General features: G+C 68.8%; 56 protein-coding genes and 2 pseudogenes (1 of these 58 cut by a window edge). 32 read left to right on the top strand and 26 right to left on the bottom strand.

The features are described from left to right. Positions 1–270: 270 nt before the first annotated feature. The 4 genes and pseudogenes from ACIOMQ_RS32670 (at position 271) to ACIOMQ_RS32655 (ending at position 2,666) form a co-directional block, all read left to right on the top strand. Positions 271–786: a hypothetical protein gene (locus tag ACIOMQ_RS32670; protein WP_402191491.1), complete on the top strand. Its 516-nt coding sequence runs from the start codon at positions 271–273 to the stop codon at positions 784–786. Positions 787–1,154: 368 nt separating this feature from the next. Next, on the top strand, positions 1,155–1,490 hold the full coding sequence (locus ACIOMQ_RS32665) for a hypothetical protein (RefSeq protein ID WP_402191488.1): 336 nt from the start codon (positions 1,155–1,157) through the stop codon (positions 1,488–1,490). Between the two features lie 7 nt (positions 1,491–1,497). After that, positions 1,498–1,923, top strand: a pseudogene (locus ACIOMQ_RS32660) (site-specific integrase); the annotation flags it as partial. Between the two features lie 95 nt (positions 1,924–2,018). Next, positions 2,019–2,666, top strand: a complete 648-nt coding sequence (locus ACIOMQ_RS32655; protein ID WP_362211358.1) for a methyltransferase domain-containing protein — start codon at positions 2,019–2,021, stop codon at positions 2,664–2,666. Between the two features lie 272 nt (positions 2,667–2,938). Here ACIOMQ_RS32655 and ACIOMQ_RS32650 read toward each other — a convergent pair whose 3' ends face one another. Further along, positions 2,939–3,814: a tyrosine-type recombinase/integrase gene (locus ACIOMQ_RS32650; RefSeq protein ID WP_402191486.1), complete on the bottom strand. Its 876-nt coding sequence runs from the start codon at positions 3,812–3,814 to the stop codon at positions 2,939–2,941. Positions 3,815–3,979: 165 nt separating this feature from the next. On the opposite strand from ACIOMQ_RS32650, the gene ACIOMQ_RS32645 reads away from it, so the two are divergent. Continuing rightward, a complete protein-coding gene (locus tag ACIOMQ_RS32645) occupies positions 3,980–4,240 on the top strand; it encodes a hypothetical protein (protein WP_362211352.1) in 261 nt (86 codons plus the stop codon). Here ACIOMQ_RS32645 and ACIOMQ_RS32640 read toward each other — a convergent pair. Next, positions 4,230–5,534 carry an MFS transporter gene (locus tag ACIOMQ_RS32640; protein ID WP_402191484.1) on the bottom strand — a complete coding sequence of 435 codons (1,305 nt, stop codon included), beginning with the start codon at positions 5,532–5,534 and terminating at the stop codon, positions 4,230–4,232. The genes ACIOMQ_RS32645 and ACIOMQ_RS32640 overlap by 11 nt on opposite strands. A gap of 200 nt (positions 5,535–5,734) precedes the next feature. Between ACIOMQ_RS32640 and ACIOMQ_RS32635 the strand changes: the two genes are divergently transcribed. Further along, positions 5,735–6,328, top strand: a complete 594-nt coding sequence (locus ACIOMQ_RS32635; RefSeq protein WP_362211346.1) for a hypothetical protein — start codon at positions 5,735–5,737, stop codon at positions 6,326–6,328. Positions 6,329–6,637: 309 nt separating this feature from the next. Here the strand turns inward: ACIOMQ_RS32635 and ACIOMQ_RS32630 are convergent, their stop codons facing one another. The 3 genes from ACIOMQ_RS32630 to ACIOMQ_RS32620 all read right to left on the bottom strand — a co-directional run bounded on the left by ACIOMQ_RS32630 (position 6,638) and on the right by ACIOMQ_RS32620 (position 10,800). Beyond that, positions 6,638–7,366, bottom strand: coding sequence for an SDR family oxidoreductase (locus tag ACIOMQ_RS32630; protein WP_401269383.1), 729 nt, complete (start codon positions 7,364–7,366; stop codon positions 6,638–6,640). A 925-nt stretch (positions 7,367–8,291) separates the two neighbouring features. Next, a complete protein-coding gene (locus tag ACIOMQ_RS32625; RefSeq protein WP_402191480.1) occupies positions 8,292–9,065 on the bottom strand; it encodes a LuxR C-terminal-related transcriptional regulator in 774 nt (257 codons plus the stop codon). Between the two features lie 31 nt (positions 9,066–9,096). After that, a complete protein-coding gene (locus ACIOMQ_RS32620) occupies positions 9,097–10,800 on the bottom strand; it encodes an amidohydrolase (protein ID WP_401941598.1) in 1,704 nt (567 codons plus the stop codon). 146 nt (positions 10,801–10,946) lie between these two features. On the opposite strand from ACIOMQ_RS32620, the gene ACIOMQ_RS32615 reads away from it, so the two are divergent. From ACIOMQ_RS32615 to ACIOMQ_RS32595, 5 genes are all read left to right on the top strand, one after another. After that, entirely contained in the window at positions 10,947–11,225 is a 279-nt protein-coding gene (locus tag ACIOMQ_RS32615) for a hypothetical protein (RefSeq protein ID WP_362211334.1), read from the top strand. A gap of 989 nt (positions 11,226–12,214) precedes the next feature. Continuing rightward, positions 12,215–12,355 carry a lasso RiPP family leader peptide-containing protein gene (locus ACIOMQ_RS32610; protein ID WP_362211331.1) on the top strand — a complete coding sequence of 47 codons (141 nt, stop codon included), beginning with the start codon at positions 12,215–12,217 and terminating at the stop codon, positions 12,353–12,355. 389 nt (positions 12,356–12,744) lie between these two features. Next, on the top strand, positions 12,745–14,430 hold the full coding sequence (locus ACIOMQ_RS32605) for an asparagine synthase-related protein (RefSeq protein WP_402191477.1): 1,686 nt from the start codon (positions 12,745–12,747) through the stop codon (positions 14,428–14,430). Next, complete coding sequence (locus ACIOMQ_RS32600; protein WP_401269393.1) at positions 14,411–14,671, top strand: lasso peptide biosynthesis PqqD family chaperone; 261 nt, start codon at positions 14,411–14,413, stop codon at positions 14,669–14,671. Before ACIOMQ_RS32605 ends, ACIOMQ_RS32600 begins: the two co-directional genes overlap by 20 nt. Next, positions 14,668–15,093 carry a lasso peptide biosynthesis B2 protein gene (locus tag ACIOMQ_RS32595; RefSeq protein ID WP_401759431.1) on the top strand — a complete coding sequence of 142 codons (426 nt, stop codon included), beginning with the start codon at positions 14,668–14,670 and terminating at the stop codon, positions 15,091–15,093. The genes ACIOMQ_RS32600 and ACIOMQ_RS32595 overlap by 4 nt, the downstream gene beginning before the upstream one ends. 376 nt (positions 15,094–15,469) lie before the next feature. Here the strand turns inward: ACIOMQ_RS32595 and ACIOMQ_RS32590 are convergent, their stop codons facing one another. Both ACIOMQ_RS32590 and ACIOMQ_RS32585 read right to left on the bottom strand, forming a co-directional pair. Continuing rightward, entirely contained in the window at positions 15,470–15,868 is a 399-nt protein-coding gene (locus ACIOMQ_RS32590; RefSeq protein ID WP_402191475.1) for a hypothetical protein, read from the bottom strand. Then, complete coding sequence (locus ACIOMQ_RS32585; protein ID WP_402191472.1) at positions 15,840–16,049, bottom strand: helix-turn-helix transcriptional regulator; 210 nt, start codon at positions 16,047–16,049, stop codon at positions 15,840–15,842. The genes ACIOMQ_RS32590 and ACIOMQ_RS32585 overlap by 29 nt, the downstream gene beginning before the upstream one ends. A gap of 226 nt (positions 16,050–16,275) precedes the next feature. On the opposite strand from ACIOMQ_RS32585, the gene ACIOMQ_RS32580 reads away from it, so the two are divergent. The 3 genes from ACIOMQ_RS32580 to ACIOMQ_RS32570 all read left to right on the top strand — a co-directional run bounded on the left by ACIOMQ_RS32580 (position 16,276) and on the right by ACIOMQ_RS32570 (position 18,435). Continuing rightward, on the top strand, positions 16,276–16,950 hold the full coding sequence (locus ACIOMQ_RS32580) for an ArsR/SmtB family transcription factor (RefSeq protein ID WP_402191470.1): 675 nt from the start codon (positions 16,276–16,278) through the stop codon (positions 16,948–16,950). Then, positions 16,947–17,684 (top strand): SRPBCC domain-containing protein, encoded by a 738-nt coding sequence (locus tag ACIOMQ_RS32575; RefSeq protein WP_362211310.1) that lies wholly within the window; start codon positions 16,947–16,949, stop codon positions 17,682–17,684. Before ACIOMQ_RS32580 ends, ACIOMQ_RS32575 begins: the two co-directional genes overlap by 4 nt. A 178-nt stretch (positions 17,685–17,862) precedes the next feature. Further along, on the top strand, positions 17,863–18,435 hold the full coding sequence (locus ACIOMQ_RS32570; RefSeq protein WP_401759423.1) for a dihydrofolate reductase family protein: 573 nt from the start codon (positions 17,863–17,865) through the stop codon (positions 18,433–18,435). A gap of 1,050 nt (positions 18,436–19,485) precedes the next feature. Here the strand turns inward: ACIOMQ_RS32570 and ACIOMQ_RS32565 are convergent. Then, complete coding sequence (locus ACIOMQ_RS32565) at positions 19,486–19,725, bottom strand: hypothetical protein (RefSeq protein WP_402191468.1); 240 nt, start codon at positions 19,723–19,725, stop codon at positions 19,486–19,488. 54 nt (positions 19,726–19,779) lie between these two features. Then, positions 19,780–20,883 carry a hypothetical protein gene (locus tag ACIOMQ_RS32560; RefSeq protein ID WP_402191466.1) on the bottom strand — a complete coding sequence of 368 codons (1,104 nt, stop codon included), beginning with the start codon at positions 20,881–20,883 and terminating at the stop codon, positions 19,780–19,782. Between the two features lie 194 nt (positions 20,884–21,077). Between ACIOMQ_RS32560 and ACIOMQ_RS32555 the strand changes: the two genes are divergently transcribed. Further along, entirely contained in the window at positions 21,078–21,248 is a 171-nt protein-coding gene (locus tag ACIOMQ_RS32555) for a hypothetical protein (protein ID WP_362211300.1), read from the top strand. A 116-nt stretch (positions 21,249–21,364) separates the two neighbouring features. Here the strand turns inward: ACIOMQ_RS32555 and ACIOMQ_RS32550 are convergent, their stop codons facing one another. Beyond that, positions 21,365–21,637 (bottom strand): hypothetical protein, encoded by a 273-nt coding sequence (locus ACIOMQ_RS32550; protein ID WP_401269413.1) that lies wholly within the window; start codon positions 21,635–21,637, stop codon positions 21,365–21,367. 105 nt (positions 21,638–21,742) lie between these two features. Between ACIOMQ_RS32550 and ACIOMQ_RS32545 the strand changes: the two genes are divergently transcribed. Continuing rightward, positions 21,743–22,093 (top strand): hypothetical protein, encoded by a 351-nt coding sequence (locus ACIOMQ_RS32545; RefSeq protein WP_401269416.1) that lies wholly within the window; start codon positions 21,743–21,745, stop codon positions 22,091–22,093. Between the two features lie 280 nt (positions 22,094–22,373). Beyond that, positions 22,374–22,778 (top strand): nuclear transport factor 2 family protein, encoded by a 405-nt coding sequence (locus tag ACIOMQ_RS32540; RefSeq protein ID WP_362211294.1) that lies wholly within the window; start codon positions 22,374–22,376, stop codon positions 22,776–22,778. A gap of 316 nt (positions 22,779–23,094) precedes the next feature. Here ACIOMQ_RS32540 and ACIOMQ_RS32535 read toward each other — a convergent pair whose 3' ends face one another. Beyond that, entirely contained in the window at positions 23,095–23,520 is a 426-nt protein-coding gene (locus ACIOMQ_RS32535; protein ID WP_362211367.1) for a hypothetical protein, read from the bottom strand. 94 nt (positions 23,521–23,614) lie between these two features. On the opposite strand from ACIOMQ_RS32535, the gene ACIOMQ_RS32530 reads away from it, so the two are divergent. Further along, entirely contained in the window at positions 23,615–23,836 is a 222-nt protein-coding gene (locus tag ACIOMQ_RS32530; protein WP_401759415.1) for a hypothetical protein, read from the top strand. A 519-nt stretch (positions 23,837–24,355) separates the two neighbouring features. Here ACIOMQ_RS32530 and ACIOMQ_RS32525 read toward each other — a convergent pair. Next, positions 24,356–24,949: an isochorismatase family protein gene (locus ACIOMQ_RS32525; RefSeq protein ID WP_362211291.1), complete on the bottom strand. Its 594-nt coding sequence runs from the start codon at positions 24,947–24,949 to the stop codon at positions 24,356–24,358. Positions 24,950–25,575: 626 nt separating this feature from the next. Here ACIOMQ_RS32525 and ACIOMQ_RS32520 point away from each other — a divergent pair. After that, the gene (locus tag ACIOMQ_RS32520) at positions 25,576–26,049 is read left to right on the top strand and encodes a hypothetical protein (RefSeq protein ID WP_362211288.1); all 474 of its coding nucleotides are present in this window, start codon (positions 25,576–25,578) and stop codon (positions 26,047–26,049) included. A gap of 204 nt (positions 26,050–26,253) precedes the next feature. Here ACIOMQ_RS32520 and ACIOMQ_RS32515 read toward each other — a convergent pair whose 3' ends face one another. From ACIOMQ_RS32515 to dnaE, 3 genes are all read right to left on the bottom strand, one after another. Continuing rightward, entirely contained in the window at positions 26,254–26,490 is a 237-nt protein-coding gene (locus tag ACIOMQ_RS32515; RefSeq protein WP_362211285.1) for a hypothetical protein, read from the bottom strand. A 195-nt stretch (positions 26,491–26,685) separates the two neighbouring features. Then, positions 26,686–27,006, bottom strand: coding sequence for a DUF6300 family protein (locus tag ACIOMQ_RS32510; RefSeq protein WP_402191463.1), 321 nt, complete (start codon positions 27,004–27,006; stop codon positions 26,686–26,688). Further along, a complete protein-coding gene (gene dnaE / locus ACIOMQ_RS32505; protein ID WP_402191461.1) occupies positions 27,003–30,599 on the bottom strand; it encodes a DNA polymerase III subunit alpha in 3,597 nt (1,198 codons plus the stop codon). The genes ACIOMQ_RS32510 and dnaE overlap by 4 nt, the downstream gene beginning before the upstream one ends. A 353-nt stretch (positions 30,600–30,952) precedes the next feature. On the opposite strand from dnaE, the gene ACIOMQ_RS32500 reads away from it, so the two are divergent. The 4 genes from ACIOMQ_RS32500 (at position 30,953) to ACIOMQ_RS32485 (ending at position 34,286) form a co-directional block, all read left to right on the top strand. Continuing rightward, positions 30,953–31,888, top strand: coding sequence for a LysR family transcriptional regulator (locus ACIOMQ_RS32500; RefSeq protein ID WP_401269426.1), 936 nt, complete (start codon positions 30,953–30,955; stop codon positions 31,886–31,888). Positions 31,889–32,640: 752 nt separating this feature from the next. Further along, positions 32,641–33,528: a peptidoglycan recognition protein gene (locus ACIOMQ_RS32495; RefSeq protein WP_401941574.1), complete on the top strand. Its 888-nt coding sequence runs from the start codon at positions 32,641–32,643 to the stop codon at positions 33,526–33,528. A 116-nt stretch (positions 33,529–33,644) separates the two neighbouring features. Further along, positions 33,645–33,851 (top strand): hypothetical protein, encoded by a 207-nt coding sequence (locus ACIOMQ_RS32490; protein WP_362211270.1) that lies wholly within the window; start codon positions 33,645–33,647, stop codon positions 33,849–33,851. Positions 33,852–34,079: 228 nt separating this feature from the next. Continuing rightward, positions 34,080–34,286 carry a DUF5988 family protein gene (locus ACIOMQ_RS32485; RefSeq protein ID WP_402191459.1) on the top strand — a complete coding sequence of 69 codons (207 nt, stop codon included), beginning with the start codon at positions 34,080–34,082 and terminating at the stop codon, positions 34,284–34,286. Positions 34,287–35,047: 761 nt separating this feature from the next. Here ACIOMQ_RS32485 and ACIOMQ_RS32480 read toward each other — a convergent pair. From ACIOMQ_RS32480 to ACIOMQ_RS32455, 6 genes are all read right to left on the bottom strand, one after another. Continuing rightward, the gene (locus ACIOMQ_RS32480) at positions 35,048–35,632 is read right to left on the bottom strand and encodes a hypothetical protein (protein ID WP_401269432.1); all 585 of its coding nucleotides are present in this window, start codon (positions 35,630–35,632) and stop codon (positions 35,048–35,050) included. A gap of 1,974 nt (positions 35,633–37,606) precedes the next feature. Continuing rightward, the gene (locus ACIOMQ_RS32475) at positions 37,607–37,876 is read right to left on the bottom strand and encodes a hypothetical protein (protein WP_402191457.1); all 270 of its coding nucleotides are present in this window, start codon (positions 37,874–37,876) and stop codon (positions 37,607–37,609) included. Positions 37,877–38,229: 353 nt separating this feature from the next. Next, positions 38,230–39,399 carry a S1 family peptidase gene (locus ACIOMQ_RS32470; RefSeq protein ID WP_401269439.1) on the bottom strand — a complete coding sequence of 390 codons (1,170 nt, stop codon included), beginning with the start codon at positions 39,397–39,399 and terminating at the stop codon, positions 38,230–38,232. A gap of 707 nt (positions 39,400–40,106) precedes the next feature. After that, entirely contained in the window at positions 40,107–40,388 is a 282-nt protein-coding gene (locus ACIOMQ_RS32465; protein WP_401269441.1) for a hypothetical protein, read from the bottom strand. 81 nt (positions 40,389–40,469) lie between these two features. Next, entirely contained in the window at positions 40,470–40,739 is a 270-nt protein-coding gene (locus ACIOMQ_RS32460) for a hypothetical protein (protein WP_362207159.1), read from the bottom strand. Positions 40,740–40,774: 35 nt separating this feature from the next. Then, positions 40,775–41,239 (bottom strand): MarR family winged helix-turn-helix transcriptional regulator, encoded by a 465-nt coding sequence (locus tag ACIOMQ_RS32455; RefSeq protein ID WP_362207157.1) that lies wholly within the window; start codon positions 41,237–41,239, stop codon positions 40,775–40,777. Between the two features lie 63 nt (positions 41,240–41,302). Between ACIOMQ_RS32455 and ACIOMQ_RS32450 the strand changes: the two genes are divergently transcribed. After that, entirely contained in the window at positions 41,303–41,710 is a 408-nt protein-coding gene (locus tag ACIOMQ_RS32450; RefSeq protein WP_362207155.1) for a VOC family protein, read from the top strand. Positions 41,711–41,891: 181 nt separating this feature from the next. Here the strand turns inward: ACIOMQ_RS32450 and adhP are convergent, their stop codons facing one another. Both adhP and ACIOMQ_RS32440 read right to left on the bottom strand, forming a co-directional pair. Further along, positions 41,892–42,905 carry an alcohol dehydrogenase AdhP gene (gene adhP / locus ACIOMQ_RS32445; protein ID WP_362207153.1) on the bottom strand — a complete coding sequence of 338 codons (1,014 nt, stop codon included), beginning with the start codon at positions 42,903–42,905 and terminating at the stop codon, positions 41,892–41,894. Between the two features lie 209 nt (positions 42,906–43,114). Next, on the bottom strand, positions 43,115–43,666 hold the full coding sequence (locus ACIOMQ_RS32440; protein ID WP_401269445.1) for a GH25 family lysozyme: 552 nt from the start codon (positions 43,664–43,666) through the stop codon (positions 43,115–43,117). Between ACIOMQ_RS32440 and ACIOMQ_RS32435 the strand changes: the two genes are divergently transcribed. Then, positions 43,559–44,515, top strand: coding sequence for an NAD(P)-binding domain-containing protein (locus ACIOMQ_RS32435; RefSeq protein WP_362207150.1), 957 nt, complete (start codon positions 43,559–43,561; stop codon positions 44,513–44,515). The genes ACIOMQ_RS32440 and ACIOMQ_RS32435 overlap by 108 nt on opposite strands. 635 nt (positions 44,516–45,150) lie before the next feature. Here the strand turns inward: ACIOMQ_RS32435 and ACIOMQ_RS32430 are convergent. Continuing rightward, on the bottom strand, positions 45,151–46,515 hold the full coding sequence (locus ACIOMQ_RS32430) for a radical SAM protein (RefSeq protein WP_362207149.1): 1,365 nt from the start codon (positions 46,513–46,515) through the stop codon (positions 45,151–45,153). Between the two features lie 157 nt (positions 46,516–46,672). After that, complete coding sequence (locus tag ACIOMQ_RS32425) at positions 46,673–47,509, bottom strand: pentapeptide repeat-containing protein (RefSeq protein WP_401269448.1); 837 nt, start codon at positions 47,507–47,509, stop codon at positions 46,673–46,675. Between the two features lie 221 nt (positions 47,510–47,730). Between ACIOMQ_RS32425 and ACIOMQ_RS32420 the strand changes: the two are divergent. From ACIOMQ_RS32420 to ACIOMQ_RS32390, 7 genes and pseudogenes are all read left to right on the top strand, one after another. Continuing rightward, a pseudogene (locus tag ACIOMQ_RS32420) lies at positions 47,731–48,703 on the top strand (FAD-binding oxidoreductase). A 128-nt stretch (positions 48,704–48,831) separates the two neighbouring features. Beyond that, positions 48,832–49,317 (top strand): hypothetical protein, encoded by a 486-nt coding sequence (locus tag ACIOMQ_RS32415; RefSeq protein ID WP_362207146.1) that lies wholly within the window; start codon positions 48,832–48,834, stop codon positions 49,315–49,317. Positions 49,318–49,405: 88 nt separating this feature from the next. Beyond that, positions 49,406–49,633, top strand: a complete 228-nt coding sequence (locus tag ACIOMQ_RS32410; RefSeq protein ID WP_362207144.1) for a hypothetical protein — start codon at positions 49,406–49,408, stop codon at positions 49,631–49,633. Positions 49,634–50,151: 518 nt separating this feature from the next. Beyond that, positions 50,152–51,318, top strand: a complete 1,167-nt coding sequence (gene rhaI / locus ACIOMQ_RS32405) for an L-rhamnose isomerase (RefSeq protein ID WP_401758246.1) — start codon at positions 50,152–50,154, stop codon at positions 51,316–51,318. 77 nt (positions 51,319–51,395) lie between these two features. Beyond that, entirely contained in the window at positions 51,396–53,441 is a 2,046-nt protein-coding gene (locus tag ACIOMQ_RS32400) for a bifunctional aldolase/short-chain dehydrogenase (protein WP_402191454.1), read from the top strand. Positions 53,442–53,547: 106 nt separating this feature from the next. Then, positions 53,548–55,026, top strand: a complete 1,479-nt coding sequence (locus tag ACIOMQ_RS32395; protein ID WP_402191451.1) for a rhamnulokinase family protein — start codon at positions 53,548–53,550, stop codon at positions 55,024–55,026. A gap of 77 nt (positions 55,027–55,103) precedes the next feature. After that, complete coding sequence (locus ACIOMQ_RS32390; RefSeq protein WP_402191447.1) at positions 55,104–56,567, top strand: arabinose isomerase; 1,464 nt, start codon at positions 55,104–55,106, stop codon at positions 56,565–56,567. Positions 56,568–56,625: 58 nt separating this feature from the next. Here ACIOMQ_RS32390 and ACIOMQ_RS32385 read toward each other — a convergent pair whose 3' ends face one another. Then, positions 56,626–56,748: the end of an enoyl-CoA hydratase/isomerase family protein gene (locus tag ACIOMQ_RS32385; RefSeq protein ID WP_362207134.1), read on the bottom strand. The gene runs 963 nt beyond the window's last position; the window shows 123 of its 1,086 coding nt (coding positions 964–1,086); its start codon lies beyond the right edge, outside the window — the gene reads right to left on this strand; its stop codon occupies positions 56,626–56,628.

Here is a 56,748-nt window from a genome sequence, read left to right as displayed (position 1 = left end):
CTCATTTCCGTACGGCATCCGGTCACCACACGGCTCACGGCACCTTTGACGCATTTGGCTCGTCCCTCGCGCGCCCGAGTCGGACACCGCTCACGGGCGCGGAGCGGGAACAGGCCGGGGTCGTCCCCCGCGCACCCGGGTTGGCCGGCCTGCCCCCTATTGCAGGCCGCGCGAACAGGGCTTGACACGGCGGCAGAAGCGGCCACGTGAATCACCATGTGCCTCGGCTGTCGGTCATCGTCGTGACCGGGCTTGGCCTAGGCTGAGCCAATGTTCGACAACGGCGCACCACCGAGCGGCTCGGGCACTGAAGGACCTGGCGTTGACACGGAGCTGCCCTCAACCCTGCATATCGCCGGGCTCGCGTTGACACGGACGGAGAGCCCTCCGTCACTGGCCTGCTGGACCGGCTACTTCCCGGAGCCGGCAGGCGCGGAACCGGCCAGGATATGCCTGGTGATCGAGCCGGCCGCCCCGCCGGAAGAGTCCACCCTCCAACTCGCTCACGACGTTGTGAGCCGTTTCGGCGTCTTCGTCGACCAAGCCCTGGAGTACTGCCGCACCCGACTCCGGGAACGACACTTTGAACTCACAGCCGAAGAACTGAGCCGGCTGGACCTTCCAGAGTTGCCACTGGCAGTCCCCGAAGCAACGGTGTGGGCCGACCAGACCTGGGCAATCCGCTTCGCCGAGAGCGGGCTCCGACTGGCAGACCCCTACGGAATCCTCGTGACCTTCAACGGAACACAGCCTGTCGACGTCCAGGGCCTCGACGGCGAGCAATGAGACGCACGTTCCGCGTCAAGCGGTCCACCCCCAGCTGCGGCACGCTGTGAGCCGTCCCGGCCTGCCCGGCTCGTGCACGTCGTAGGGCAGCGGCCTCGCTGTCCGACGTCGCCGCTGGGTGCGGATCGCCTCTATCGGGGACAACGCATCGTCCAGCACCGTCTCCGTGATGGCTGGACCGACCGACGACCGCATGCGCTATAGTTGATCTTGGAAGTTCGCCGCGGCCTGCGGCAACTGACGCTGCGTTGGTGGTCCAAGGAAAGACACCCCGCTTCCTGCGGGGAAATGCAGGTGCAAGGCCTGCCCAGCGCTCACTCGCGAGGCCCTTCCCCCCGGTGGGGGAAGGGCCTCGTCACGTTCCCCGCGTGCCCCGGAGAACCTCCGCACAGCCAGCGCCCGCGAAGGCCCCGCAACAACGACCGCGAGAGGCGCGACGCCGTGATCGACCAGGTCCGGCAAGCCTGGCCCACCTTTCCCTCGGCGGCGTCGACGCCGCTCTCGACCTGGATCACGAGGTCATCGACACGATCGGTGGTGTCGGCTCCGCCCGCACCACCAGCGCACTCGAAGAACCCTGCGGACAGCTCGCCGACCACAAGCGCACCCCTGTCGTGGCCGGCTTCCCCGCCTACGCGGCCCGATCCCGCTCACTCCTGCTCGTCGTCACCATCAAGGCTGGGGCCCCGGGCCGGTTTCGTTGATCTCTGACTGGCACGGTCGTGCTCTCGTGGCCCAATCCCTCCCGCCGCCGTACAGAGCGCAGCGGAAGCGTTCCTCGACTCACTCGGCAACGCGAACACGGTCCGCAACTACGGGACCGGGGTCGGTAAGACCGTCGAATGGCTCGGCGAGACCCGCCCGCTCGCGACGGTCGCGGACGACGAGATCGGCGGCGTCCTCGAACACTTCTGGGGCGAGGCTGCGGTCAACACCTGGAAGCCCGCCGGGCATCGGCGCTGTCGTGGCTGGGCTGGTGCGGCGAGCAGGGGGTGCGACGGCCCGAAGGTGTCGGCATGGGCAAAGCGGACGGCCCCGCCGGACTCAGAGACCCCAGCCCGCTCAAAGATGGCCATTGACTCGCTGATCGCCCGCCGCGACGCCCACCTGCGGGAGAAGACGCCGTGGCGGATGCTCTAATCTCTGAACTAGCGATAACCCGGGCGGACCGGCGGGAGGGAGGATCGTGATCCTCTCGGCTCGCCTCAGCGCCAGGAACTACTATCGCGAGCGTGATCGAACACGATGCCCTCAGTGCCACCCGCGAGGCCTACGACGCTGCTGCCCCCACCTATGCGCAGCTGTTCCGCGACACGCTGCGTGACAGTCCCCTGGACCGCGCGATCTTGAGTGCCTTCGCCGAGGTCGTGAGTGCGAGTGGGGACGGTCAGGTCGCGGACCTGGGATGTGGCCCTGGCTATATCACCGCATATCTGGACGAGTTGGGGCTGGCGGCGTTTGGCGTTGATGCCTCTCCTGCGATGATCGAGCTGGCTCGACAGGCCTATCCGGGCCTGCGGTTCGACGTGGGCTCGATGGCTGCGTTGAGCATCGCTGACGGCGCGCTGGGCGGCGTACTCTCACGTTGGTCCATCATCCACACCCCGCCGCAGGAACTCCCCGTCATCCTGGCGGAGTTCCATCGTGTGCTGGCACCTGGCGGCCACCTTCTGGTCGGCTTTTCAGCAAGCGATGACCCGTCTCACCCGACGCAGGTCTTCGATCACGCAGTCACGCCGGCCTATCGGTGGTCGCCCGATCACCTCGCCGCGATGCTGCGCAAGTCCGGGTTGGCCGAGGTAGCCCGGATGGTTCGCGAGCCTCAGCCCACCGACCGACGGCAGTTCCAGGAGATCCAACTGCTCGCCCGCAAGGCCTAGGTAGGGGCTGTCTGGCCGAACGCACGACCGCATCCAACTTGCCGGGCAGGGAGCCGACAGGTCCAGGCTTCGACTCGCGATCAGGGCTCACCGCCCGTTCTCTGCACTTCGCCATCGCGGCGCAATCAAGCGGGTGTTGGGATGATTCAGTGGCCGCCGGGTGCGGGCCAGGCTCTCGGACTCTTCGTGTTCCCGGTGTGATTCACCATGGGGATGCCGAGATCAACAACGCTGCGGGGGCGGGACGGCGGTCGAGCTGTGCGAGATTTTCCTCAGCGCCGACGAGACTGATCTTCAGTCCCTCGACATCGCCAAGCCATCCTTCGCGTTCGGCCTCCGCGATGCGGGCGTGAAGACTGTCGCGGATCTCGACGAGACGCATCCGCTGGTCGGGGTCGGCGCTTCTCGGTACGGACGGAGCGCTGGAAAGGGAGCGGAGTCGGCTCCAGCCATTCGTTCTCGTGCCAGTCGTAGGCGCGGACCAAGGGGATGGCGCCTGAAGCGTCGCGTACGCGGCAGATGATCGTGGTGCCCGCTCCAAACAGGATGTCCAGGCTTTCCGGCCGGTAACCCGATGCCGGAAGGGGGATAGTGCGTGCGGCGGCCTGCCGGGTCTGCTCGGTGTGATGAGCCAGCAGCCGACGGACCACTGCCTCCTTGCGAGGGGTGAGGTAGAGCTGCACCGTTGCCAACTTCCGGTGTTCAATGACGAATTGGACATCAGCGAGGGAGAGATTCGGGTCCTCGGCCATCCGATGGGCTGCGGTGTGCCCCAGGGCATGCAGCGTCGCAGTGGTGCCCGCCTTGGCGTTGGCACGCTCGAACATCCGGTGGGCGGCGTGGTAGGCAAGCGGCTGGGACAGGTCCCTCAGCGTCCACCACAGCAGCATCCGCCGTCCTCGTGGGCCCGAGTCCTCCATCTCCAGCTGGTAGAGCCGCAGCCACACGAACGCGTCGGTCGAGGCAAGAAGCTCCTGGACCTCCCCGGCGCCCTTCCGGACCACCGCGATCAGCTCCCGTCCCGGATCAACTCCGCCCTGCCACGCGGTCAGCAGCTCGCCGGCGTGGGTACCGGTGGAGATGTAGAAGGCGACCAGGACCCGGTCCCGGCGCGAGGGCAGGCGCGCGAAGATCTCGCTGAACTCCACGTCCGGAATGCTGCGTGGTTCCCGCTTGGGCACCGTCGACCGGTAGAGCCCGGTGCGCTCATTGCGGGGCGGATCCAACGGGTTGCGATGCGCGTGAGCTCGTCGGCCCCGGCGGGAACGGTCCCGTGGGAAGGGATTGAGTACCGGGCCGTTGCCCGCGCCGCGGTGAAACACGACGAGGAGACCCGGGTGCTGCCGAAGACCAAGGTCGATCTGTGCACGGCGCTCCGCCGCGACGCGCGCGCCGGCCTGTCGAACCGCGCTCTCCAGCGGAAGTACGGCGTCGGCATCTTGGCGGTGAAGAGGGCTCTGGAGTCCGCTCGGCCCGAGCCGCCCAAGGAACCGGCGCCCAGGGCGAGACGGCTCCTCGCCCACCCCGTAGTCGTAGGCCTCAGCGACGCCCCCGCGCTCACCGTCAACTCGTAACAACGGGGGTGGGCGCGGGCGCGGGTCGGGGAACATCGCGCATGTGGCGGAGCGGGGAGAAGAACACGAACCAGCCGGCCGCCCAGGAGCCGACGAACGCCAGCCAGAGTGTGGGCCGTATGCCGATCAGCGTGCCGAGTACTCCGCCGAGGATGCCGCCGAGCGGCATCGTGCCCCACACGATCCAGCGGACGGCCGCGTTCATACGGCCCATCAGCTCCGGCGGTGTCACCGACTGCCGGTAACTGAGCTGTGCGACGTTGTAGACCATCGCGGCGAAGTACGCGATGCCCCAGCCCAGCGGGAACAGCAGCACCCCCCAGCCTCGCCAAGCGGCCGCCGCGATGACCTGCGGCGCGCTGAAGACCAGAATCGACACCCAGATGATCCGCGCCGAGCCGACCTTCTTGGCGAGCCGGCCGGCGAACACTCCCCCGGCCATCCCGCCGATGGCTGCGCCCGCCACGATCAGCCCGGTCAGCTCGGGGCGCACGTGCAGCACCCGGACGAGGAAGACCATCGCCAGCGCCGAGCTCATCCCGGAGAACAGGTTCGCGGTGCCCGTGCACGCCACGACCCTCCGCAGAATCCGGTGCCCGACGACGAACCTCAGTCCCTCGGCGATCCGGCGCCGCAGCGGCTCGTCCGCCGTCCGCGCCGACGGCGGCTCCTCCCGCTTCCTGATCCCGAGAATCGACAGCACCGAGATCGCGTAGGAGACCGCGTCGGCCGTCATCGCCCCCGCCGCGCCGAGCACCCCGACCAGTCCACCACCCAGGCTCGGGCCTCCAAGCTGCGCGAACGCCTGAGTCGTCCCGAGCTTACCGTTGGCGGCCATCAGGTCCTCGGTGCGGATCAGCGACGGCACATAGCTCTGGTAGGAGACGTCGAAGAACACCGTGCACACACCCGCGGCCACCGCGACCACGTACAGCTGAGCCATCGTCAGGACGCCGAACGCCGCCGCCACCGGGACCGAGCCTATGATCACCAGGCGGAGAACATTGCAGACGATCATGATCGAACGCTTGGCGCCGCGGTCCACCAGCGCACCCGCGGGCAACGCGATCAGCGCGAACGCCGCCGTGGTGGCGGCGGTCAGGAGCCCGGTCTCGAGCGTGCTCGCCTTGAGCGCGACGACCGCGAGCAGCGGCAGCGCGATCTGGGTGACCGCCGAGCCCATCTCGCTGACCGTCTGGCCGCTCCACAGCAGTATGAAATCCCGCTGACGCCATAGGCCCGTACCGTCGAACTCCGGCTCCGCATCCTGTAAATCCTTCGCTACTTCTGTCACAGCTCCAACTCCACTCTCGGATCCACGACCCGGACTGTGCCGCTGGTCACCAACACGCCGACACCGCGCTCTCGGTTCTCGCCGGCACCTCCCGGCGTCTCGTTCGAGAACCAATGTCAGAGCTCACCGACACCCGTTCTCCGCCTCACCTGCTCAGCCACCTGGTCGCCCATGAACGGGGCGTCCGGGAACAGAGGACAATGCAGCACATGGATGACGCGTTCACACTCCTTCGGCAGGCCGTCGATCTGCTGCCCGAGGACGCCGTGGCAGAGAGCGGCCGGACGGTCGGGGATGTTCGCGAGGACATCGGGCGCCAGGAGTGGGAGATGGTGCTCGGCGTTCTCATGGAGATCGGGGATGTCCACCCCGTTTCTCTTGACTTCTGGGGGCTGCTCGCCGAAGCCGCTCGGCAGATGATGCTCGACCGCAGCCGCCGTTGGTGTCAATGGCGGGGCTGGGAAGTCGAGCACGGCACTGTCCGGGCAACGTTGAGCCTGACAGATGCGGAGGAGGGCAGACGTCGAACTGCCTTTTCCGGGGACGGTCGGCTCAGGCCGATGTGGGACATCGGCAACCACACTGCCGACGGAGAACGCGGGCTGAGCATCGCAAGGCTGTGGGTGGAGTACGCGGAAACGCTCGGCCCGGGAGAGACCGCCGACGTCCGGCTGGCACCCTTGCGCCCCGAGCAGTGGAGGCATCTGAAGTGTGGTGACGTGATCACCATGCACGAAGCCCGACCTGTTGCCGGCACGGCCACGGTGATCGAGGTCTTGCCGCCGCGCGCCTGAGTCCACAGCGTGGCCCCATGTGCGCCGCCAGCGGCCCGATGGCCGTCAGCCGTGGCCGGGGCTGGGGCCAGGGCCAATGCCGGAACATGATCCATGGTTTTCGGGCACTGGGCAGCAGTCCGGGCAGATGGCGGGGCGCGGGCCGGGGCGGCGACCCGACCACCCATTGCCGTAGCCAGCGCGCTCGTGCCGGAGCTACTGGAACCCGCGGACGCCCGGCCTGTGGTCGCGCTCTGCCGGGCGTCGAGGCTGCCGGCTACTCGAACCGTCCGCGCCCGGCCGAACGGGAAGCCGAAGGACGCGAGCGCTTCAGGAGAGCCAGTCGGCGTAGCGGGTGGGGGCGAGGTGGGCGTCCCTGTCGGTGAGGACGTCACCCCTCACAACGGAGAACATGCCGGCGGTGGGATCGGTGACGACGGTGCGGCTGTCGGACTTGTGGGACAAGGTGATACGGCCCAGATCGTCCAGAGGAAAGACCTCGGGGCCGGCGATGTTTCGAATGCCTTTCAGTGGGGCGCCCGCGGCGACTTCCGCCACCGCGTCGGCCACGTCCTTGGCGGCGATTGGCTGAATCGGCGTGGCGGGCAGCCGGACGGTGTCACTGTCGGCGGTCCAGGACAGGACCGCGTCGATGAATTCCATGAACTGCGTCGCGCGGACGATCGAGTAGGGAATCGGTCCGGCCGCGAGGATGTCCTCCTGAAGCGCTTTGGCCCGGTAGTAGTCCAGCTCAGGCACCTGGTCCACGCCGACGATCGAGAGAATGACGAAGTGGCGGATGCCCCCCTTCTGCCCCGCGGCCAGAAGGTTGTCCATTGAGGTCCGGAAAAAGGCCGGGGAAGCTTCGTCGAAGGTCGGGGAGTTCGTCAGGTTGACGAGGACATCGGCCCCCGCCACCGCCTTGTCCAGCCCCTGGCCACTGATGACGTCGATTCCGGTGGACTGTGAGTGCGGTACCGCCTCGTGCCCGGCGGCGTTCAGATTGTCCACGACCTGCGACCCGATCAGCCCGGTACCACCGATGACCGCGAATTTCATAAAGCGCCTTTCGTCGGATACATCCGTAATATGGCACACAATTCCTATGCAGGCGTTTGACCTGATGCCGTGGTCGTGGCTCCGGCCGACGTGTTGCTCAACTGGTCGGCTGCCACGCTCAGTGGCCGGCTGAAGCGGCCGGCCACGGTTATGTCTTTGCACGGTAGTTGTCGCCTTCGCGTGCACCAACCTGCAAGTTCCCTTGAACGGAGCACCCTGATGTCTCCCCTACCGGTCTCGCCGAGGGCGTCGATGGTCACGATGTAGGAGTGCTGCAATTGGGCGGTGATCCGCGCTTCACGCAGAAGACCGGGCACGTGCGTCGTCGCCGCGGCTTCCACCACCGGCGAGCGAGGAGATCGCCTAGACGGCCGTGGGCCGACCCGGTGTCTCGTCCTGGGCCTCCCACACCCGGCCCGTGCCACCCACGCTGGGCCCCTGCCACCCTCGCCTGGTGTCGCACCAACCGGTAGCGGCCCCCGAGAAGCTCATCTCGCACGCCACGCCTCCCCGCTTCGAGCTTGTACCTCCTGCCACGTACCCGCCCGGTGGAGATCACGACACGGTCGCGGAGGCGACGCTCCCGACACCCAGAAACCTGCCAGATGGCAGGCACACTCGCCAAGGCCATCACCTGGTCCGAATCGGAAGGCAGTTGGGTGCTCACCAGTGATCCTGGCGACAACAAGCACGCTGTGCGGCAATTGCCGTACCGCGGCTCAACGGAGGCGTGACCATGCATTTGATTCGACGGGTTGAGCACGGAGCGGGCAGCGCCTACGGCAGCACAAGATCGTCCAACCCGCGGGCGTGGGGCCCCAGCGGCCCTGCCTCAACCCTCTGTTGTCGCTCCAGCAGGTGAGGGAACGGGGTGGCCCTCAGGGTCACGTCCGCGATCCAAGCGCTTCGCGCTGCCGGACTCGGATCAGCGGGAGGGTTCGATTCCCCAGGCGGCGGCTCGGGCGGCGGCGGCCGATCGGTTGGGGAGGTCGAGCTTGGCGAGGATGTGCTCGATGTGGGTCCCTACGGTGCGCGGCGTGATAAACAGCCGCTCGGCGATCTCCCGGTTGGTGCGGCCGGCGGTCAGTTCGGCCAGCACCTGGAGCTCTCGTGGCGAGAGTCCGCCAGGCCGCCGCGCGCCCGGGTGCCGTGCGTCCGCGGCGATCTCCTCGGGCGGCGGGCCTGCGCAGGGATCGACGGCCGCGGCGAGGGCCTCGGTGAGCAGGGTGACCACAGCGCGCGCCGGATCGGGCGCGCGCCGCGGCCTGCGGGTGCTGACGTTCAGCATGCCGACGTACCGGCCGTCGGTGGCGAAAAGGCACTGGGCCACGCCGTCCTCGATACCGAGGGGAGACAGCACTTCCTGGAAGCCCGGGGATGCCGCCAGGAGCTGCCAGGGGACGTCCTTGAGCCAGAGACCGCCTCGGGCCGGGCTGCGGAGCACGGAGAACACCGGGTCGTGGTGGAGGCGGGTCTCGATATAGGCCGTGGCGTCGTCCGGGTAGCTCCCGGCCAGGGTGGTGTGGCGCCGGTGCAGCGGATCCCATTGGGCCAGGGAGGCGTGGTCGTACTCCATCACCTCCGACAGCGCCGCCAGGACCGTGTCGACGCCGGTTGCACCGCTCGTGGCGCTCCTGGCGGCCTCACGGACGTGGACAGCCGCGTCCAGGATGTCCGCTCTGCTCCGCTCCGCTGTCATCCCCCAAGGATGATCATTTGTTCGGAATACGTCAATCGCGAAGGGTGTCGTGCACGACCTGCCCGTCCATGACGGTGAGGACGACGGGCATCTCCGGGATGTCGTGGGGGTCGGCGGTGAGCAGGTCGCCGTCGAGCACGCAGAGGTCGGCGGCCTTGCCCGGCTCCAGGGAGCCCTTCCAGTCGTCGGCGAAGTCCTGCCAGGCCGCGTCGATCGTGTACGTACGGATCGCCTCGGCCAGGCCGATGCGCTGCTCGGGGCCGCTGACGCGGCCTGTGGCCTTGGACTCGCGCAGGATCATGGTGGCGACGCCCTGGCGCCAGTCAGGGTGCGTGACAGGGGCGTCGGACCCGCTCGCGACCCGTACTCCGGCGTCGATGGCGTCGCGGTAGGGCCATGCGTACGCGGCCCGTTCAGCTCCGACGAAGTCCTCCTCCATGTCGGCGACGGTCCACTTGATGGTGGGGTTCATGTTGACGCCGAAGCCGTGCGCGGCCAGCACCTTCATGCTGTGCTCGGTGAGGAGGTCGCCGTGGATGACGTAGTGGCGGGCGTCGGGCCGCGGGTGCTCGGCCACGGCAGCGGCGAAGGCATCCGCAACGGTGTCGCACGCCCGGTCGCCGGTGACGTGGACGCCCAGCTGGTGCCCGGCGGCGTGGGCATGCCGGATGATGGCGTCGATCTCGGCGATCCGCTCGGCGTCGGTCTCGCCGCCGACGCACAGGGAGCCGCAGCCGCCGCCGACGTACGGCTCGTGCATCCAGGACGTCTTGTTGGGGACGATGCCGTCGGCGAAGATCTTGACCCCGTGGATCGCGAGGCGTCGAGGATCGGCGTCGCCGGACTCGCCGAGGGCGGTGAGGGTGCGGGCGAACTCCTCGGCGGTGCTGGCCATACCGGTGGGCAGGAGCAGAACGCCGAGGCGGGCGGTCAGTTCGCCGTCGGCCAGCAGCCGACGGTAGACGTCGAGGGTTTCCGCACCGAGCGCGCCCCGCATGATGCCGTCGCCGCCGGGGCCGAGTCCGGGCTCGGTGTAGCTGGTGATGCCGAGCCGGGCGAGTGTGGCGAGGTTCGACCTGATCGCGTCGGTCCGCTCCTGCCGGCTGAGCGGCGGCAGCGCGTTCTGGATGAGGGCCTGGGCCCCCTCGTGGAGCAGCCCGGTCGGCTCCCCGTCTTCGTCCACGACGATGGCCCCGCCGGGCGGCGCGACGGTGTGCCGGCCGATCCCGATGAGCTCCAGTGCCTTGGAGTTGACCCAGGTGGCGTGCCCGGAGAAGGAGTACAGGACGACGGGGTGGTCCGGACTCACCGCGTCGAGGTCGTGCCGCGAGGGCAGCCGCGACGAATCGGAGACGCACTCGTCGAGGTAACCGGTGTCCCAGCCGTGCCCCGTGATCCACTGTCCGCCCGGAACCCGCTCGACGGCCTCCCGTACCTCCTCGGCCACGTCCGCGAGGGAGGACACGGCAGGATGGCTGAGGTCGAGGGAGAGCGGCGGCGTCGACATGCCGAAGGCGCATCCGTGCAGATGGGAATCGTTGATACCGGGAAGCAGCGTCGCCCCCCGCAGGTCGACGACGCGGGTGTCGGGTCCGACGAGCGGCGCGACGTCGTCCCGCCCGCCGACGGCACTGATGACCCCACCGGTCACCGCCAGGGCCGAGGCGACGGAGAACTCCGCATCGACCGTGACCACTCGCCCGCCGAGAAACACCAGATCCGCATACGTGTCCACAAAAGGTCCTTTCGAAAACCGGGCGCACCACGGCCACCCGTGAACGCTCTCCCGAGGACTATGGCCACGCCCCCACCCCCCGCACATCGGTCATCCCACCGATACGCGCTCTCGCCGTGGGCGGCTGACGCCTCGTACTCGGGATCGTGTCGGGCTTCGGGCAGGCAGAGTGCGAATCGCGGTTCGCCGTGGGCGCCCCGGGCACCGATGTGGGCGGTGGCGACGAGCTCGCGGTCGTCGGAGAAGTAGCGGAGGCCTGGCCGGCGCACATGGAGCCGGTCCACTGGCTCAAACAGAACAAAGAGAACAAACAGCCCTACTGTCAGCAGATGAAGCCACTGCTCGACACCTACGCAGACCGACTCGCCCAAGCCGTCGACGCCGAACGCTCCGGTCACCGACTCGCACGCTCACTCGCCGGTTGAAGCGCTCACTCACAAGGGGGTCAGCCACGAGGAGGCAGCCGCAAGGGAGTTCGGTGGCTTACAGCGCTGTGCAGCGATCAGAAGCCGAGCTCGATGCAGTCGATGCCGCGTGGCGGACTGTGCCGACCAGGCGGGGCAGCACCCACCGTGCAAGGGCCATCCCGGGGCCTCGTCGAGCGGTCACTCGTCGACTGCGGCAACGTGGTGCGGGGCATCGAGGGTGGTGCGCTCCCTGCCGCTCCACCCGGTTCCGACACTGCCCACCACCGCGGAGTGTCCTCGGGCTACTCCCCCACCAGGAACGCGCCGGGGAGACCGGCGAGCCGGCCGCGGCCGGGCACCCACCCTCCGACGATCGCTTCGGCGGTGCGGACGCACCGGATCTTGATCCACGCACGGGAGCGGACACCTGGTGCGTACCGGGAGCCGAGCCGAGCCGCTTCGCGAGCACGCCCATCCAGTCCCGCCGCCCGGGTCGTATCCAGTGCCTGAGCCCATGCCCGACAACCGCTGCCGACGTCGATCAGCAGGACCCGTCCAGACCGCGTTCCGCGTTTGGGGTGGCCGGCGGAAGCCGGCCGGGGTGCCTGGCAGTCCGTCGGGCGGAAGGCAGCCGGGCCGCCGAGGCGGCCCGATCTTCGACGCATTGTGCTGCAGACAGCGGCGCCCGCATCGGCCGTACCTGACCTTACGGAGTCGGCGCCCCCGCCACAGCGGCCTGCGGCCGGGCTGCACATCAAACTCTTCGACCGGCCGGCAGCCGTGGCCCGACCGTCGAGCGGGGCCTGCTCGGGAGCATGGGGCGCAGGGCGGGCGTACGGACGCGTTCGTCAAGTGCCTCACTTTCACCCGTGTTCGGGGTGTGGATGCCTCGCAGTCCTTCGTTGGGATGGTGGTCTCCGGGACGTTGTGGCGTGGCGGGTCCGGCTTGTGGGTCACTGTCGGTAGCAGGTGGATCGTCCGCCCGTGTTGATCTGGAGGTGCTCACCTTGAGCGAGACGCTGAACATCGAGCCCGCTGACGTGTACGAGGCCCCACTGCTGGCCGAAGTCGGCGACTTCGCCGACCTCACCCAGGGCAATACCGGAGTGCATCCCGAGGCGGGCGCTACCTGGTACGTCTGGTCCTGACCCGGTGTGCGGGTGCTGGTACGTGGCCGCCATGCGGCGCGGGCCGGCACCCGCACACCCCCGGTAGACCGTCGTCGCGGGAGAGCCGCCGGCGGAAGGAGTCCAGGGTCCGTCCGTCTGGCCGGGCCACAGCCCGTTCGCGGTTCGGGGCAGGAGTACCAGGTAGCGGTTGGTGCGAGGCGTTGGGAGTTGGCTGCTGAGTGAGTGGCATGGTGGCGTGCTGGTTCGTGGCGCTCCCGGATCGGGAGACGCGGCAGGAGTTGGCTGCACGGTTGCGGGAGGGGGCCGTCGATGTGGTGTGCCATCCGTCGGGCCGGCCGTGGCTGGTGGGGTCCTGGCCGCCGGGGCGGATGGTTCTGGCTTCGGAGGGCGGGCGGACGCTGGCGGTCGTGGGTACCTCGTCGACGACGCCTGTGGAACTGACGGCCCGTCTGAAGAGGGTCCGTACGCTCGCGGACGTCGAACCCGCGCTGCACGGGGTGCACGGCAGTTTCCACGTGGCCGCGTCCGTGGACGGCCACATGCACGTGCGCGGGAGCGCCTTCGGGGCCCGACGCCTGTACCGGGCGACGGTCGAGGGACTGACGGTGTGCGCGGACCGGGCCCGTTCGCTGGCCCACCTCACCACCGACGCCGTCCTTGATCCGGCCCGAGTCGCCGCCCGCCTTGCCGCGCCCTGCCTGCCGCACCCGCTGGCCGACGCCGCGATGTGGACCGGGGTGGAAACCGTCGAGCCCGGCCACACTCTCCGCGTCGCTCCTGACGGACGTGCGTACACCACCGTGTGGTGGCGGCCACCGCCCGCACACCTGCCCATGGCGGATGCCGCGGGCCTGTTGCGTGAGGCCCTGCAGGCCGCTGTGGCCCTGCGCGTGCGTCCGGGCCGGGTGCTGGCCGCGGATCTGTCCGGCGGCATGGATTCCACATCGCTGTGTTTCCTGGCTGCCGAAGCCGGCGCCGATCTGGTCACCTCGACCCAGCACTGGAACAGCCCCGGCAACCAGGACCACCACTACGCCCGCTTCGCCGCCGACCGCCTGCCGCGCGTCGAACCCCTGGTCTTCACCTCCGCGGACTTGCCCGCATGCTTCACCGGTCTCGACGAACGCCGCGAACCCCTGGAGGAGCCCTCGGGGCTCCTGCGCGACCGAGCACGGCACTGCCACACGGCCGGCGCGCTGCGCGCCCGGGGAGCCGAGCTGCGCCTGTCGGGACACGGAGGCGACCACGCCGTCGAGCCCCCCGCCGCCTACCTCCACACCCTCTGGCGGCGTAGCCCCCTCACCGCGCTGCGGGTCACGAACGGATTCAGGGCCCGCGGCCGTTGGAGCCTGCCGGCCGCCGCGCGGATGCTGCTGGGCGCGGGCTCCTACCCGGCCTGGCTCACCGGCGCCGCCGCTCGCCTGCGCGAATGCGCCTGGACGAACCCGGGGCCCGACTCGTGGGGCCCCCGGCCGGCCCTGCCGCCCTGGGCGAGCGACCAAGCCGTGGACCTGGTCGCCACGGTCCTGCGCCGCGCAGCCGAAGACACCGAGCCGCTGGACCCCGACCCCGGCCGACACGCCTGGCTCCACCAGATGCGTGAGGCCGGACGCGGTGCTGCCCTCCTCCACGAGGCATCCATCACCCACGAACTGCCGATGGACAGCCCCTTATGCGACGACGCCGTCCTGACCGCCTGCCTAACCGTCCGTCCCCACGAAGCGGGCCATCCCTGGGCCTACAAACCTCTGCTGGCCGCCGCGATGGAGGGCCTGGTGCCCGAACACATCCTGCACCGCACCACCAAGGACCACTGCGGCCCCGACTGGTACCTCGGCCTGCGCACGCACCGCCGCCACCTGTCCGACATCGCCGACACCTCGCACCTTGCCGCCGCCGGCCTCGCCGACCAGGAACTCCTGCGCCGCGCCCTGATCAGCCCCGACCTGAACACCGGCGGCGCCCCGGAAGTGGAGAACACGCTGGGCGCCGAGGCATGGCTGCGCGACCTGGCCGCCCACCCCGCCCCCGCCCACCTCGTCCACCTCCACCACCCGCACGAGGAGCACCCCGTTGACACAACTGCGCACTGACGTCGCCTGCTGCCCCACCGACGAAGGCATGGTCCTGCTCGACGAACGCGACGGCCGCTACTGGCAGCTCAACGCAACCGGCGCCACCGTCCTCCAGGCACTCCTCGACGGCGCCGGCCCCCAGCAGATCGCCGACCGACTCGCCGCCACCCGCCCCGTCACCCGCGATCGCGCCACGGCCGACGTCACCGCCCTGCTCGACCGCCTCACCCGCTGCGGACTGGTGGTCGACGCCCCGTGAGCCAGATCCTCGACACCGGCCACAACCGTCCCCCGCTCGGCCGCCGCACCGCCGCCCGCACCGCCGTCGCCGCCGCACGGCTACTGGCCCGCCTGCCACCCAAGGACTTACAGGCCCTGCTGCGGGCCGCGCGCCGCGGAGCGCGGCCCGCCGACCACGCCACGGCCCTGCGGGCCCGGCAGGACGTCACGGCGGTAAGCGTCCTGTGCTCCGGGCGCTACTGCCTCCAACGCTCCCTCGCCACAGCCCTGTTGTGCCGCCTCGGCGGCACCTGGCCCACCTGGTCCACCGGCGTACGCACCCCGCCCTTCGCCGCCCACGCCTGGGTCGAAGCCGACGGCCGCCGCGTCGGCGAACCCGACGACACCGCCTCCTACCGCACCCTGCTCACCGTCCCCCCGCTCAGCGACCACCTCCCGTAGCACGAGGCCGCACAGGTACCCCACGGTCGTGCGTCAACCAGTCCTGTCCGCAACTCCGGGGCGAGCGCTATCCGAAGGGGCGGCCGTGGTTGGTGGGCTGCTGGCCGCAGGACGGGCGGTTCTGGCCTCGGCGGGCGGGCGAGACGAAGTCGCGTACGTCCACACGCATGGCACGGCTCCGACGGATGTGAGCGAACAGCTCAGGCCGCGACAGACGCACTCCGGCCTCCCGGCACGACCGTGAACAGCTCAGCCCCGACATGCCCGTGATCGACGGGAGACACCCTGCCATCCGTCCAGCAGACGGCCCGACGCATCCACTCCGCCGCGGGCCCGTCGTCACACAGTTGCCGCCAACAGCTGAGAGGTCCACGCCTCAGGTGTGCCGACGAAAGAAGGCGACGAACACGACGTAGGCGAGGGCGGCGGTCGCCATCATCCAGTAGAACGGGTTGCCGCTCCGTCCGGACGCCGACTCACCGATGAAGGCGCCGAGATTCCCCAGCGTCAGCACCACTCCCGTGCCTGCCCGGGTCCGCTGACCGATCAGAGCGAAGCGTTCGTCAGGTTCCTCGGTGAGGCTCCGGCAGGTCTCGCTGCGCCGAGCCAGCAGAATCAAGGCAAGACCGCAGACCGCGACCCTGAGCATCACCAGACCAAGGCGGAGGTGGCCGCCAACAGCCGCGGACACCAGGCAAACGACGCCGATCCCGAGGAAGAAGGCGGGCATCGACCGCCGCGATTTTCTATTCACCTGTTGGGCTGTCTTCGACATGGAACATCTCCTCAATGCCGACCCCGAAGAACCTGGCCAGGGAGAAGGCGAGCGGCAGGGACGGCGTGTACCGCTCGGTCTCAATGGCATTGATCGTCTGCCGCGAGACCCCCAGGGCCGCGCCCAGCTGCCCCTGGGAGAGTCCTCGCGACGATCGCAGTTCTCTGACCGTGTTCCTCACCTGTCAAGCAGGCTTGTCACCCCCGACGGCTGTCAAGCCTGCTTTACAGAAGCGGTCGAAGCTGAAGCGTGGAACTCCCTCCACCCTCAGAGACCGCCGACCGGTGGAGCCAAATCAACCCGGTACGCCAGTGGGGGCCAGAAGACGCGGGCACAACGAAGCCCGAACGGTCACCGACAATAAATTTTGTCTTGACAAAATTATTTATCGGAAGGATTCTGGAACGGTGCTGGACGTCGCTGTGATCGAAGAACCCGCTGCGGCCGAGTCGTCTTTGGACCCGATACGGTCCCGGATCCTCGCCGCCCTGGCCGAGCCCGGCTCGGCCGCCATGCTGGCCGTCCGCCTGGGGCTGCCCCGGCAGAAGGTCAACTACCACCTCAAGGAGCTGGAGCGTCACGGGCTGGTCGAGCTAGCCGAGGAACGCCGCAAGGGCAACGTCACCGAGCGGGTGTACCGCGCCACCGCCGCTTCCTACGTGATCTCCCCCAGTGCCTTGGCCGCCGTCAGCCCGGATCCTTCCCGGTCTCCCGACCAGCTCTCCGCGCGCTGGCTGCTGGCGCTGGGGGCGCGGCTGGTGCAGGAGGTCGGCACGCTGCTGGCCGGCGCGACCCGAGTACGGCGACGGGTCGCCAGCTTCGGCATCGACGCCGAGGTGCGGTTCGCCTCCGCGGCCGACCGGACGGCCTTCGCCGATGAGCTGGCCCAGGCGGTGGCGGCCCTCGTCGGCCGCTACCACGACGAGGCCGCCCCGGAAGGCCGGAGCCACCGAGTGATCGTCGGGCTCCACCAGATCCCCGCGCCGCAGCCCGGCCCTGACGCGAACGCGGACGGCCCGCAGCAGCGATCCGGGGGGGCGCACGAGACCGAATCCGAAGCAGGACAGGACAACGCACCATGACGCACCCCTTCGAGATCGAACGGGAGACGACCCTCCCGGCGAGCCCGGAACAGGTCTGGGAAGCGATCGCCACAGGACCGGGGATCGACTCCTGGTTCATGGGCCGCAACGAGGTGGAGCCACGCGAGTGCGGGGCCGCCGCCATGGAAACCGGGGGGCACCGGGAGGAGGCGGTGGTCACCGCCTACGAGCCCGGCAAACGCTTCGCGACTCGCACAGCCACTGCCGAGGACGGCCGGTTCATGGCCTTCGAGTACCTGATCGAGGGGCGGGACGGCGGCAGCACCGTGCTCCGCGTCGTCCACAGCGGCCTGCTCGGCGACGACTGGCAGGACGAGTACGACGCCCTGCGCCGCGGCTGGCCCTTCCACCTCCACACGCTCCGCGAATACCTGACGCACTTCCCCGGACGCACCGGCGTTCCCGTCTTCGCCCTGGCGCCGTCCGGCGTGCGATCGGCACTGGAGGTGCGGGCGGCACTCGCCCAAGGGCTGTCGCTGCCGTGCCCGACCCCCGTGGGCTCGCAGGTACACGCCACACCGGCCGGGCTACCGCCACTGGATGGCGAAGTCGTCTGGTCCGACGACGAGCGCATGGAGCTCCGCACCGCCGACGGGATCTACACCTTCCACCACGGCTCCGGCATGGCGCTGATGTTCCACCACCTGTTCGGCCCGGACACGGACCACGCCGAGGCCGCCTGGCAGCAGTGGCTGACCGGACTCCTCAGCTGACCTCCGCACGCCGCTCAGGACGCCCGTACGCGCGGCGTGTGCCAGATCCCGGCGCCACCGGAAGAGCTGCCTGATGCGGCTCTCCGGGATACGTCATCACCAGTTCTCCGCCGTCCCGAACAGGGCCGAAGCGGCAGCATGCAACCGAAATCCAGACACGAGACACCAAGGAAACCTCATGCGTCCCCTGATCAGCACCGCCTTCGTCTCGCTCGACGGCGTCGTGGAGGGCCCCGGCGGCGAACCGGGCTACCGAAACTCTGGATGGACCTACAAGGACATCGAGTTCGTCCCCGAGGCGTTCGAAATCAAGGGGCGGGAGCAGAGGGAATCCACCGCGATCCTGTTGGGCCGGGTCAGCTACGAGGCGTTCAGCCCGGTGTGGCCGGACATGGAGGAATTCGCCGACTACAAGACGATGCCGAAGTACGTCGTCTCCACCACGCTCACCGACGACGCCCTCGTCTCGAACTGGGGCGAGACCACCATCCTGCGCTCGCTCGACGAGGTCGCCGCACTCAAGGAGACCGAGGGAGGCCCGATCATCATCCACGGCAGCGCCTCCCTCAACCACGCTCTGTCCGACGCAGGCCTGATCGACCGCTACAACCTGCTCGTCTTCCCGCTGCTGCTCGGCGCCGGCAAGCGCCTGTTCAGCACGACGGACAAGGACACCCAGAAGCTGAAGCTGGTCGAGTACGAGGCCTACTCCAACGGCCTGCAGAAGAACGTCTTCGACGTCGTCCACTGACAGGGCTTCGCCTCTCGCCCTGCCATCGCCTCCTCATACGCGACACTCGCGGAAACACTGGTGGCGGTACCGGGGCGACCAGTACACCGCATCGCTACGATGATCCGCCCAGGCCGACGAGGGCAGATCAACGCTCGGCACCTCCCGCTCGGACGAGCCCGTCCCGGACGCTTGCCCCAGCGATCATGAGGAAATGCCACCCCATGAGACGAGGGCCTCCTGCCACGGTGTGAGACAGCGCAAGAACCCCTGGTCAGTCGACACGACGCGCTACGGCGCAAGCTGCGAGACCCTACCGGGAGGCGGCCCGGCCGCCGGCTAGGAGACAGACCAGGGGCAACCGGCCACCGCCCGTATCCCGATCCTCACGCCTGGCCCGCGCCAGCGCATCCGGATGAGGCGGATGCGCTCGCTGTCACCCAGGTGGAGTTTGGCGCAGGGGGCCGCTTGGTGGTGGAGGTGCTGACCGGGCCCAGGGTGCGGTGAGCGTCCACGTGGGCGCGACACGCGCGACATCCCGCGTGTTCTTCGAGCCTTGGGTACGGCGGCCAGCCCCTGGACAGCGGGTTACTCCTGTTCTCCCGGTCGGTGGCCTGGTGGCGGGACCTCAGGGCTCCTGAAGGTTGCTCGATCTGGCGGAGCGATTGCCGCCCCCGGCGAACATGGGGCCGAGCAGCCGCGCGAGTGCAAGCCCTACCCCGACGACCGCTGGAACGAGGGCTGCACCAACGCCTGGAAACTCTGGGAGGAGATCGTCCCGCTCGGTCGCAAGGGCAGCCACGGCCTCGTCAGCGCCTGCATCAGGAAGAGGCGCACGTCACCCCGGCCGATCACCGTACAGCCCCCGGCACCCCGCCTGGTGGCCGGATGGATTCTCAGCCGCCCGGAAGCGCTCCCGGAGATCGGACAACTCCGACTCAAGGCGGCCTTGGCCAACTGTCCCGAGTTCGACACCCTCACTGCCACGTCCGGTCCTTCGCCCAGATTCTCGCCGAGCGCCAGGGCGAACGGCTCCCTGAGTGGCTCGACGCCGTCCGCCAGGACGACCTGTCAAACCTCCGTAGCCTCGCCGCGGGCATCGACCGCTACCGCGACGCTGTGATCGCCGGTCCGACCCTGCCCCGGAGCTCGGGCGTGGCCGAGGGTCACATCAATCGGATCAAGATGCTGAAGTGCCAAAATGTTCGGCCGTGCCAGCTTCCAACTGCTGTGGAATCGAGTTCTGTTGTCGTGGTGGGCAGTGACGACGTCATGGGAGTTGAGCCAGAAACGCTTCTCGTGAACATCCACCGGCTTCGAGATCGCTCCCTGCTGCCCCAAACCGATGTCCAGACGCCGCGGGCTTCAAGTGAACGGAGCCACCGTGGCTCCTGCTGAAACGAGAGGCCGTGCCATCCGGTGGTGAGGATCAGCGGGGGTCGACCACGGCAGCCGGCGTACGTGCGGCGAGGAGGAGATCCTCGTAGGTGTGGTGGTGACGGGTGGTGGTGCGGTGGTGCAGCAGGCCGGCCGCGCGGACATGCTGACCGGCGTCGACGAGGGCACGGGCGAGGGTGTCCTGGATGATCCGCGCTCGACCCGCACCCCACCGATCCGTTCCGCTTTCTCGCCCAGGCTGCTCAGCAGGTCCACCGCGACGCGGGGGCGGCCCGCGGTGACCTCCGCCAGAGCTTGCACCACGGGAGCCAGGACATCGCGGAAATCGGGGCGTTCGTCGGCGGCAGCCCGACGGGACGGGACGCGCAGGTCGTCGGTGGCCGCCTCCACGGCCAGGGCCAGCGCGAGGTTGAAGGTGTGGAAGACCTCCGCCATCCCGCCCGGTGCGGCGAGCAGTTCCCGGACCAGGTCCGGGTCGGTTTGGCCGGCCGGTGACCGTCCGACCAGGAGCAGACGCCAGTTCGTCGCGGCCCGCATGCCGACATCCGTACGCGCCAGTGCCGTGTCCGCCCGCCGACGCGCGTCCGGGAAGTCGCCGCAGGCGATGGACTGCAGTGCGGCGTGCCAGTTCAGATGCCGTGACTGCACCGCCTGCGGGTCCGCCCGGAGCCACTGGTCCAGGAAGTCGCCGCAGGCGCGTCCGGTTCCCAACTCATGCTCGGCGTGCGCGAGGGCGTGTGCGGCCACCCCCGAGCGGGGATACAGGGCCAACGCCTGCTCGGCCAGCTCGTGCGCCTCCCGTACCCGGCCCTGCTCCGCCCTGGCCGACGCCAGCCAGCTCATCCACGGCCAGCTCTCCGGACCGGCCAGTGCCGCCTGCTCCTCCATCAGAGCATCGCCGTGCGCACGGTAGGCGGTGTCCCCGCAGGAGGAGAACGCGCCCATCACGAGACCGGCCAGTTCATCAGCGGGCCACGGGGCGAAGTGCCCCGCCAGGTGATCGGCCGTCAGCCGGTACTGCCGGTGCGTGACGGGATGCTCCCGCCGCGGCTCCCCACCAACGTCGGCCACTACGAGGACACATTTCAGAAGGTCGACGGCGAGTGGCTCCTCGCCACCCGAGCTGTGTTCCTGCCCTTTGGCGGCGATACGGAGCGCCTACCCACCTCGCCTCGTGACTCATGAGAACGGACCACCGCGGAGGCGGGGTCCAACCTTTTGGAGCCTCTTGGTGCCTCGTTGCGGAGCCGGGTGGTGGTCTTGTCGTGGTACCCGAGAGCGTCCGCGACGACGGGGGCGGGCAGTTCGAGGAGTTGCTGCCGGATGGAGGCGCCACGAGCGGCTGCGGCCGGGACCCCGACCTGGTTCAGGAGCGCGGACAGGTGGTCAGGGCGGGGTTGGTGGCGGTGTTCATGTTGTCGCGGTTCGCGATGTGATCCAGCAGCAGGGGCAGCGACCGGTGCGGGAACGGGCGAGGCCGGCTCTCCGAGCCGCAGCGGCACCGTGTCCCCATCGCAGATGACGTCGTAGACGCTCAGCCGCACAATGCGGCTCACGAGCTGCGCGTGGAGGAGCACGATGACTCCGGCGACTCGGAGACGCATGGGTGTCTCCAGTCGGTCAGCAGTCGGCCAAGGGCGCCGAGGCGCTCGACCTCGCTCAGCGCGGCTCGCCGGGAGAGCTTCATCGCGGGGATGGAGAGGGTGCGTCGGTAGCGGCGGCTCTGCATGGCCCAGTTGGGGAAGGCTCTCAGACAGGTGCGGCTGTGTTCGGTGTCACCCGGTCGGTGGGGCGCGGCAGAGCCCGTGCCCGGCGGCTCCGTCATCCGCGAGTACCTGTACGAGCACCAGGCGGCGGCCGCTGTCACCGAAGGTACCCTCGTCCCCGTCCCCGTCCCCGTCCCCGTCCCCTGCAAGGATCGGACGGGGCGGTGAGGGCCGCGGGGCTGTGGCCGCCGGTCTGGACGGACGACACCCACCCGGTCCGGCGCCGGCCCCGGTCCGGCTGGTCCGTGAACGCCCCGGACGAAATCGTGGAGATGGCGCACCCGCTGTACCCCTCCCCGGAGCTGCCCTACAAGGTCCTTGTCTGCGATGCCCAGCACTGCGTCGTAGACGAGACCCACTACAACGGCGCACCGTCACGGGGGGCGTGGGGATGGTGCACGAACCAGGAGGACGCGGCCGAGGCAGCGGACGCACTGGTGGCCACCCGTACGGTCTGGGACACGACGCCCCGAGGAGGGGCGGTCGAGGTCGCAGCTCCGGCACCACCACGGTGACGGCGGCATCGCCCAAAGCTTCGGGAATGGGACCCGGCTACCGCCGATTGGCTCACGCCGATCCGGTGCGACAGCGGCCGGACGACCTGTAGCGCACTGCGATTCACCTCGGTGTCGGCGCGGGCGGCAGGTACCCGTGGGGAAAGCCGAGTCGCCGCGTCGGACGGTCTACGCTGTCACCGTTGCCCATTACGTTCAACGGCCGAGCGTCCTGGGAGGAAGCCTTGAAGCGTTCCCACGTCCCCAAAACGCTCCGGCCGCCTGCAGAAGGGACAATGCGATGGATCCTGATATCCGCACCAGGGCCGCACTCGAAGAGCACTGGCAGGCATCGGAACGTGGGGATGCCGAAGCCGAGCACGCCATCTACGCTGCGGACGCGATCCTCGACTACCCCCAGTCAGGTGAACGGTTCCGGGGCCGCGCAACGATTTCGGCGCAACGTGGCGGGCATCCGGCCGATCGGCACTTCACGGTCCACCGGATCGTTGGCAGCGGGGATCTGTGGGTGAGCGAGTGTGTCATCACATACGACGGGGTGCCCACCTACTCGGTGAGCATCATGGAGTTTGCCGATGGGCACGTGGTGCACGAGACGCAGTACTTCGCGGACGCCTTCGGTGCGCCTGAATGGCGGACAGCACTCGCGGAGCCGATGCCGGGCAGGAATATCGCCAAGGCTTGATCCAGGGCCGGCCTGGCTCGTTCATGAGCCTGTGTCAGCTCGTTGACGCGGGCTCTGGGCTTTCGTGGACGGCGTGTTCTGCCCTGTGGGTGTGGCGAGGGCCCCGAGTGCCGCCTCGGGTGGGCGTGGATTTTCACAACGCCGGGGGTGATGCGGTTCGTCGGGACGGACGGGGTTCTCCGGCCAGTCCGGTGCCGGTAGGACTGGAGCCGAGCGAAGGCACTGGTGAGGGCCCCGGTCCAGGGCCAGTGACGGGCGAAGCGAAGGTAGGTGCGTCGGCCTGTGTCGATCAGGCGGGCTGCTACGGAGAACAGTCTCAGGCGAAGGGTCTTGGGCTCCCGGCGGCAGGCAGGTCCCTCGGGGCCGACACGGGCAGCCAGGCAGGAGGGTCCGGGGCGAGGAAGGCAACCTCCAGCCAGACCTGGTTGTGGGCGGCGCCATGGAGGGGCAGGTTGCGCAGGCCGGCGTCGCGGGCGGCCCGTATGCGGCCACCGGCTCCGGTCCCGGCCGCTCCATGGACGATGAACGCCAGGAGCGGGTGCCCAAAGGCACGCTTCCAGGTCGGCGTCGCGTCCTGCTTCTCGGAGTACGCGGTGACCAGGGCGGTATCGATGTCCATGGTGACCGCGCCGTCCGGACCGAGCGAGCTGCGGTCGCCGGCCAGTGCCCACATCCGCTGCCGGGCGGAGCGGATCGCAGTCAGGGCCTTCGGGTCGGCCTTGGCGGTACGTACCGCCCGCAAGGCATCGAGTCCGGCGAACGACTCGGTCGACGCAGGAGGGTGGTCGAGCGGACGGCCTCGTGACTCTCGGACTGCCGCAGATTCAGCCCCTGTTATGAACGAAGCCCCCGCAACCATCTCGCCTTTCTTGCTCTCGCTGCTGCTTGTGCTGCTACAGGCGATCGTCCGCCTCATCACGTGGGCCAGGTCTTGGATTCTCCTGCAGTCCATGAGCACGACGCCGTCGACGGTGACTGCGGCAGATCGCCGCGAATTTCGCGTGCCGGCTCGAAAGAATCCGAAGGATGGCGTCCGGGCAGCCGACCTGCCCATGTGACTGATCCGGATCGGCATCGCAGAGGACGGGCACAGCGGATCGAACCTCTCAGGGGCGAACGGCGTGACCATGCCACGAAGCCCTGGATGTTCTGTCCTGGGAGGTTGTGGACGGGTGATGCAGGTCTCGGTTGGGGGATCTTGAAATGGATAGGGGCCATCTGGCCTGGTATGGCTCGCGACATCTGCGCCAGCGATCGGAAGGGCCGTCGTGCCCACCGTTGCGCTTTCACCGCCCTGGTGGGCGAAGACCGCGATGACGGCAACAACCGCCCGAACGGAACGCCGGTGACACGCGAAAGCGAGTCCCGGCGACACCCCGCAGGCTCCGCCCATTCGCGGACCCGGTCACCTCACCCGCGGCCTTGCCCGAGCCACGCTGGACACCGGCGGGCGAACAACCGACGGGGGAATCCCCCACCCGGCCCGGCTCCCCGCGTCGAGCCCGGCGACGAGGTGGACACAGCCTTCGCCGGGCCGGCAGGACGCCGATACAGACGCGTCTCGAACCGGAGCCGAACTATTCCGGTACCGGCGCCTCGCCGGATACCGCAATGCCTGCCTGACGAAAATCGTTGAGGGCAGCAGCCGTTGTGCGCGGGGCGACCCCGACCGAGTAGTCGAGACGTACCCGTGCGCGGAATCCCGCCGCAACGGCGTCCAGCGCGGTCGCACGCACGCAGTGATCCGTCGCGATGCCCACCACATCGACGTCCTCGACCCCGCGGGCGCGCAGCCAGTCCGCCAGGGAGGTTCCCTCCGTGTCCGCGCCTTCGAAGCCGCTCTTGGAGGCACTGTGGGCACCCTTGAAGAAGACGGCGTGCACTTTGCCGTCCATGACCACGGGTGCGAAGTTCGGATGGAATTCACTGCCTTCGTTCCCTGCCACGCAGTGGACGGGGAAGCTGTCCTGGAAGTCCGGGGTCTCGGAGAAATGGCTGCCCGGATCAATGTGATGATCCCGGGTGGCCACAACATACTGGTAGTCGCGACCCTCGCTCTGCTCAACCAGATCGGCGATCGCCGAGGCGATCCGCGCACCTCCCGCGACGGGAACACTCCCACCCTCGCAGAAGTCGTTCTGCACATCCACCACGATCAAGCCTCGGCCCATCACAAACACCTTTCACAACTGCGGAACACAGGAAAGAACCAGCGACCCGGGCACCGAGCACCGACGGTCGGCGGGACGACGGAATCCGGTGATCAGGACCGCCGATTCCGCTTCCTCTCCAAGGACAACCATCCGGTCGGTCACATCACGGACAACCCTCGTGGATGCCTCCTTCGGCGCCCGGACCGGCAGAGCACCTGCGCGTCGAACGCCTCGGATCCGAGCGTCCGGCAGTGGTGCTCCTCCGAGGAGGTACCCGGTCAACTTGGGCTGCGGGCGCTACTACGGCGGGCAGGCCGCGGAGAGCGGGGGCGGCCCGCACCCGTCCACGTGACGTGATCATGAGTCAAGGGATAGCGGTCCGAGCCGCTTCACGGGTGCATCCACTCGTTGGAGGGCGTGCCCCCTCCATCATGTCCAGGCGGGCGCCGAGGGTGAAGCGGGCGGGGGCGGCCCGGCGCAAGGTGTACGTGCCGCCGAGATCGGGTGCCATGGCGCGTTCGACGGCGTCGGCGACGCGGTCGGCGCAAGCAGTGTCGCTTCGGTGTTGAAATCGCTGGACCGTATGGGTGAGTTCGTCGCTCCGGACTGTCGCAGGCATATGCGAACTGCGTAAAACCGGGGTTGTGATCAAGAACCTCATTTGGCGCGGCCTCCCCGCGCTCACCCTCGCAGCCCTGCCCATCCTGGCCGCGGTTCCTCCCGCCGGCGCCGTGGCGAGCAGCCGTACCGTCCAGAGCGCGCAGCCCCGAGAGTCCCTGCGGAGCGACTCACGCTTCTACGCGCCCGCAACCCTCGGCAAGAACCAGGCATGGACCTCCGGCAACGGCCGCACCATCCTGCGTGTTCAGAGCGACGGCAACGTCGTCGTCTACAAGGACAACCGCCCCGCCTGGCAGGCCCCGAACGTCTACCCCAACGCCGACCACCTCGTCATGCAGGAGGACGGCAACTTCGTCATCTACAACAGGGCAGGCAAGGCCATCTGGGCCGCCGGAACCTGGCACAAGGGCCGCTACCTCGCCGTCCAGGACGACGGCAACGTCGTCGTCTACAACAACGCCAACCAGCCCGTTTGGGCGACCAACACCGGCGACTGAGCGACACTCCCGTGTGCGACAGGGCCCGGACCAGCCGTGCGGGCCCTGTCTTCTCCCGTATCGATCGCTGCTCCCGCGAAAGCGCCCGCCTTCTCGTGGCAGAACGACTGACGTTGCGCGGCAGGCGGCACGTGCGCGGCATGCAGCATCCCTTTCAGACCTGTGGCCCTGGCCCTGGTAGGCGCGGAGATGCGCGGCCGGTGATCAACGGAACGGCCGGCGGATGCCCGTACCTCCTGTCGTCGGCGGGAGGAACATCTGGGCCACGAAGCCGCAGCACAACAGCATCGCCGTGAACGAAAGAAAGGTCGGAAGCACGCCGAGCGCGATTTCCAGTTGCCCGAGCACGATCGCAACGAGACCAGCAAGAACGGGTCCGGCCGTCGGCGCGGCGCCCAGCGGGCCACCGCCGCCGCCCCACCCGCCCCCGTAGGCAGGCACAGCCCTCTGCCTCCGCCTATCACGGAGAAGGACACCTCATGCGGCTGAGCCCTCAAGCGGAGAACGGCCCCCGGCAGAAATCGGGTAGTCGATGCGGACACAGCCTGGGGGGTGTGCGGGTGGCTGAGACGACCCTTACGACGCCGACCGTGCCCGATGCACATGCCGGGCGCTGGCACGCCTGATCCTCGGCGATCAGGCCGTGGACATCGCCGATGGCGCCGCGGGCGGGGTGGCGAAAGCCCACAGGCAGCCGGTGTGGGGGCCTTCGCCTGGACGCCCATGGTCTCCTTTGTCGCGGGCAGGGGGCGGGCTGCCACCTGCTGCAGGGTCATTGATGTCGCAGGATCGGCAGAGCACGGTCTCCTTGAGGCCATCGGGCCATTCTCCGGCGCGGTTGCGCCAGGCGCGTGAGTAGCGAGCCACCGGCACCGGCGCCTCCCAGTGTGGGCAGGGAGGGGGTGTCCCGGAGGTCCGCAGTTCGATTTCGGCCGACGCGTCGGTCCTCGGCGTCATACGAGGCCCACCCACGCGTCAGCCCCGAACGTGCCTTTCACGTCGGAGGCGACGGTGGTGGCATCCACCGTGGCTTGCAAGGCGTAGACAGTCGTCTTCCGTGCGCTGCGGACGCTGAGGTGGACTGGACTGTCACCTGGGTGGTCCGCGAGGATTTGCTTCAGTTCTCTGACGGACTGTTCGGTGATCCGGTGGAAGGGAAGGGCAAGCCGCACCGGAGGTTTCCCGCCGTGCTCGGCGGAGGACACGTCCAGGACCACGAGTTCCCTGCCGAAGATGTTCACGGTTCCATCCCGGTCTTCGATCTTTCCTTTGACGGAGACGACGTTGTCCTCGGTCAACGCGTACTGCACGAGCTGGTAGGCGGCGGGGAAGAAGAGGACCTCGATGCCGACATCGCGGTCCGCGAGGTTCACGATGGCCCAGGTGTTGCCCTGTTTGGTCATCTTGAGCTGGATGCCGGTGATCAGCCCGGAGAGCTGCACATCCCCGGCGGTGCGACCGGAGGCGAGCAGTTCGGCGATGGAGCAGTCCCGGGCGCCGGAGAGGATGTGCTCGGCGCCGTCCAACGGGTGGGCTGAGACGTAGAGGCCGAGCATTTCGCGTTCGGTCGCCAGGAGCTGTCTGCGAGGCCATTCTGCGTCGTCAACGGAAAAGTCGAGGCCGAAGGCCGGTTCGCCGCTCCCTTCTCCGCCCAGATCGGCGAAGAGATCGTCTTGCCCGAAGCTTGCCGCTTTCTTCACGGGGATGATCGCGTCGATGGCATCCTCGTGGATGGCGGTGAGGCCCTTGCGTGAATGCTGCAGGGAGTCGAAGGTGCCGGCCTTGATCAAGGACTCCACGGCCCTCTTGTTCAGTGCGGGCAGGTCGGCCTTGTCGAGGAAGTCGGAGAAGGAGGTGAATTTCCCTTTCCGGCGGCGCGCGTCGACGATGGCCTCGATGACGTTGTCGCCGACGTTGCGTACGGATCGCAGCCCGAACCGTACGTCATCACCGACAGCGGTGAACTCCGCGACGGACTCGTTCACGTCGGGCTGGAGCACCCGGACGCCGTTCTTACGGGCGTCGGCGAGGTAGATCGCGGCCTTGTCCTTGTCGTCGCCGACGGAGGTGAGCAGGGCGGCCATGTACTCGGCCGGATAGTTGGCCTTGAGATAGGCGGTCCAGTACGAGACGAGGCCGTAGCCGGCGGTGTGGGACTTGTTGAAGGCGTAGCCGGAGAACGGGAGCATGACGTCCCACAGGGCCTTGATGGCTTCTTCGCTGTAGCCGTTGTCCTTCATGCCGTTGTGGAACTTGCCCCACTCCGCAGCCAGCACCTCCGGTTTCTTCTTGCCCATCGCACGGCGCAGCAAGTCGGCGCCGCCGAGGGTGTACCCGGCCAGTTCCCGGGCGATGGCCATGATCTGCTCCTGGTAAACGAGCAGATGGAAGGTGTTGCCGAGGATCGGCTCCAGTGCGTCGCGCAACTCGGGGTGGATCGGGGTGATCTCCTGGCGGCCGGTCTTGCGGTGTGCGTAGTTGGTGTGCGCGTTCGCCGCCATGGGACCGGGCCGGTAGAGGGCGTTGACTGCGGCGATGTCCTCGAACCGGGTGGGTTCCATCTGTTTCAGCAGCACGCGCATGCCACCGCCGTCGAGCTGGAAGACACCGAACGTGTTGCCCTCGGCCAGCAGCCGGTACGTCTTGGCGTCGTCCAGAGGGATCACGACGGTGGACCGGCCGCCGTCCAGGGGATCCACGGTGGCCAGGCTGATGCCCCGGTTCTCGCGGATGTTCTCGATTGCCTGGTCGATGACACCCAGATTCCGCAGCCCCAGGAAGTCCATCTTGATCAGTCCCATGGCTTCGCAGGACGGATAGTCGAAGCCGGTAATCTTCACGCCGTCCGAGGCACGCATGTGCAGCGGGATGCGGTCGGTGAGCTTTGTCTTGGAAAGGATCACCGCCGCGGCATGCACGCCGGTGCCGCGGGTGAGGCCCTCCACCCCGCGAGCAGTGTCGAAGACCCGCCGCACATCCTGTTCGGCGTCATACATCTGCCGGATCTCGCCGGCCTCTCCATACCGCTCGTGGCAGGAGTCGAAGACCGCGGCCAGTGGGGCTGACTTGCCGTTCTGGTCCGGCGGGAGCGCCTTGGTGATCCGCTCGCCGTGGGAGTAGGGATAGCCCAGAATGCGCGAGGAGTCCTTGATCGCGTTCTTGGCCTTGATCTTGCCGAAGGTGTTCACCATGGCGGTGTACTCCTCGCCGTACTTCTCGGTGACGTAGCGGACCATCCGGTCGCGCTGACGGTCGTCGAAATCGAGGTCGACGTCCGGCGGGTTGATGCGTTCGGGGTTCAGGAACCGCTCGAAGAGAAGGCCGTGCTCCAGGGGACACAGTTCGGTGATGCGGGTGGCGTAGGCAACGACGGAGCCGGTGGCCGAGCCCCGGCCGGGACCGAGGGGGATCTTGTTGTTCCGGGCGTGGCGGCAGATGTCCGCCACGACAAGGAAGTAGGAGCTGAATCCCATGGGGCCGATGACCGTCATCTCGGTCTCGAAGCGGTCCATGACGTGCGGGGGGATCGGGTCCCCGTAGCGCATGGCCAGCCCGTTGAGGACCTCCTTGCGAAGCCACGATTCCTGGCTCTCTCCTTCAGGCACGTCCGGGAACTGCGGCATCTCGTCGACGTAGTCGAAGACCTCGTCGTAGGACTCGACGCGCTCGGCGATCAGCAGGGTGTTGTCGCAGGCTTCCGGAAGTTCCGAGAACAGGCTGCGCATCGCGGCGGCTGTCTTGAGGTAGTAACCGGAGCCGTTGAAACGGAAGCGGCCCGGGTCGTCCTTGTTCTTGCCGACACCGATGCACAGCAGGCTGTCGTGGGCGTCGGCCTGGTCCTCGGTGACGTAGTGGGCGTCGTTGGTTGCCAGGAGGGGAATGTTCAGTTCCTTGGCCAGGCACAGCAGACCGCTGCGGACCTCACGCTCGATGTCCAGGCCGTGGTCCATCAGCTCCAGGAAGTAGTTCTCGCTGCCGAAGATCTCTTGGTAAGCCGCGGCAGCAGCCTTCGCCTCGTCGTACTGGTTGAGCCTCAGACGGGTCTGGATCTCGCCGGACGGACAGCCCGTGGTGGCGATGATGCCGTCCGGCCGTTCAGCGATCAGCTCCCGGTCCATGCGCGGTTTCCCGGCAGGAAACTGACCCTCGTAGCTGGCCTGCGTGCTGAGCCGGAACAGGTTCCGCAGGCCCTGGACGTTCCGCGCCCACATGGTCATGTGGGTGAAGCGGCCGCCACCGGAGACATCTTTCGACCCCTCACCGTCTGCGCTCGTAGCGCGACGGCCTCCCGGCCCCCAGAACTCCTGCTTCCGGACGAGACGAGAGGAAGGCGCCACATACGCCTCGATACCGATGATCGGCCTGATGCCCTCGAAGCCCTTCGCGACCTGCGCGAACTCATAGGCGCCGAACATGTTGCCGTGATCGCTCATGGCGATCGCGGGCATCCCCTGTCGGGCCACCTCGTCGAACATCGGCTTCAGCTTCTGTGCGCCGTCCAGCATCGAGTATTCGGTGTGATTGTGCAGGTGAACGAAGGAATCCGGCATGGGTGGGTCATCTCCGAGGTGAGTAGGAAGCCCCACCCCGGCAGAGACGCGATGGTGGCCTTGTCAATGGCCGACCGCACCGGCATCGGCACATGGGCGGACGACTCGAACCGTCGCGGTGCGATTGCGCCGACGGAGCAGCCAACGGGTCGAACCCGCCCGTGTACGCGATGAGGCCAAGCCCTTGAAGTGCATCCGGCGGCCGCCCGGCAGCCGGGCAACGTTCCTCCTGCCACTCGGCTTGCGAAACTGCACGTTGACCAGAGACATCAAAGCGAGCATGGCGTACTGGAATCAAACAACCATTTCACTGATCAGACTCAACAATTAGTTGTTTGCCTATGATGCTCAGCGTGGACCTCACTGCCGTACGCACCTTCGTCACCGCCGTGGACGCGGGACAGTTCCAAGAAGCCGCCACCACCTTGTCGATCACCCCACAGGCCGTCTCCAAGCGCATCGCCGTGCTGGAGAAGGACCTCGGTGTGCAGTTGTTCAGCCGCACGGCCCGCGGAGCTCGGCTCACCATCGACGGGCAGGCGTTCCTGCCCTACGCCCGGGCTCTCCTCCAGGCCGAGGAGCGGGCAGCCGCTTCCGTGCGGCCAGGGCGCCGGGCGTTGCGCGTCGACGTGATCGGCCGCCGGCTCTCGCTGGCAGGTCTGCTGCGCGACTTCCACCGCGCGTATCCCGACACCGATCTCGATGTGGTGACCCTGTTCGACTCGGTCACGGCCATCGCCGCCGTCCGGTCCGGAACGATCGACGCAACCTTCCGCGCCGTCACCATGCCGGGCCGGAAGCTCCCCGTCGGCGTCGAGGCCACTCCGGTCTTCGACGAACCACTGCACCTGTTCACCGGACCGGCCCACGAGTTCGCCGCCGCCCGCGCGATCGCTCCCGGACAGCTCGCCGGGCGCCGGATCTGGATGCCCGGCAACATCCCCGGCACCGAGTGGGCCGCTTACTACGACGAACTCGCCACCGTGTTCGGGCTCACCATCGACTCGATCGGCCCCAACTTCGGTATCGAGCCCCTCCTCGACACGATCGCGGACTCCCCGACGCTGGCGACCTTTGTCAGCGAACAGACCCCACTGGTCTGGCCTGCCGGCCACGACCTGCGGCGCATCCCCCTGCACAACCCGACCCCGGTCTACCCGCACTCGCTGATCTGGCGCACCGACAACCCGCACCCTGCCCTCGCCGCACTGCGCAAGCACCTCGTCTCCACATACCCCGGCCGCCTCGACAGCGAGATCTGGGTACCGAAGTGGGCTCAGTGCGCTTAAAGGTCTGAACGGAAGCCGGTGGTGATGTAACTGCCGGCTTGGACGGTCGTAGGTCTGGTGGTGGGCACGAGGGAGTCTCGTCCATGGGCCGTCTCGGACGAGCTGTGGTCGCTGCTCCATCGTCCAATGCACTTGCGGGGACCTTCAAGGCAGGCGTGCTTCTGAACGCAGCCGGTTCCGTCTGCTCGTCCGCAGTCTCCGAGAGCAAGTTCGCGACGTGCGACGTGGCCCATGAACTGCTCCCGAATCTCTTGGCGTGACCGCCCGGTAGTCATCGGTCGGCCGGAACCGGCGACGGCGACGGCGACGGCGACGGCGACGGCGACGGCGACGGCGACGGCGACCGATGAACGCCTGGTGCGCTTCGACGGCGCCCTCAGGGGAGATCGTGGCAAGGCCAATCGTCGTGTTGATGTCGCTGTGACCTGCAATTACCCGAGCGATGCAGGATGGCAGGCCATTGAGGGACGGCAGCTGTGGTGAAGATCCGGATCCGTACACGGCCATCCGCTTCGGGGCCCGCCGGCCCATGCCTCGGCCAACAGGACCATGTGGTCGATGCCGAGCTTCCGAGCATCAGTGACACCGACCTCGTCGTGGCACGACGGCCGGGAGCATCCACGCCGACCAGGAGCGAGGACGCGCTCGCCTGACCGCAGTAGTCCGGCGCGCGCGGCAAACATCCCGCCGCAAAGCTGTGAGCATACGCGCTCCCGCCGCTGTGCCGGCGAAAGACGAAGAAGGTTTTCCCTGTGCGTTTGTTCCGCATAGCACTATGGGTCACGGCCCCCATGGCGGTGTCCCTCATCGCAGCGCCGTCAGGGCTGACGAAGGCCGGTGCCGACGACGAGACGGCGCCGCAAAGTCCGCCCGCCGTGTGGCCGGCCGGATCGGTTCCTGAACCGACTACCGATTCCACGCAGCCGTTCCCGGCCCTGGGAGCAACCTCAGTGGCTGTTTCCCGTGGAGCACCACGGCCCGCCATCGTGCCGCGTACACAGTGGCAGGCCGACGAAACCACGCGTGACCCCCATGCCCACTACGCGGAAAAGGTGACGGCGGTTTTCATTCATCACACCGACACCCCCAACGGTTACGACTGCACGAACGTCCCACGTACCCTGCGCAATCTTTATACGGGCCAGATTCGCGACCGCAGGTGGGGAGACCTGGGTTACAACTTCCTCGTCGACGCATGCGGCACTATCTACGAAGGCCGTGCCGGCGGTAGCGACCGTCCCGTCATCGGGTCCCACACCCTCGGTTTCAACCGCGGCACCACAGGGGTCGCCGCGATCGGGACCTTCGGACGAGGCACGCCCGTACCACCAGCCATGGAACACGCGATCGCGGCCCTCGCCGCCTGGAAGCTCGGCCTGAGCGGCATCGACCCCACCAGCAAAGTGCGGCTCACCTCCACGAACGACAAGAGCCGTTACACCAAGGGGACTTCAGCCGAATTCGATGCCATCTCCGGCCATCGCGACGGCTATACCACGTCCTGCCCCGGCGAAGCGCTCCTCGCACGGCTCCCCGCGATCCGGAATCTGGCTGCCAGCCTCCAGGCCCAATCCTCACAACCACCCATGGGCACCCGTCTTCCCATCGGCCTGCAGAACCTCGGTAACGCCAGTCATTGACCGGCCATCAGGACGTGACACACCCGACGGGGTGCAAACCACCGAGGGCCTTGCCACGAGAGCAGGCGTGCGACTGCATCGGGCTGACTCCAGATGGACCGGGCAGGGCCGGAAAAATGATCATCTGGCTCAATGACACCTTCGGCGCGGGCCTCGGCCTGGGCATCGGCATGAACGAGAGAGCAGGACTCAATCCAGGTCTGGACGGCGACTCCACTGATGGACAACCGCCCGACGGCGGCCCCGCTGAAACGGAGACAGGCATCATCGGCGGGCAGCGACTGGGCGCCCTTCCCCACCCCGTTATCACCATTGCCCCGTGACGGCGGCGCAACTGCCCCTACAGGCCGCAGAAGGAGGCGGCTCCCCGGCCCCGGCAAGCCGAGCAGCGGCCGGATTCCCCGGGCCGGAAGCACACGGACGGAGGACAGCTGTGACGCGCCACCAGGAAATGCAGCCGTCGCGCTGTCGGACTGCCGACGGACACACAGCGGCCGGCACTTCGGCGCGTCATGAAAGAGCGGGACCACCCTCCCGGGGAGACTTCCCTCATGACCCACACGACGAAAGCAGCTCTTGAGGGCGGCCCCCACGATCTCCCTGAGCGGATCGTCTCCGTACCCGCACCTGGAGCCGACCTCAAGATCCCGTTCCGAGGCGGATACGAGCACTTCAAGATCACCACGCGCCACCAGGAAACCCCAGAAGGCTCGTTGCCTGTCTACGAATGGTGGGAGCGCACGGAAATCCCGGGTTGAGCACCAGCCAGAGGATGAGACCGGACGCTCCGTCCTGGGCAATGAGATGCCCCACTGTTCCGCCCGGTCAGGTGTGACGTGACGGAAGGCCCCGAATCGGCCGCCGTGATCCAGGGGCTTCAACCCGGTGGCCGGCACCGTACGGGCGGAACGCAAGCAGCCGAGCCTCCGGCAGGAGAACACCACGGACGCTCTGCCCCGGCACGCACACCAGTCGGGCGGGGGTGTCCCGAACAGGGACACAGTGTGCCGCACAAGGCGCGCCTGCGAGGCCGAGGCCAAGCCGGGGACCGGTCATCGGTATCGGCTCTGGCCTGCTGTCTGCAAGATGGACACGTCGGTTCGGTGGTCCACGGTGAGGTATGCAGGAGTTCAGCGGGCAGCGGTGGCCAAGAGTTCGGACAGTTCGCGCATGTCGTGAAACAGGGTGTTGCAAGGCTCTTCGGGGCGCGAGGCCGACGTGAGGCCGCCACAGTAGCCAGAGGCCGGCGTTCCGGCGGCACGGGCTGCCTGAACTCCGCACACACTGTCTTCAACCGCTACGCACCGCCCCGGGTCCACGCCCATGGAGCGGCGCATCCGGCACATGCGGGCCGACGACTGGCACTCGACATGAAGGAAACCCCGTTGGTCCCGGGGTTCGTCCCTGGAAGGGCGTTGGGGCCGAGGGTGCAGCGGTGCCCTGCCTGAAGCTGTTGGGACACGGAACCCCGGCCCAATTCCGGCGGGCCGGGGTTCCGTGTCAGGCGGTGATGGTTGGGTCACCGGCCTTCGTGGTGGCGCTCGATCACGCGGAAGCTGCCCACGACTCCGTCGCGGACGTGGACGCCGCCCCGGACGTGGCCGGGGAAGACGCCGTCGCTGGAGCTGTGCGGGCCGACGGTGGCGATGGGGGCGCCGTTGTCGCAGGTGGCACCGCGGAAGACCTCGATGGTCCGGCGGCTGTCGTTGCGGATGTTGAGGCTCCGGGAGCCCAGACCGCTGACGACGGTGATGCAGCCACCGCGCTCGTCGGAGTAGGTCCGCTCGTTGATGTGGATGCGGCCCTCCTCGTAGTGCCCGCGCTCCCTCTCGTAGCCCCTGTCGTTGCCCTTGCCCTCGTAGCCCCCGCCCTCGTTGCCCCCGCCCTCGTTGCCCTTGCCCTCGTTACCCTTGCCGGCGTCGCCGCCGTTGGGGGCCGAGGCGGGGGCGGGAGCCTGCTGGACGACGGGGGCGGGAGCCTGCTGGACGACGGGGGCAGCCTGGGCCGGCTCGTAGGAGGCGGCCGAGGCGTAGGTGATGCCAGTGGCGGCCAGGGCCGCGGCAGCCGCGACAGCGGCCGTAACAACGGTGGAACGGGTAGTCATGTCACTTCTCCTGTCTCAGAGAGGCCGACTGAGCAGCCGACCCGTGATTGAACGTACTGACGGTCCCCATAGCTGTCATATCGGACGCGTTGGGCGCCGGTGCCGGAACACCGATCGAGGTACACAAGGTACGCCATATGCTATTTCCATATAATCTTAGGTAAAGTCAACTGGCTCCGGAATCAGGCGACTTGAAATCCGGTTAGCCTGTCCAGGCGACTTCCCGAAACCCGCTCACCCCGGCGACCGCGTGTCTTTCCTTGACACGCCCAAGCAGCCGCCCAACACCACCGCCCAACACCCTTTTTTGGCTGCTCAGACGGGATCGCGGTCGAGCTGTGTCACCGATGCGGGATCCAGCAACGCAACGGGTGAGCACCGCCCGGCCTTGCCACACGCCCCCAGGCGTCCGTTCTTGGCGTCGTGGTACTGCACATGCAAGCGGGCGGGCACGTGTCGACGAGACTGTGACCGTGGGCCCCGGCTGAGCTCGGCGCAGAAAGGCCCGGTATGGTCGCCGCCCATGGTCCAGGGCGGTCTCGCCGGGGAATTCGTGGTCCGGGGTGACTGCGGTGTGAAGTCTGCCAGTGCCCACCACGTCGTGCCCGGACCTGTTTCCACGACACGGTCGGAAACCGCAGACTGTGGTGGACCAGGATCAGTGAGACCGATTCGCCGTCGCCGAGAACGCCGTCGGGGACCGGGTTGGCCCGGATCGGCGGCGGACGAGCGATCGGGCAGGCCGGGCGGCGGGCGCCCGCATTGTGACGAGCTGGACGGCGCCGTCCCGGTCGGCGTACACCGACATCCAGTGGCCGTCGTCGCGCGGCGGCAACCGTGCCGAGGCCCGGGCCGACCGCACCACCCTGACCTCGTTGCTGCCCAGCCGCACCTTGTGTATGTGTACCCGTTGTCCCCACGCGTCCCCGCGGGCCTGTTGCCTGCCGTACTCCAGTCCGACTTCGCGATGCCGAGTCGGCCCCCTACCGCGAACGGGACCAGCCATCGCGTGAGCATCGGAGTGTGCGTCGGCTTCGGGGATCGTGCGGTGGTCCCGGACTATCGCGTAGGCCCTGTGCCCGCTCGACCGCTGTCCCGCGTCGATGGGGACTGCTTCACAACGCTCGATGGGAAGCGGACGCCGTCGGTGGCGACGTCCGCATCTGGGAAGTCACGTCGTTTGGCCAGTCCACGGTGGCAGATGAGGGTGCAGGCGATGCCGGGGAGAGCAAGAAGGTGGTTCGGTTTACGTTCATGGGGCAGCGGAGTCGGCGGCCGCACGTTGCCCAGACCATGGTGCGTTCGGTCGTTACGCGTAGGCGTACCCACGAAGACCACCGCGGCCAGGTCGTCGCGGCAGTCCGTGGAGGGCCCAGCCCGCCTCCCCGTTCGGGGGCCCGGTCGACTCAAAGCTCAGTCGGAGCGCCGCGCTGTTCGCCATCGAGCAATTGATGGCGGCCAGCGTGCGCACCCGGAGCAGCCTCCCCATCCGAGCCTCGTACAAGCTGCCGCCGCCCCGTTGACTTCAGCCCCCGGCAACCGCGCCAAAGCGCGCACTCCGACGGCTACGACGGCTACGGCCGGGCCCGGCCTGCGCCGACGCCGAGGGGGTCGGCAGCATATTTCCCGATGCCGCGATCCCGGACGCCTCGTGAGGGGAGCGCGCACCGCCGGCTGCCGGGCCGCGCAAGCATCCAGGCCGCCGCGACCCGACCTGCCGCGGGCCTCGACAGCGTGAGCCCGCGCGACGCCCACCTCGTCGAAGTCGGGGGCGTGAAGGCCGATGCCGCCGGTCGGACCGCATCGCCCGAGCCGACCCACACGTTGCCGTCGGCCGACCACCACTGCCCCGGCCCGTGAACGTCCATGTGAACGGCGACCGGTCGGTCCGCCCGTATACGCAGTGGCGGTGTGGCTGGACGCGGTGCCCTTTCCTCGTGATCCGGGCCGGACGACGACGTGTCGATGGTGCTGTCAGACCCCGCCCCAGAACTCCGTCGAACTATCGGGGGTGCGGTCACCCAGGATGACGGAGAATGCGATCAGCACGATGAACAGGAAGACGATGACGTCGACCCACATCCACGTCTGTTCGGCCGCCGCCCACGGCCAGATGATCGACGCGGCACAGCCGAGCACCGCCACCACGCAGAAGACAAGAACAGCCGGCCTGACGCGTCGTTGCTTCTTCGCGGGCCGGGAGTACCCGCGCGGCGCCTCCGGCGTCCGTTGCTTCCCCGCCACCCGGATCACTCCCGCCTGACACCGTCAGCAACGCGGCGGCTCCCGAGGGTTCTCGTCCCGCGTCACGTTTGGCCGGACGATCGGCGTCCAGTCTTCCCGAGTCTTTGGCAGGCCGCCTCGGCCCACGCCAATCCGCACGCAGGGCGGCCGGTAATAACACCATCGTCGCCGCTTCCCATGGACACCTGTGACACACCTCGGTGGCCGCGCCGGCCCACGCTGCCGTCCTTGGAGCAGTCCTCGGGCCCCGTCCGCCCGGACGGGCCTGTCGCACTCGAGTGGTGCAAACCTTTTCGCGACAGGCCCTCCGAGCGGAGCCGGCAGGAGAACCGATCCGGCCGCCCCGCGTACCGTCAGGCCGTGTGCAGGGTCAGCCCGTAGCGGTTCAGGATCTCGTTGATCGGCTGATGCCAGGTTTCGCCGCCGCTGCTGCAGTTGCCCCAGCCGCCCGAGGTGACTCCCTGGGCCTGGTCGCCGCTGATGAAGGAGCCGCCCGAGTCACCCGGCTCGGCGCAGACGCTCGTCTTGGTCATCTGGTAGACGGCGCCCTGGCTGTAGTTCACGGTCTCGTTCGTGGCCAGCACGTTGCCGCAGTGCCAGTGGGACGTGGAGCCGGAGCGGCAGATCGAGGCGCCGACGGGCGCCTCCGCGGAGCCCCGGACCAGTTGGTCGGAGACGGTGCCCCAGCCGAGAACCACGGGTACGGTCCACCAGCCGTTGCCCACACTGACCCAGGCGTAGTCGTCACCCGGGAAGGACGATCCCTGGAAGTTGCCGATGGCCGAGCCGTCCCATCCGCTGACCGCCGCGCCCGCCTGGCCGCAGTGTCCTGCCGTGACGAAGCCACCGTAGACGGAGAAGCCTATGGAGCACCGGACGTTGCCCGTGTAGTACGGGTCACCGCCCACGGTCCCGGCGGAGAAGGTCCGGGGCGCCTCGGGCGTCTGCCTCACCAGGACGGGGCCGGCCTTGCGGGCCTGTTCCACGAACGTGCGGACATCGTTGTCATCCTCTGCCGAGGCGACGACGTTCACGACGACCCGGTTGACCTTCGGGTCGACGTGCCAACTGCTGATGCCGTCCGGCGCGGACAACCTGTCGATCCGTGCCTTGGCCGCGTCGAGCTGACGCGCGCTGTGGTCCACCAGCCGGACGGTCGCACCGGACGCCTCTACGACGTCGGCCTTCTTGACGTCGGTGACGGCCACGGTGAGTTTGCCCGTGGCCGGTTCGAACCATGAGCCGGCGTATGAAGGCCCGGCGGCCTGTCGGGCCTTGCCCTGTACAGAGGCTGCCGACTTCTCTGCGGCGAGACGGGCCCTGGCCTGGCTTTCCGTCAGGCCGAGATCTCTCCGCATGGCGGAGAGCAGACCGGACGAAGCCGGAGCTTCGGCGGTGTCGGCGCGGGAGGCAGTGGACGGTGAGTCCACGGCGGGTACGGAGGCGGAGGCCGAGGCGAGGCCTGCGGTCGCCCACGCTCCGACGACCAGGGCGGCTGCCAGGCTCGCACGTAAGGCTGTCATACGTCTCAAGGGAATGGCCTTTCTGTTGTTCCGACATCATGGGGAGGAACAGCAGGCATCCGAGAGGTCTCACCTGAGAGCGCTCTCAGAGTGTGCCGCAACGGACTGTAGCCCAGCATGTCGGTCAGGTCCATGCCAATGGAGTCGGGAGCGCTCTCCAGGAGTACGGACTCGACCTGAGGCGGCCTCGAAGCCGGCGCGGCGGCGCGGGAACCCTTCTCTCCTCAAGTTTTCGCGTGTGTGCCCGGCGCCCCGACTGCCGCCGCGGAGCAGGTGGAAATACAGCTCCCCCTCAGGAGCCTCACCCATGACGGCTCCCGCCGGCAGCTCTCCTTCGTGGCCCGGACTGTGGCACGGCTTTCCGTGAACCCCGCACACGCGCCCCTCGACAACGAGACATGGCGCAGGTCCCACCTTCCCGGAACGATGCCGCCCGCCCCGGCCGGCAGGAACCACCCGGTGGCCTTCGAGCCCGCCCTGGAGCAGTTCGCCAACGCCTGTCGGAGGCAAGCCCAGATTCGACGACGAGGACGAAGCAGTGGTCCGGGCCTGGCACCGGGCGCGGCGCACTGTGCTGGGGACCCGTGCTCGCTGCTGTCGCGAACGGCCGGCGGGGCGGGCATCCGATGCTGCGCGGCGCTGTGTTGACGGCCACCTGGTTCGGGAAAGCAGCTCGTGATCGGCGATCCGGGCTTCCTCGTCACGCCTCAAGGCCGAGGCAGGGAAGGCCCCCGGACGTCAGGGCTCTTCGGCTCGATCGCGCGGGGCACGGCGGCCGCTGTCGACGCCTCCGTCCGGATCGGCGCGGACGCAATGGTGACGGAGGACATCTGGACGTACGACCGGGTTCCCGGGCGCCGCTTGTTGCTGCCCTGGACGGCTCGGGCGTGCTCGGCGGCACCGTACAACTCCAGGCGGGATGAGGGCACGTACAGCGGGTTGACCCAGCGGCCGGAGCCGCCGGTGGAGTCCGGGCGTTCGGCGGTCACCGGGCGCGATACTGCCGCCCTCGGACATCTGCACGCGGCCCCGGCACCCCCAGGTCCTTCCGCCCGGCACGGCGGCCCGGTTCAGCCCGCCTGACCGATCGCGCTGCGGAGCATGGCGACCGTCGTTGCCGCTGCCGCGCGCTCAGCGCTGTCCTCCGTGGCACGCACCCGCTCTTCCAGGAGCACTACGGCGGCCTGGAGAACTCCCACCCGGACCGGAACGCTCTGCATCGCCGTCAGCACGGCCGCCGCCTGTTCAGCCGGGGTTGCGGTGCTGGCCTGCGGAATGAGCGTGGTGATTCCGCGCCCGAGCGCACGGTCACGAGGCGGCTGAGCCGCGGCTGTGGTCACCCGAGAAGTCTGCCGCACCGGACTCGGGTAGTCACTCAGCGACCTGACCTCGGCTCTTCGGGCTCCTCCTGGACGTGGGCGTGGACGCGCTTCAACAGCGCAGCCAGCTGCGCCCGCTCGGTGCGGGACAGGGGGGCGAGCAGCTCCTTCTGCACGGCCAGCGCCTCGCCCTGCAGCTCCGTCAGCATCGTGCGGCCCGCCGGGGTGGGCGTGACAGTCACCCGCCTGCGGTCCGTCATGTCACGGGCGCGGTCCACGAGGCCGGCCGCCGCGAGATCGTCCAGGATCTTGACCAGGTCGCTCCGGTCGATCCCCAGCCGTGACGCCAGCTCCCGCTGCACATGCGGGCCGAAATCGACCAGTGCCGACAGCACGGCCATGTGCCAGAGCTTCAGATCGCGCTCGGCCAGGCGCGCCGCCAGCCGGCTGCGGGCAGCCTTGCCGGTCTTGGACAGCAGATAGGTCGTGAGTCCCAGGAGGCTGGGCGGGGTCTCGCTCATCGACGATATCTTAGGCTGCAACCAATAATGGGTGTTCACCTACTATTCTGATCGGAGCACGTCATGGATGCCCTGCATCCCCGCCTGCTGGTCGGCAGATTCGCCGAATGCTTCCGTTTCTACGACGCTGTGCTGCCCGCTCTGATCGGGGCCACCCGGGCCAGTGGCAGCGAGTCCGGCCCGTACGCCCACTGGGACGTGGATGGCCACGGGGTACTGGTGCTCTTCGACCGCGATGCGATGGCGGCCGTCATCGGGACGGCGGACCTGCCCGCCGAGGCGCCACCCGCGCAGGATCGTTCGATGTTCGTCTGCCGGGTACCCGATGTCGACTCCGGGCTGGCGCACTGCCTCCGGCACGGCGCTTCAGCCGTTGTCGGCGCGCGCGACCGGCCGGAGTGGGGCCCCACGCTCCGCACCGCCCATGTGCGCGATCCCGAGGGCCATCTCATCGAGTTGCAGTCGTACTGAGCGAGGGGTGCGGGGCCTGCCCGTGTCCGGCCCGGGGCAGGGCCGGACACGGGGCACGGGGCACGGGCACAGGGCACGGGGCACGGGCACAGGGCACGGGGCACGGGCACAGGGCACGGGGCACGGGCACGGCTCCCGCAAGCCGCAAACAGGCGCCTCGGCCCTCCGCAGCACGTGCCGTTCAGCGCATGTCGAAGACCAGGCGGCCCGGCACCTTGCCCTTCAGCACCTCGTCGATGGACGCGTTGATGTCGTCAAGGCCCCGGCTCTCGCGGATCACGCGTGTACGGCCGAGCCGGTGCAGGCGGAACACCTCGGCGAGGTCCTCACGGGTGCCGACGATGGAGCCGACGATCTTCGTGCCGTTCAGCACCGTGTCGAAGACGGGCAGTTCCAGCTTGCCCTCGGCCGGCAGCGCCACCAGAACGAGCGTGCCGCCCCGGCGCAGCGCGCCATAGGCGGCGCTGAACGACGCGTTGCTCACGGCCAGCGAGATGGCCGCGTCCGCTCCGCCGAGCCGATGCGTCTCTTCGGCTACGTCCTGGACCCGGGCGTCGATGACGTGGTCGGCCCCCAACTCACGAGCAAGCGCCAGCTTCTCGTCGGTGACGTCGACGGCGATCGTCTCGGCACCGAAGATCCGCGCGTACTGCAGGGCAAGGTGACCCAGGCCACCGATGCCGGAGACGAGCGCGCGCGTGCCCGGGCGGGCGCCGGACAGTTTCACGGCCTTGTACGTGGTGACGCCCGCGCAGGTCAGCGGTGCCGCGTCCAGCGGGTCGATGCCGTCGGGGACCGGCACCACGTACGTTCCATGCGCGAGTGCGTACTCGGCATGGCTGCCGTCCACCGAGTAGCCGCTGTTCTGCTGTTTCAGGCAGAGCGTTTCCCAGCCGGAGACGCAGTGGTCGCAGTACCCGCACGCCTCTCCGAGCCAGGGGATGGCAACCCGGTCCCCCGCCGCGAGGTGGGTGACCTGCGCACCGGCCGCTTCGACGATGCCGATGCCCTCGTGCCCCGGCACGAACGGCGGGCTCGGCTTGACCGGCCAGTCGCCCCGCGCGGCGTGGATGTCGGTGTGGCACAGCCCGGAAGTCTCCATCCGCACGAGGACCTGGTGTCCGGCCGGTCTCGGGACCGGCCTGTCCTCGACCACCAGCTGCTCGGTGAAGCTGCGCACAACAGCGGCCTTCATGGGTGCTCCTCCGCTTCGATCGGGCACGTCCGGCTGGTCGGCCACCGTGCGACAGTACAGGTGACAGAAGCCTCGGAACAGCCTATTTCGCATGGTCCGACTTCGCTTCTTCGTGTGCCTGGAGCACTACCCGAAGTCCCCCGGCACCCCATGCCGGCGTCCCCCCGTGCCCTGTGCCCGATCGTCGGCCTCACGGCCCGCGCGTGCGGCTACCCGTCGGCCCAGTCGCGCATAGCGGTCCGCGAGGAGAAAACGGCGACATCCTTGTCGAGCGGCTGGTCGGTGTACTGATGAATGCGCCAGAACGCCTTGATCCTGGGTTTCCCCGCGGTCACGTAGTCGGCTATCCACAGGCCGTCCCCGGCGTACGACGTGGTGTCGTGATGCAGCCAGAAGTACCGGTTGCAGTACAGCAGGACTCTGTGATGGGGCCTCAGGCGCTTGACCTCACGGATGAAGCCGTCCTTTTCGGCGTTGCTCGCCCGGGTGCCTTCGCCATTCTCCTCCCAGTCCACCGCGAGCAGATCGCCCGCCTTCTCCGGAGCCTTGCTCAGGAAGTACTCCGCCTGGGCCGTGATGTCGCCCGGCCAGAGAAAGTGGTAGAAGCCGACGACGCACTCCGCGTCCCTGGCACGTTTGACCTGCGAGGTCAGATGCGGATTGACGTAGGAACGGCCTTCGGTGGCCTTGATGAGGACGAAGTCCAATCCGTCCGTGTCGAAGGACGACTGATACGCGCTGACGTCGACGCCGTGCAGCATGAGCACCGCCTCCAAGTGGGCTGGGAAATTCCGGTTCTCTCCCTGTTCGTGCCCGCAGTCGCTGCGTCCCATCCTTCCGGTGAACGAGCGAATCGTTTTGCCATTTCCCGGAATAGGGAACGGCAGCGGGTAGTTGGTGAAGCGGCGAGACCACATCACGTACCGCAGGCACCATCGGAGGTCGGATCCATGAAGATCGGCATCATCGGCGCGGGCAACATCGGCGGCAACCTCACCCGGCGTCTCACCGCGCTGGGTCACGATGTCTCCGTCGCCAACTCGCGCGGTCCGCAGACGCTCACCGCGCTCGCCGAGGAGACCGGAGCCACCCCTGTCGCGGCCTCCGAGGCCGCTCGGGGAGCCCAGGTCGTTGTCGTCACCGTCCCGCTCAAGGCCGTCCCCCAGCTGCCCTCCGGTTTCCTCGGCGGCGCAGCGGAGGGGGCCGTGGTCATCGACACGGGCAATTACTACCCGCAGCAGCGCGACGGCCGCATCGCCGCGATCGAGGAGGGTCTGCCGGAGAGCCGGTGGACCGAGCAACAGATCGGCCACCCCGTGATCAAGGCGTTCAACGGGACGTACGCGCAGGACATCCTCGACAACGGCCGCCCGACGGGCAGCCCCGCCCGTCAGGCGCTGCCGGTGGCCGGTGACGACCCGGCAGCCAAGCAGGTCGTGCGCGACCTCATCGACGAGTTGGGCTTCGACACTGTGGACGCCGGTGGCCTCGACGAATCCTGGCGCCAGCAGCCCGGCACGCCCGTCTACGGTCACCAGGGCGATGCCGAGGCCGTTGTCAAGGCGCTCGCCGAGGCGTCCCCGGAGCGCACGGCGGAGTGGCGCGCCTGACGGGCCGGGGCGCCGACGACCGGCAGGTCGACCCTTGTGGCGGTGGGCTTCGCAGGTAGGCACCGGACCGTCAGGAAGGCGCCGGTCCGGTGCGTGTACCCGTCGGCTCCGCGCGGCCGGCAATCCGGTGCGGGCAACTGATAGCCGGGTCCCGCCGCCCGCGAACCTCATGCGTGGGGGTCGGTGCCGTGACGGACCGACTCCCACGCAAGTCTCTCGACGCGGGCGGCGTCGAGAGGGGCGTGGATCGCGTCGGGCTCGCCGTTGACGAAGGGCAGCCCGAGCGGCGTGTTCTCAGCGGCGAGGCCGGAGAAGGCCGCAGGGACCCTGGTCGGGTCGCCCTCCCGCCTGCCGTCCGAGCGGGGGCACCGGCCCGGACGGGGCCGGCCATCTCCTCGTAGGCGGAGATCACAGCGGTCCGGCGGGGTGCCCCTCCCCCGGCGGCCGCGGCACGCACGGCGCCTACGCCCGGCCGGGCCCCGACTCTCGTGGGCGGTGCTGACCGATGTGGAACCGCTGCGCACCGTGCTCGCGCGGGACACCGGGGCGTACAACGTCCTGGTGCGGGGCTTCACCCGCATCGTGCGCGAACCCGCTGCCGCCGCCCGGGCGGTTACCCGAAGACCGGTTCGGTGTCACTGATCGTCGTCCGGGCGGGCCGGGAGACTGTCCATGAACGAACTGACGGAGAAGACGGCCCGGCCCGGCCCGGGCGGGCCATAGCCGGGGGGTGAGCTGAGCCCGTACTCCTCCATGGTCGCCCGGTAGGCGTCCAGCAGGCGGATGTGGTACTCAAGCGGCGCTCCGTCCGGGTTGGTCTTTCCGAGGGGAGTGGTGGGCTCCGGGCACCAGGTGGTGAAGCGCGGCGTGATGCCGTGCGACATGAAGAACCGCAGCCCTTCGGTGGTCGATTCGATGGCCTCGTTCACCGTGGTGAAGCCGAAGGGTTCGGCCATCTCGACACCCGCCACGAAGTTGGGGATGACATTGCGGGGGCCGAAGACCTCGGCCGAGTCCAGAATGCGGCGGTGCCACTCGTCGCGGCCCACGTAGCGCTCCTTGCCGGGGCAGTAGAGCTCGAACAGCCGACGGTCCCACACCTCGTAGTTGGGGTGGTAGATCTGGACACCGTAGTCGTGGAAGCGCTGCACATCGGCCTTGGGGAGGGCCTGGGCTACGACCTTGCCGATCCAGCGGCCGGGGAACCGTTCCTCGATGGCCTTCGCATACTGCCCGTAGAAGTCTGCCTCGTCGCGGCCGCCGATGTGGGACGTGATGGCGCCCCCGGTGAGTGTGTAGGCGGTGGACGTCTTCTCGGTGTCGTACTTGTCGATGATGGCCAGTGCCTCCAGGACCTCCTCGACCGGCTTCACACCGGTGTACGGACGTCCCGCCGCCTTGTGCTGGCGCCAGTTGTGGTTGATGTCGCAGTACTGGCACTCCTCCTTCGCCCCGAAGTACTGGCAGACCCGGAAGACCGTCAGATAGACGAGGTAGCCCCATTGGATGGTGGGCGCGACCTCCATCACGGACTTCCCGTTCTCAAGGGTGTGCCGGTAGTAGTCCGGCATCGGCGGCAGGCCGACGTCGGAGATCCGCTGGCCGTCGAGGTACAGCCCGAGCACGCCGTCGTCGTCGGCCGCGACGCGGTACGGGGACGCCGGGTTGACCCGTACCGACACCACCGTCCTGCGCAGCTCGTACGGGCCGCCGGTGAGCACGATCTCCTCCGGCGGGCGGCGCAGCGCGGCCGCGCCGAGCTCGGGGAGGGTTCCGTGGTCGAACGAGAAGATGAAGTACGACTTCGGTTTGACATCGCCGCCCTCGTTGTCGCTGAGGGCGGACTCGTCGAACGCCACGCCGCCGCGCAGGAGGTCTTCCTTGATGACGGCTTCCCGGGGCACGTGCGGGAATTGCTCCATGAGCCGCTCGATCAGGCGGGTGCGGCTCCCGTCGGCACCACTTCGATCGGTGCGGCTGCGGTCGGTACTGCTCGGCATGTGCGCGACTCCTCGGTCCGGTCGTCGAAGGCGTTCCGGGTACGCCACCCTGTGCAACGAGCCACGGGCGTCCGCAGTGCCCGGCCGCGAGGGCCGATTCGCCGGGTGCGGTACGGATGCCCTCCGGGCCGTCAGTGGCATGGTCCGAGCGGCGAATTCACCGGTCCCAGTGAGCGGGGCGGCTGAGCGAGGGCGGGATTCTCGTCGCCGCGTCGCCCCTCGCCGCATTGAGCTGTGCCTGGGTGACGAAGAGACTTCCGGTGAGGTCGGCACCGGACAGTTCGGCGTCACGGAAGTCGGCGCCGATCAGATCGGCCAGCCGCAGATCGGCACCCGTGAGGTCCGCCGCGATGAGGTAGGCGCCTCGCAGGTCGGCACCTCGCAGATCAGCGCCCTTGAGCCTGGCCCCGATGAGGTCGGCGCCTCGGTGGTCGCGCTTCTTCCTGCGCGGCACCGTCGCGCGTACGACTTCGCTGGTGCGGAGCAGGAGGGCGGCGACGACGTCGCGGTGGGCGGCCACGTCCAGGTCCCTGAACGCGTCCGCCGGGAGGCGGGTGAGACGTTCCGTCTCGTCGAGGGCGCTGCGTATCTCGCCCTGGAGGGAGCGCGCCGCCTCCAGGGACAGCGCTTCCGTGAGGTACCAGAGGAGTTCGTGGAGCTGCCGCACGACCGGGAACACCTGGAACATCTGCTGGGCGGTCTGCGGGGCCCGGCGCCAGTCCTGCCCGCCGAAGGTCTCGAGGGAGACCTTCTGGCCGGCCCCGAAGCAGTCGTAGACGGTGCAACCGGGGAAGCCCTGGGTCCGGAGTTCGGTGTGGATGCCGCAGCGGAAGTCCCTCTGCAGATTGCGGCAGGGCTTCCCGGCATCCTTGTTGATCGCGAAGTCCGCGGACCGGGTCAGGGTCAGGGCCACGCAGCACAGCCCGAAACAGCTGGCGCAGTCGGCGCGCAGGGCGGCACGGTCGGTGCCGGGGCGTGGGGCGTTGTCGGGCACAGTGCGTGGATCCTCTGGGATACGGAGCTTTCGGACGGTCGACCCTATCGGGATCCGTCGTCCGTGCACACCGATTTGATGATCATCATGGAGGGGTTATCGCACTGGAGTCCCTTTCGGCGCCCTGCACGTGAAGCGGATCAGGAGGGCTCCGCTCCGGGCTGGGACCCGTGCGCGCGACGATGGTGGTTATTGCACCTTTCCAGGAGGCGACCACGGGCGTGGCGAACGGACCAGCCGACGGCATCCCTGCCCGGCGGGTACCCACGGATCCGGCCGGCCTTGCCCGGTACCGGCACGACGAGGCCGAGTGGTCCCCTTACGGCACACCCCTGGCCGTGGTGCGCCCGCAGACCACCGAAGAGGTACGGGACGTGGTCCGGCACTGTCTGACCCATCGCATCCCGCTCGTGCCACGTGGCGCCGGTACCGGCCTCTCGAGTGGGGCGAACGCCGTCGACGGGGCGATCGTCCTGTCCTTCGAGGACTTCGAGGACATGGACCGGATCATTCGCATCGACACCGGGGAGCACCTGGCCGTCGTCCATCCGGGTCGTCAACGACGATCTGCTGGCGGCCTGCGCGGAGCACGGACTTTGGTACCCGCCGGACCCGGCGAGCTCGCCCTGGTCGACGATCGGTGGGAACGTCGCGACCAACGCGGGTGGGATGTGTTGCGTCAAGTACGGCGTGACACGCGACTACGTGCTCGGTCCGGAGGTGGTCAACGGGCTCGGTGAGGCCGTCCCGCTCGGCCGGCGCACCGCGATGGGCGTCGCGGGATACGACGACGTCTGTGTGCCCCGGACCGCGGTGCCCGAGATGCTGGCCCGGATCGGGAGGACAGCGGCCCGGCACGACATTCTGGTGGCCAACACCGCCCATGCCGGGGACGGCAACCTGCATCCGCTGATCATCACCCCGCCCGGTGACGAAGCCGCGCGTGCGCGTGCCCGGTCGGCGTTCGAGGACATCCTCGACGACGCTCTCGCGCTCGGGGGGACCGTGACGGGCGAGCACGGGGTCGGGCTGCTGAAGATGCGCGGCATGAAAAAGGAGCTGGGTTCCGCGGTACTGAGCATGCATCACGCGGTGAAGACTGCACTGGACCCGTACGGCATTCTCAATCCGGGCAAGGTGCTCCGCGGGGGTGGTGCACCGTCGTCCGACGAGAAGGGCGCCCCGCCCGCGTAGCGGAGCCGACGGCTGCGGTGCCGGCGGCGTCGGCGTCCGGGGTGGCCCGTGCCCCGCGCCGGAGCCGTTGTCAGTGGGGCGACGCACACTGGCAGTACGCCAAGGGTCAAGGGGCAGGAGGGACGCAGATGGGCATCGAGCACGAGACCGGCTTCGAACCCGCTACCGGGGACGGCCCGCCGGCACCGGACAGGGGCCGGGCCGCTTCGGTACGGACGGCGTTCGAAGGCATGATGCAGATCCGGCGGCTGACGAATACCAGGCACACGGCCCCGGAGGGCGTACCCGCGCAGTGGGAGACGCTCCGGCCGATACGGGCCGTCGCTCTGGCCCTGGAGGCATCGGGCCTGGCCGCCTCGGCCGTTGACGGGTCGGGCGTGCGTACGGCGACCGGGTATCGCCTGCTGCGCGGCGAGGCGCCAGGCAGCGTGAGGGTCGAGTGGCTCGGTCCGCCCGGCAGTGGAGCCGCGCATGCGGAGGAGGCCGAACTGGGCCGGTGCGCCGCCGCGCTGCGGGAGTTGGGCTGGACGGCGTTGCTGTACCGCGGGTCGCGGCGCCGAAGATTCCTGGAGGTCGAACCGCCACCCGGTGTCCGACGGCCGAACGGCGGCTAGCCGGCGGCCCCGGGCCGCCGTGGGAGGCCATTGTCAGACCTATGGGGGATGCTGGTGGGTCCGACACCTCTGACCGGGAGATGCTGAGATGCGCAATGACGAACTCGCCGCGGCCCAGGCGTATGTCCGACTGCTGGAGGCCACTCGGGCCGCGCTGGCGGAGCCTGACGAAGGCCCCTTGTATGTGCCCTTGCTCGCCTCTCCGATCGCGGAGGCGGATGTGGCGCTGGAGCGCGCGGGGCTCTGCGGCAATGAGTCCCGGTTCTTCGATCTCGTGCGCTCGCTTCAGCCGAGCATGTCCGGCAGCGGTCACTGACCGGGTCCGTTGAACGGCACCGTACGGTCGCTCGAACAGACCTGCCGAAGAGGGCCGTGCGGTCGCCGAACAGGTCCGGCGGACGGCACTGCGGTCGTTGAACGGCACCGCGCGTCCGCGGCGCGCTCCATCCCCGGGCGGACGGGGTGGGCCCGCCAGGCCGTGGAGCCGCGCCGTCGATCCACGGGCAGGCGGCTCGACGGGCGTTGCCGTCTCACGCCGCCGCTCTTCACCTCGTCGCCCCGATGCGCCACCATCCTCTCCATGAACCGGCGGCCCGGGCCTGCCCCGAGGCCACTCGCTGCCTGTCCGTCCGCACCGAGTCGCCCGTACCGCGTCGCCTCCCCCTCCCTGAAGTGCCCTCCTCCACCGCGGTGAATTGATTCAAGCCGAAAGGGAACCCAGCTCGTCGCTTGACTGGAGGCTTGTGGCAAATCTAGCGTGAGACTCGGATGAATCGATTCACACACCATTCGAACGACCACCGGTCGCTGGATGACTCCGCTTGTGAGGTGTTCATGTCTGATGTGTCGGCCGTCAAGGCAGCTCTGAAGTCCCAGGTGATCGAGACACCGTCGTGGGGGTACGGGAACTCGGGGACTCGGTTCAAGGTGTTCGCGCAGTCGGGTGTCCCGCGCGACCCGTTCGAAAAGCTGGAGGACGCGGCTCAGGTGAACGCCTTCACGGGTGTGGCGCCGAAGGTGTCGTTGCACATCCCGTGGGACAAGGTCGAGGACTACTCCGTGCTCACCCGGCGTGCCACGGATCTCGGGCTGCGGATCGGTGCGATCAACTCCAATGTCTTCCAGGACGACGACTTCAAGCTGGGGTCGGTCACCCATCCCGACCCGAAGGTGCGCCGCAAGGCGACCGACCACCTGCTGGAGTGCGTCGACATCATGGACCGAACGGGGTCCTCCGATCTCAAGCTCTGGTTCTCCGACGGCACGAACTACCCCGGGCAGGACGACATCGCGGCCCGTCAGGAGCGACTCGCCGAGGCGCTGGCCGAGGTGTACGGGCGCCTGGGTGACGACCAGCGGATGCTGCTGGAGTACAAGCTGTTCGAGCCCGCCTTCTACACGACGGATGTGCCGGACTGGGGCACGGCCTACGCGCACTGCCTCAACCTCGGCCCGAAGGCCCAGGTGGTCGTGGACACCGGGCACCACGCACCGGGCACCAACATCGAGTTCATCGTGGCGTTCCTGCTTCGTGCGGGAAGGCTGGGCGCGTTCGACTTCAACTCCCGGTTCTACGCCGACGACGACCTGATGGTCGGTGCCGCCGATCCGTTCCAGTTGTTCCGGATCATGCATGAAGTGGTCAAGAACGGTGGTCTGAAGTCCGAGACGAACGTCAATTTCATGCTCGACCAGTGCCACAACATCGAGGCGAAGATCCCTGCGGTGATCCGGTCGGTCGCCAATGTGCAGGAAGCGACCGCCAAGGCGCTGCTGATCGACACGGCTGCGCTGGGCGCCGCGCAGCAGACCGGCGATGTGCTCGCCGCGAACGGTGTCCTGATGGACGCGTACAACACCGACGTCCGTCCGCTGCTCGCCGAGGTGCGTGAGGAACTCGGCCTGGCCAAGGATCCGTTCGCCGCATATCTGGCCTCGGGCAATCAGGAGCGGATCGCCGCCGCCCGGGTCGGCGGCGAGCAGGCCGGCTGGGGCGCCTGATTCTCCCCCCGCCTCGCTCACCCGTACACCCGTCCGACCGTTTCGGCTCGGCCCCGCCCCGACCCCGAAGGAATCTCATGACGTCCGCGACGCACGCCGAAGTCGCCGCTCTCCTGGAGCGCGCCCACCGGATCGGCTCCGACGCCCGCAACACCAACTACGCAGGTGGCAACACATCGGTGAAGGCCACCGGCACCGACCCGGTCACGGGTGCCGGGACCGAGCTGCTGTGGGTCAAGGGGTCCGGTGGTGATCTGGGTACCCTGACCGAGGCCGGACTCGCGGTGCTGCGCCTGGACCGGGTGCGCGCGCTCAAGAACGTGTACCCCGGGGTGGAGCATGAGGACGAGATGGTGCCCGCGTTCGACTACTGCCTGCACGGCAAGGGCGGCGCCGCCCCCTCCATCGACACGGCCATGCACGCACTGGTCGAGGCCGCGCACGTCGATCATCTGCACCCGGACTCGGGGATCGCGCTGGCGTGCTCCGACGACGGGGAGAAGCTCACGGCGGAGTGTTTCGGCGACAAGGTGGCCTGGGTGGGCTGGCGCCGGCCCGGGTTCCAGCTCGGTCTGGACATCGCCGCGGTCAAGGAGGCCAACCCGCAGGCCGTCGGTGTGGTCCTCGGCGGCCACGGCATCACGGCGTGGGGCGAGACGTCCGAGGAGTGCGAGGACAACGCTCTCTGGATGATCCGCACGGCCGAGGCATTTCTCCAGGAGCGGGGCAAAGCAGAACCGTTCGGCCCCGTGTGGGCGGGCCGCGAGGCCCTTGCCGAGGAGCGGCGCCTGGAGCGCGCCGCCGCGCTCGCCCCGGTGATCCGCGGCCTGGCCTCCACCGACCGTCCGCAGGTGGGTCACTTCACCGACACGGAGCCCGTGCTGGACTTCCTCGCCCGTGCCGAACATCCGCGGCTCGCCTCGCTCGGCACCTCGTGCCCGGACCACTTCCTCCGTACGAAGGTCAGGCCGCTGGTCCTCGATCTGCCCGCGGACGCCCCGCTGGACGAGGCCCAGGCCCGTCTGAAGGAGCAGCACGAGGAGTACCGGGAGGCATATCGCGCGTACTACGAGCGTCACGCCACGCCCGACTCCCCCGCGATGCGCGGCGCGGATCCCGCGATCGTGCTGGTGCCCGGGGTCGGCATGTTCTCCTTCGGCAAGGACAAGCAGACCGCCCGGGTCGCCGGGGAGTTCTACCTCAACGCCGTCAATGTGATGCGTGGCGCCGAGGCGGTCTCCTCGTACGCGCCGATCGAGGAGTCCGAGAAGTTCCGGATCGAGTACTGGGAGCTGGAGGAGGCCAAGCTGCGCCGGATGCCGAAGCCCAAGCCGCTGGCCACCCGGGTGGCACTGGTCACGGGCGCGGCGTCCGGTATCGGCAAGGCCATCGCGCACCGGCTGGTCGCCGAGGGGGCGTGTGTCGTCGTCGCGGACCTGGACGCGGAGAGCGCCGCCGCGGTGGCGCGCGATCTCGGCGGGCCCGACAAGGCTGTCGCGGTGACGGTCGATGTGACCAGCGAGGAGCAGATCGCCGGGGCGTTCAAGGCCGCCGTGCTGGCGTTCGGCGGTGTGGATCTCGTCGTGAACAATGCGGGGATCTCGATCTCCAAACCGCTTCTCGAAACCACGGCCCGGGACTGGGACCTCCAGCACGACATCATGGCGCGCGGCTCGTTCCTGGTCTCGCGTGAGGCCGCGCGGGTGATGCGGGCGCAGAACCTCGGCGGCGACATCGTCTACATCGCGTCGAAGAACGCCGTGTTCGCCGGCCCGAACAACATCGCCTACTCGGCGACCAAGGCCGATCAGGCTCACCAGGTGCGGCTGTTGGCGGCGGAGTTGGGCGAGTACGGGATCCGGGTGAACGGCATCAATCCCGACGGCGTGGTGCGGGGTTCGGGCATCTTCGCAGCCGGCTGGGGTGCCCAGCGTGCGGCGACGTACGGCATCGAGGAGGAGAAGCTCGGTGAGTTCTACGCCCAGCGGACGCTTCTGAAGCGCGAGGTGCTCCCGGAGCACGTCGCGAACGCCCTCTTCGCGCTGACCGGCGGGGATCTGACGCACACGACCGGACTGCACATTCCCGTCGACGCCGGTGTGACGGGGGCGTTCCTTCGATGACCACCGTCCCGGCGGTGGTCCGCGTACCGGCGATGGTCCGCATTCCTGCGCCGCGCCGCGTCCCCACGACGCCTCACGTCCCCGCGACGAGCCGGATGGGACGTCCATGTCTGTGACAGCACACAACGAGGCGGTCTTCGCGGCCGTGGACCTCGGTGCCACCAGCGGGCGGGTGATCACCGGCCGGACCGGACCGGGGAAGCTGGTGCTGACCGAGGCACACCGCTTCCCCAACGCCCCGGTCCGGCTGCCGGACGGGCTGCGGTGGAACGTGCTGGCCCTCTACCAGGGGATGCTGGACGGTCTGCGGACGGCTGCGCGCAGCGGCCCGGTCACCTCGATCGGCGTCGACACGTGGGCGGTCGACTACGGCCTGCTCGATGCCGACGGGGCGCTGCTCGGGCTGCCGTTCCACTACCGCGACGGCCGCAACGGCAAGGCGGCCGAGGAGGTGCTGGCCGCATGCGGGGCGAAGGAGCTGTACACGGTCGGCGGATTGCAGCATCTGCCGTTCAACACGGTGTTCCAGCTCGCCGCACACCGTGCGAGTGCCCAGTGGGGGACGGCACGAACGATGCTGCTGATCCCTGATCTGCTGGTGCACTGGCTGACCGGCACGGTGGGTGCGGAGATCACCAACGCTTCGACGACCGGCCTCTTCGACGCGTCTGCCGGTACCTGGTCCGACACGCTGATCGGCCGGCTGGGGCTGGAGCGTTCCTGGTTCCCGCCGTTGCGTGAGCCGGGCGACCCGGCAGGGACGCTGTTGCCGCATGTGGCCGAGTACACCGGCCTCGCGGCCGGTACACGGGTGACGACCGTCGCCTCGCACGACACGGCGTCGGCGGTCGCCGCGGTCCCCGCGACCGAGCCCGGATTCGCCTATGTGTCCTGTGGCACCTGGTCATTGGCGGGTCTGGAGTTGGCGGCTCCGGTGCTGACGGAGGAGTCCCGGGCGGCGAACTTCACCAATGAGCGCGGGGTGGACGGGACCGTCCGCTTTCTGCGCAACATCATGGGCATGTGGCTTCTGGAGGAGTGCTGCCGTGCCTGGGATCGCAACGGTACGGCTCCGAGTCTGCCCGGACTGCTCGCGGAGGCGGCCAGGGCCCGGCCGTTCACCGCGGTGATCGACCCCGACGACGAGGCGTTCCTCGCACCGGACGACATGCCCTCGCGCATCGACGCCCACCTCGTACGGACCGGACAGGCGCCTCCCGGGAGCCCCGGCGGGTATGTGCGGTGTGTGCTGGAGAGTCTGGCGCTGGCGCATCGCAGAACGCTGCGACAGGCCGCCCGGCTGGCTGGGTGGGAACCGGCCCGGATCCATCTCGTCGGCGGGGGTTCGCGCAACGAGCTGTTGTGCCAGTGGACCGCGGATGCCACCGGGCTGCCCGTCACAGCCGGTCCGGCCGAGGCGACCGCGCTCGGCAACGTCCTGTTGCAGGCACGCGCCCATGGCCTGGTGGGCGATCTCCTGGACATGCGACGACTCGTCGCGCGGACCCAGGAACTGCGCCAGTACACCCCGCAGGGAGATCAACGTGCCTGGGACCGGGCCGCCGCGAGGCTGGGGACGGACTGAGACCTGGGCGCCTCGGCACGGAGGACGGTCCCCGTCCGGGGCTCGGACCCCCGATGGATGACGAAGGAAGGAAGCTCATGACTGATGTCTCTCCTGCCGTGCTCGACGGCGTGCTCGCCCGCACGACACGCCGCCGTACCCGCGTCGGCCTGGTCTCCGGTGGACTGGGGGCGTACTGGCCGCAGTTCCCCGGGCTCCTCGACCAACTGCGGGAATCGGCGCGCTTCGTGACCGGGCGGTTCGAGGAGCTGGGCTGCGAGGTCGTCGACGCCGGCTTCATCTCCGACCCGCAGGAGGCAGCAAGGGCCGCGGAACAGCTGCGCAGGGCCGACTGCGACATCGTCGTCACGTTCCTGACGACGTATCTCACGGCCTCGATGGTCCTGCCGATCGCCCAGCGCACCCACACCCCGGTTCTGGTCATCGACCTCCAGCCGACCGAGGCGATGGACCACCCGAACACCGGCACGGGCCAGTGGCTGGCGTACTGCGGACAGTGCCCGCTGCCGGAGGTCGCCAATGTGTTCCGGCGCAGCGGCATCCCCTTCCGCTCCGTCACCGGCCATCTGCACGACGAGAACGCCTGGAACCGGATCCGCCGGTGGCTCTCCGCCGCCCGGGTGCGCGGCGCGCTGCGGCACGGCCGGCACGGACTGATGGGCCACCTCTACCCGGGGATGCTCGACGTCTCCACCGACATGACCCTGGTCTCCGGCCAGTTCGGCGGACACGTCGAGGTTCTCGAATTCGATGACCTGCGGGTCCGGGTCGCCGCCGTGACGGACGAGGAGGCGGCCGAGCGCGTCACGCTCGCGCACAGGGTCTTCACCCTCGACGACTCCGTGGCCGAGGACGATCTCCTCTGGGCCGCCCGGGTGTCGGTCGGCCTTGACCGGCTCGTGGAGGACTTCGCGCTCGACAGCCTCGCCTACTACCATCGCGGGCTGGAGGGCGAGATCCACGAGCGGCTCGGCGCGGGCATGATCCTCGGCGCGTCGCTGCTGACCGCCCGGGGCATCCCGATGGCCGGGGAGTACGAGCTGCGCACCAGCCTCGCCATGCTGATCGCCGACACCATCGGCGCAGGCGGCTCCTTCACCGAGCTCCAGGCCCTCAACTTCCGTGACCGGGTCGTCGAGATGGGGCACGACGGCCCGGCCCATCTCGCGATCAGCGCCAAGGATCCGCTGCTGCGCGGGCTGGGCGTCTATCACGGCAAACGCGGCTGGGGCGTCAGTGTCGAGTTCGACGTCGAGCACGGTCCTGTCACCACGTTCGGTGTCGGTCAGGAGGCGGACGGCACCTTCACGTTCATCGCCTCCGAGGGCGAAGTCGTCCCGGGACCTGTGCTGGAGATCGGCAACACCACCTCACGCGTCGACTTCGGCTTCGACCCCGGTGAATGGACCGATGCCTGGTCCGCAACCGGCATCGGCCACCACTGGGCTCTCTGCACAGGCCACCGTGCCAAGGACTTCAAGGCCGCGGCCGATCTCCTCGGCGTGCCGTTCCGCACCGTCACCGGCCCCAATGACCTATGACAGTTCCGCGGTTCCGGTGCGTCCCCGCACCGTCCTGCCCGGCCCGCCGCCTCCCGGCTCAGTCCGTCGTCCCGGAAGCGGCATCCGGACCGGGATGCAGGCCGAGCTCGCGGTCGCCCAGCGGCGCGAAGAAGAGTGCCACGTCGGCGTCGGTGACCTCGGCCAGGTCCGCCGGGCTCCA

Origin of the sequence: Streptomyces sp. NPDC087845, from assembly GCF_044742755.1 — a bacterium.
In the GTDB taxonomy this organism is placed as follows: Bacteria; Actinomycetota; Actinomycetes; order Streptomycetales; family Streptomycetaceae; genus Streptomyces.
The sequence above is the reverse complement of the archived record's forward strand: the minus strand, read 5'-3'. Positions and strand labels throughout refer to the sequence as shown.

Coding starts and splice junctions, on each gene's coding strand:
- ACIOMQ_RS32670 (WP_402191491.1), top strand. CDS start 271: ATGTTCGACAACGGCGCACCACCGAGCGGCTCGGGCACTGAAGGACCT.
- ACIOMQ_RS32635 (WP_362211346.1), top strand. CDS start 5,735: ATGCAGCACATGGATGACGCGTTCACACTCCTTCGGCAGGCCGTCGAT.
- ACIOMQ_RS32630 (WP_401269383.1), bottom strand. CDS start 7,366: ATGAAATTCGCGGTCATCGGTGGTACCGGGCTGATCGGGTCGCAGGTC.
- ACIOMQ_RS32625 (WP_402191480.1), bottom strand. CDS start 9,065: ATGACAGCGGAGCGGAGCAGAGCGGACATCCTGGACGCGGCTGTCCAC.
- ACIOMQ_RS32590 (WP_402191475.1), bottom strand. CDS start 15,868: ATGTCGAAGACAGCCCAACAGGTGAATAGAAAATCGCGGCGGTCGATG.
- ACIOMQ_RS32575 (WP_362211310.1), top strand. CDS start 16,947: ATGACGCACCCCTTCGAGATCGAACGGGAGACGACCCTCCCGGCGAGC.
- ACIOMQ_RS32570 (WP_401759423.1), top strand. CDS start 17,863: ATGCGTCCCCTGATCAGCACCGCCTTCGTCTCGCTCGACGGCGTCGTG.
- ACIOMQ_RS32550 (WP_401269413.1), bottom strand. CDS start 21,637: ATGACGGAGCCGCCGGGCACGGGCTCTGCCGCGCCCCACCGACCGGGT.
- ACIOMQ_RS32540 (WP_362211294.1), top strand. CDS start 22,374: ATGGATCCTGATATCCGCACCAGGGCCGCACTCGAAGAGCACTGGCAG.
- ACIOMQ_RS32530 (WP_401759415.1), top strand. CDS start 23,615: ATGAACGAAGCCCCCGCAACCATCTCGCCTTTCTTGCTCTCGCTGCTG.
- ACIOMQ_RS32525 (WP_362211291.1), bottom strand. CDS start 24,949: ATGGGCCGAGGCTTGATCGTGGTGGATGTGCAGAACGACTTCTGCGAG.
- ACIOMQ_RS32510 (WP_402191463.1), bottom strand. CDS start 27,006: ATGACGCCGAGGACCGACGCGTCGGCCGAAATCGAACTGCGGACCTCC.
- dnaE (WP_402191461.1), bottom strand. CDS start 30,599: ATGCCGGATTCCTTCGTTCACCTGCACAATCACACCGAATACTCGATG.
- ACIOMQ_RS32490 (WP_362211270.1), top strand. CDS start 33,645: ATGATCATCTGGCTCAATGACACCTTCGGCGCGGGCCTCGGCCTGGGC.
- ACIOMQ_RS32485 (WP_402191459.1), top strand. CDS start 34,080: ATGACCCACACGACGAAAGCAGCTCTTGAGGGCGGCCCCCACGATCTC.
- ACIOMQ_RS32480 (WP_401269432.1), bottom strand. CDS start 35,632: ATGACTACCCGTTCCACCGTTGTTACGGCCGCTGTCGCGGCTGCCGCG.
- ACIOMQ_RS32470 (WP_401269439.1), bottom strand. CDS start 39,399: ATGACAGCCTTACGTGCGAGCCTGGCAGCCGCCCTGGTCGTCGGAGCG.
- ACIOMQ_RS32455 (WP_362207157.1), bottom strand. CDS start 41,239: ATGAGCGAGACCCCGCCCAGCCTCCTGGGACTCACGACCTATCTGCTG.
- ACIOMQ_RS32450 (WP_362207155.1), top strand. CDS start 41,303: ATGGATGCCCTGCATCCCCGCCTGCTGGTCGGCAGATTCGCCGAATGC.
- adhP (WP_362207153.1), bottom strand. CDS start 42,905: ATGAAGGCCGCTGTTGTGCGCAGCTTCACCGAGCAGCTGGTGGTCGAG.
- ACIOMQ_RS32435 (WP_362207150.1), top strand. CDS start 43,559: ATGCGGATTGACGTAGGAACGGCCTTCGGTGGCCTTGATGAGGACGAA.
- ACIOMQ_RS32440 (WP_401269445.1), bottom strand. CDS start 43,666: ATGCTGCACGGCGTCGACGTCAGCGCGTATCAGTCGTCCTTCGACACG.
- ACIOMQ_RS32430 (WP_362207149.1), bottom strand. CDS start 46,515: ATGCCGAGCAGTACCGACCGCAGCCGCACCGATCGAAGTGGTGCCGAC.
- ACIOMQ_RS32415 (WP_362207146.1), top strand. CDS start 48,832: ATGGGCATCGAGCACGAGACCGGCTTCGAACCCGCTACCGGGGACGGC.
- ACIOMQ_RS32410 (WP_362207144.1), top strand. CDS start 49,406: ATGCGCAATGACGAACTCGCCGCGGCCCAGGCGTATGTCCGACTGCTG.
- rhaI (WP_401758246.1), top strand. CDS start 50,152: ATGTCTGATGTGTCGGCCGTCAAGGCAGCTCTGAAGTCCCAGGTGATC.
- ACIOMQ_RS32400 (WP_402191454.1), top strand. CDS start 51,396: ATGACGTCCGCGACGCACGCCGAAGTCGCCGCTCTCCTGGAGCGCGCC.
- ACIOMQ_RS32395 (WP_402191451.1), top strand. CDS start 53,548: ATGTCTGTGACAGCACACAACGAGGCGGTCTTCGCGGCCGTGGACCTC.
- ACIOMQ_RS32390 (WP_402191447.1), top strand. CDS start 55,104: ATGACTGATGTCTCTCCTGCCGTGCTCGACGGCGTGCTCGCCCGCACG.